The organism is Roseateles sp. GW821-FHT02E12, from assembly GCF_059421665.1.
The window spans coordinates 1190100-1245934 of record NZ_JBWKVK010000002.1; the positions used below are offsets into that span (position 1 = coordinate 1190100).

A 55835-nucleotide genomic window follows, 5' to 3' on the forward strand; every position below is an offset into this window, starting at 1 on the left:
CGCAGGTGGTTCTCTTCCACCAGCTGCTGCACGTGCTTCGGAGCCGAGCCGCCAGCACCGGTCTCGTACATGCCGCCGCCGGCCATCAACGGCACGATGGACAGCATCTTGGCCGAGGTGCCCAGCTCCATGATGGGGAAGAGGTCGGTCAGGTAGTCACGCAGGATGTTGCCGGTGGCGCTGATGGTGTCCAGGCCGCGGATGACGCGCTCCAGCGTGTAACGCATCGCACGCACCTGGCTCATGATCTGGATGTCCAGGCCCGAGGTGTTGTGCTCGTGCAGGTACATCTTGACCTTGGTGATGAGCTGCGCCTCGTGCGGGCGGTACTGGTCCAGCCAGAACACCACGGGCATGCCGGAATTGCGGGCGCGGTTGACGGCGAGCTTCACCCAGTCGCGGATGGCGGCGTCCTTGCACTGGCACATACGCCAGATGTCGCCCTGCTCGACGTCCTGGCTCATCAGCACTTCGCCGGTAGCGAGGTCGGTGATGTTGGCCACACCGTCTTCCGGGATTTCGAAGGTCTTGTCGTGCGAGCCGTATTCCTCGGCCTGCTGCGCCATCAGGCCGACGTTGGGCACGGTGCCCATGGTCTTCGGGTCGAACGCGCCGTGCCATTTGCAGAAGTTGATGATCTCCTGATAGATGCGGGCGAAGGTCGACTCCGGCATCACGGCCTTCACGTCCTTCAGGCGGCCGTCGGCACCGTACATCTTGCCGCCGCTGCGGATCATGGCGGGCATGGAGGCGTCCACGATGATGTCGTTGGGCGAGTGGAAGTTGGTGATGCCCTTGGCGGAATCCACCATCGCCAGCTCGGGGCGGTGCTCGTGGCAGGCGTGCAGGTCGCGTTTGATCTCGTCCTGCTTGCTTTGCGGCAGGCTGGCGATCTTGCTGTACAGGTCCACCATGCCGTTGTTGACGTTGATGCCCAGCTCTTCGAACAGCTTGCCGTGCTTCTCGAAAGCCTCACGGTAGAAGATGCGCACGCAGTGGCCGAAGACGATGGGGTGGGACACCTTCATCATGGTGGCCTTCACGTGCAGCGAGAACATCACGCCGGTCTTGCGCGCGTCCTCGATCTCCTTTTCATAGAAGGCCAGCAGGGCCTTCTTGCTCATGAACATGGAGTCCACCACCTCACGGTCCAGCAGCGAGACCTTGGCCTTCAGGACGATGGCCTTGCCACTCTTGGTGATGAGCTCCATCTTCACGTCGCGGGCGCGGTCGAGCGTGATGGACTTTTCACCGTGATAGAAGTCGCCGTCATGCATGTGCGAGACGTGGGAGCGCGAGGCCTGGCTCCAGTCATCCATGCGGTGCGGGTTCTTGCGGGCGTATTCCTTCACGGCCTTGGGCGCGCGGCGGTCGGAGTTGCCTTCGCGCAGCACCGGGTTCACCGCGCTGCCGATGCACTTGTTGTAGCGGGCGCGGATGTCCTTTTCCTCGTCCGTCTTCGGCGCCTCGGGGTAGCTCGGGATCGCGTAGCCCTTGTCCTGCAGTTCCTTGATGGCGGCCTTCAACTGCGACACCGACGCGCTGATGTTGGGCAGCTTGATGATGTTGGCCTCGGGCTTGACCGTGAGCTTGCCGAGCGCCGCTAGGTTGTCGGTCACGCGCTGCTCTTCGGTCAGCAGTTCCGGGAACTGGCCCAGGATGCGGGCTGCCACCGAGATGTCACTCGTGACGACATCGATGCCAGCCGATGCCGCGAAGGCCTTGACGACCGGCAGCAGCGAGGCCGTTGCCAAACGGGGCGCTTCATCGGTCAGGGTGTAAACAATCTGGGTCTTTTCGGCTGTCATGAGCGTGTTCCGGTAAGTGTGCAATCCGAGCGGCGCGAAGCAGCGGGCGGCTGCGCGCAACACGTAACTCTAGCAAGCCCCGGGTCGGGCGTTTGCTGTTTGGCGGGGCCCGGCTGAGGCGATTCCGTGGCCGCCAATGCAAAAGCCCCGTGGCGTCAGGCCACGGGGCTGATGATTTGCAGGCTCAGTTCAGGACGCCAGCGGCTGCTGCTGCTCGGCGGCGCGCGCAGCGGCTTCCATTGGCGTGATGTTCTGCGCAAGCTGACCCTTGGGGCCTTCAACCAGGTCGAACTGCACCTGGCTGCCCTGCTTCAGGGTCCGGAAGCCTTCCATCTGTATCGCCGAAAAATGGGCGAACACGTCATCGCCGCCAGCTTCCGGCTCGATGAAACCAAAGCCCTTGGCGTCGTTGAACCACTTGACCTTGCCCAGCGCCATCATGTTGTCTCCATTCTTGTGCTACCTCCCGTAGAGGCGGACGCAGATTCTGGTAGCGCGACAACGGGCGTCAATTCGGGACCTTCCCGGCCGGGTTCACCCGGAGAAACTTGCAATTCGGCCGAGCGTCGCCAACTGCCTGCGGTCGGCGAGGGGATACCCCCCGTCGATAGAATCCCGACATGCCTGTGTTCCCCGTCTTTTCACCGCGAAACCAGTCGCCCCCGCCCCCGCCCGTGCCTCCCCTGAAGCCGGGCAAGGACGAAGGCGACGGCGCGGTCGTTGTTGAGCGCCAGACCCAGAAAACCGAGCCTCCGCGGCTCTATCAGGTCCTGCTGCTGAACGACGATTTCACGCCAATGGAGTTTGTAGTCATGGTTCTGCAGGAATTTTTCCGGCATGACCTCGATACGGCGACGCAGATCATGCTCAAAATCCACCACGAGGGTCGCGGGGTCTGCGGTGTCTTCACCAAGGACGTCGCCGCGACCAAGGTGGAGTTGGTTCTGGCCGCCTCCCGGCGTGCCGGCCACCCCCTGCAGTGCATTATGGAGGCCGCATGATTGCGCAAGAGCTTGAAGTCAGTTTGCACATGGCGTTCGTCGAAGCACGCCAGCAGCGGCACGAATTCATCACCGTCGAGCACTTGCTGCTCGCGCTGCTCGACAACCCCAGCGCCGCCGAGGTGCTACGCGCCTGCGCGGCCAACCTGGACGACCTGCGCAAGAGCCTGACGCAGTTCATCAAGGAAAACACGCCCATGGTGGGCGGCAGCGACGAGGTGGACACCCAGCCCACGCTCGGCTTCCAGCGCGTCATCCAGCGCGCCATCATGCATGTGCAGAGCACTGGCAGCGGCAAGAAGGAAGTGACTGGCGCCAACGTGCTGGTGGCGATCTTCGGCGAGAAGGACTCGCACGCCGTCTACTACCTGCACCAGCAGGGCGTCACGCGCCTGGACGTCGTCAACTTCATCGCCCACGGCATCAAGAAGACCGACCCCGAGCCGCCCAAGAACCCCGAAGGCCAGAACCAGGGCGGACAGGAGGGCGAGCGCGAGGAAGGCGAGGGCGGCAGCGCCAAGGCGTCGCCGCTGGAGCAGTTCACCCAAAACCTGAACCAACTGGCCAAGGACGGCAAGATCGACCCGCTGATCGGCCGCGAGTCCGAGGTCGAGCGCGTGGTGCAGGTGCTGTGCCGCCGCCGCAAGAACAACCCGCTGCTGGTGGGTGAGGCCGGTGTGGGCAAGACGGCCATCGCCGAGGGCCTGGCCTGGAGGATCACCGAAGGCGAAGTCCCTGAGGTCCTCGCCGACGCCGTCGTCTACTCGCTGGACATGGGCGCGCTGCTGGCGGGCACCAAGTACCGCGGCGACTTCGAGCAGCGCCTGAAGGCTGTTCTGAAGGCGCTGAAGGACCAACCCAGTGCCATCCTGTTCATCGACGAGATCCACACGCTGATCGGCGCCGGTGCGGCGTCGGGCGGCACGCTGGACGCGAGCAACCTGCTCAAGCCGGCGCTGTCCAGCGGTGCGATGAAGTGCATCGGCGCGACGACCTTCACCGAGTACCGCGGCATCTTCGAGAAGGACGCGGCATTGAGCCGTCGCTTCCAGAAGATCGACGTGGCCGAGCCCTCGGTCGAGCAGACCATCGAGATCCTGAAGGGGCTGAAGAGCCGCTTCGAGGAGCACCACTCGGTCAAGTACGCCCTGGGCGCGCTGCAGGCTGCCGCCGAGCTGTCGGCCAAGTACATCAACGACCGCCATCTGCCGGACAAGGCCATCGACGTCATCGACGAGGCTGGTGCTGCGCAGCGCATCCTGCCCAAGAGCAAGCAGAAGAAGACCATCACGCGCACCGAGGTCGAGGACATCGTCGCCAAGATCGCGCGCATCCCGCCCGCCTCGGTCAACAGTGACGACCGCAGCAAGCTGAAGACGCTGGACCGCGACCTGAAGAGCGTCGTCTTCGGCCAGGACCCGGCTGTCGATGCGCTGGCTGCCGCCATCAAGATGGCCCGTTCAGGCCTGGGCCGGCCCGAAAAGCCGGTGGGCTCCTTCCTGTTCAGCGGCCCCACGGGCGTCGGCAAGACGGAAGTGGCCAAGCAGCTCGCCTACATCCTGGGCATCGAGCTGATCCGCTTCGACATGTCGGAGTACATGGAGCGCCACGCCGTCAGCCGCCTGATCGGTGCGCCCCCGGGCTATGTCGGTTTCGACCAGGGCGGCCTGCTGACCGAGGCCGTCACGAAGAAGCCGCACTCGGTGCTGCTGCTCGACGAGATCGAGAAGGCCCACCCGGATGTCTTCAACGTGCTGCTGCAGGTCATGGACCACGGCACGCTGACCGACAACAACGGGCGCAAGGCCGACTTCCGCAACGTCATCATCGTCATGACGACGAACGCGGGTGCCGAGGCGCTGAACAAGGCCACGATCGGCTTCACCACGTCGCGCCAGCAGGGCGACGAGATGGCCGACATCAAGCGCCTGTTCACGCCGGAGTTCCGCAACCGCCTGGATGCCATCGTGTCATTCCGCCCGCTGGACGAGGAAATCATCCTGCGCGTGGTCGACAAGTTCCTGCTGCAACTGGAAAGCCAGCTGCAGGAGAAGAAGGTCGAGGTCAGCTTCTCCGACGCGCTGCGCAAGCATCTCGCCAAGAAGGGGTTCGATCCGTTGATGGGCGCGCGGCCGATGCAGCGCCTCATCCAGGACACCATCCGCCGTGCACTGGCCGACGAACTGCTGTTCGGCAAGCTGGTGGACGGTGGCCGCCTCAGCGTGGACGTGGACGACAAGGGCGAGACGGTGCTGGACATCCAGCCCACGCCGCCCAAGCCGGCCAAGGACAACAAGCCCAAGGCGGAGCCGGCGACGGCTTGAGCCTGCGGGCTCTGAGCAGCAAGGGACGCTTCGGCGTCCCTTTTTCGTTCAACCCGCCGGGTTCTGCCTGAAGAAGCCGGCCAGCAGCTCGTACATCGCCGGCTCCTCGGCTCGCATGGCGGCCGGGGCGACGAAGAAGGCCTCGACGGCGACGGCGAAGAACTCCTCGACGGCCTCGCCGCCGTAGGGATCGATCAGCGTTTCTTCGCCGGCATCGATGCGCTTGCAGAAGGCCTCCCACTCGGCGTCGATGACGGCGATCCAGTGTTCGCGTTCGTCCACGTCCTGGAACGGCGGCACGCCGTCGGCCAGGCCGTCGCGCATGTCGATGACGTGGGCAAACTCGTGGATGACCACGTTGAAGACCTCGTCCACGCCGAACTGCGCCGGGTCGTTGCTGACGGCGATGGCATTCCAGGCCAGCATCAGCGGCCCGCCTTCCATGGCCTCGCCGGCCAGTTCCTCGTCGTACTCGTGGACGACGCCGTCCTCGTCCTGGTAGGTCCGCTGGGCGACAACCTCGCCCGCATGCATGACGATGCCGACGAAGCCGTCGTACCAGGACAGGCCCAGCCGCAGCACGGGCAGGCAGGCCTGGGCTGCGACGGCAACGGCGACTTCATCGGTCACCTCGAAGCCGTCGACACCGTGGAATTCCTTGGTCGACAGGAAGAGGCTGCACAGCCGCCGCAGCTCGGCGAGGTCGTCCTCGCTGCGCTCTGCCAGGAAGGGATAGCGCAGCAGCGTCAATTGCCACAAGGCGTCGGGGATGGCGTGGCGTTCGACCGCGCGCTGATCGCGCCAGTTGCGAAGGGCTTTCAGGATCACAGCGGGATGCGTTGCAGGCCGGCGATCGACAGGCGGATCACGTCGCCACGCGGGGTCTCGGCGTCAAAGTCCCAGTCGGACAGCACGACGCGCCGCAAGCCGCCGCCGAGGTCGTGCTCGGTAGGTCGATGCGTATGGCCGTGGATCATCGTCGCCGCGCTGGCCTCGGCCAGCAGCGCACGGCACGCATCGGCGTCGAGGTCGGTCGACATCAGCTGCGCCGCCTGCGATGCGCGGCTCTGGGCCCGTGCCTGGCGGCCAAAGGCCTGGCGGTCGGCAAGGGGTTTGGCGAGGAAGTCGGCCTGCCATGCAGCGGAGTGGCTGGTTGCGCGCCAGGCCTGGTAACCCGCGTCGCCCAGGCATTGCGCGTCGCCATGTACGAGCAGCCAGCGCTGGCCGAAGGCGTCGAGCACGGTGGGGTCGGGCAGGGCGGTCATGCCGGCGTCGGCCAGCAAGTCGGGGCCGATGAGGAAGTCGCGGTTGCCGGGTATGAAGAAGAGGTCGAGCCGCTGCGAGGCCCCGCGTAGCAGGCGCACGACGCCGGCCTCGAAGGGCTCATGACGCGCGTCGTCGCCGACCCAGACCTCGAAGATGTCGCCGAGCAGCAGCACTGCCCGCGCAGGCGTCTCGGCGAGGTGCTGTTCAAGCCGGGCGGTCGTTGCCGGCGTGTCCGGCCCAAGGTGCAGGTCGGACAGCAGGTCGACCTGCTGCCACTGCGCCGGGGCCGTCAGCGTATGGATCAAACCTCGACGGCTTTTTCGATGATGACGTCTTCGACCGGCACATCGCCGTGGCCGCCGCGCGTGGCGGTCTTGACCTTCTCGATCTTGTCGACGATGTCCTGGCCTTCAATGACCTTGCCGAACACGGCGTAGCCCCAACCCGACGGGCTCTCGGACTTGAAGTCCAGGAAACCGTTGTTCGTCGTGTTGATGAAGAACTGCGCCGTAGCCGAATGCGGCGCGTTGGTGCGCGCCATGGCCAGCGTGTAGTGGGCGTTCTTCAGGCCGTTGTTGGCCTCGTTCTGGATTTGCGCGTCGGTGGACTTTTGCTTCATGCCGACTTCGAAACCGCCGCCCTGGACCATGAAGCCCTTGATGACGCGGTGGAACACCGTGCCGTCATAGTGGCCCTTGCGGACGTAGTTCAGGAAGTTGGCGACCGACAGCGGTGCCTTCTCGGCGTCCAGCTCGATGAGGATGTCGCCGTGGTTAGTGGTGAGTTTGACTTGGCTCATTTTTTGACGGGCTCGACGAGAGCCTTGGTGATGGTGATGGCTTTCACGGGCAGATGCTGATGCATCTGGTAGGGCGCGACCGGGGCCGTGCGGATCTTGTCGACCACGTCCATGCCCTCGATGACCTGGCCGAAGACGGCGTAGCCGGTGGCCGGATTGTCCGGCTCGCCGTCCAACGGGATGTTGTCGGCCACGTTGATGAAGAACTGCGCAGTGGCCGAATTCGGGAAGCCGGTGCGCGCCATCGCGATGCTGCCGCGAATGTTGGACAGGCCGTTGTGCGATTCCAGCGGGATCGGCGGCTTGGTCGGCCGCGGCTGCGGCGCCTGCGCCGGGCGCTCGGCCAGCTTGGCGTCGTAGCCGCCTGTCTGGATCATGAAGGTTTCGATGACGCGGTGGAAGACGACGCCGTTGTAGTGGCCGGCCTTCACGTACTGGACGAAGTTGGCTACCGACTTGGGCGCCTTCTCGGCGTTCAGCTCGATGCGGATGTCGCCTTCGGTGGTCTGGAGCTTGACGATCTGGGCCGAAGCGCCGGCGGCGGCCAGCAGGGTGGCAAGGAAGAGGGCTGTCTTGGTCATGAGGGTGGGGTCAGCGGATCTTGTTGAGGTCACCGGTCAGCGCCAGCGTGCGGCTGATCTTGCCGGCCAGCGCGTCATTGGGTGCGTGCGCGGCCTTCTGCGCGCGCTGGTAGGCGCGCAGCGCCAGCCGCATCAGCACGTCACCGAGATTCTCCTGGGCTTGGGCATGGTCGGGCTGCAGGCGCAGCGCCTGTTCCAGCGCGGCCTTGGCATCGTCCAGTTCGCCTGAACCGGCGTGCAGCACGGCGAGATTGTTGTAGGGGTCGGCCAGGTCGGGGAAGTCTTGCGTGAGTCGCGTGAAGATGCTCAGGGCTTTGGCGCGTTCGCCGAGCTCCATGCGCATGACGCCCAGCGCAAAACGCAGTTGCAGGTCGTCGGGTGTGCGGGTCAGGGCCTGCTCGACCTGCTCGACGGCCTGGGGCTTCTGGCCGGCCAGCCACAGGCGCTGGGCGCCGGCCAGGTCATCGGCGCGCGCAGGCATGGCAGCCAGGGCAATGACCAGGGCAATGACCGGAGCAATGACCGGAGCAATGACCGGAGCAATGACCGGAGCAATGACCGGAGCAATTACCGGCGCAATAGGCAGCGCGAAAGTGGTGAGTGGCAGGCGCATGAGGGTTGTAGCGGGGGGCGGCGTCAGGGGTGGCCGCTATACTGATTTCATTCTATGAGCCCCGCCTGGCCGGCCCCTGCGCGGGGCTTATTGTTGGTGGCTTCTCGGTGACTCTCGCCCCTGTTTTTGTTTCCCATGTCCCTGCGCGTCCACAACTCCCTCAGCCGCACTCTCGAAGACTTTCAGCCGCTCGTGCCTGGCCAGGTGCGCATGTATGTGTGCGGTATCACGGTCTACGACTTGTGCCACATGGGGCATTTGCGCATGAACATGGCGTTCGACGTCATCTACCGCTGGCTGCGCGCCAGTGGTTATGGCGTCACCTATGTCCGCAACATCACGGACATCGACGACAAGATCATCAAGCGCGCGGTTGAGCGCGGCATCACGATCCGCCAGCTCACCGAAGAGATGAGCGCCGCGATGCACGAAGACTTCGCCGCCGTTGGCCTGCTGCGCCCTGACCACGAACCGCGCGCGACCGAGTACGTGCCGCAGATGCTGTCGCTGATCGAGCGCCTGGAAGAACGCGGCCTGGCCTACCGTGCCGAGGGCGGCGACGTGAACTACGCGGTGCGCAAGTTCGACGGCTACGGCAAGCTGAGTGGCAAGAGCATTGACGACCTGCGCGCCGGTGAGCGCGTGGCCGTGGACGACGGCAAGCTGGACCCGTTGGACTTCGTGCTGTGGAAGGCCGCCAAGGCCGAGGAGCCGGCCGACGCGAAGTGGGCCGCGCCCTTCGGCGAGGGCCGCCCGGGCTGGCATATCGAGTGCTCGGCGATGAGCTGCGCGCTGCTCGGCGAAAGCTTCGACATCCACGGCGGCGGCACCGATCTGCAGTTCCCCCACCACGAGAACGAGATCGCGCAGAGCGAGGGCGCCGGCTACGACTTCGCCCGCTACTGGCTGCACAACGGCTTCCTGAACGTCGACGGCGAGAAGATGTCCAAGAGCCTGGGCAACTTCTTCACCATCCGTGATGTGCTGCAGAAGTTCGACGGCGAGACGCTGCGCTTCTTCATGCTGCGCACCCACTACCGCCGGCCGTTCAACTTCAGTGACGCCCACCTCGAAGACGCCCGCTCCGCGCTGACGCGCCTATACACGGCGCTGGACGCCGTGCCGCCGGCCGACGTTGCCATCGACTGGACCGAGCCGAGTGCCGCGGCGTTCAAGACGGCCATGGACGAGGACTTCGGCACGCCCGGCGCCATCGCCGTGCTGTTCGACCTCGTCAACGAGGTCAACCGTGACCGCTCGCCGCAGCGTGCGGGCCTGCTGAAGGCCCTGGCCGGCGTGCTGGGCGTCCTGCAGCAGGAACCGCGCGCCTATCTGCAGGGCGGCTCGGGCGACGACGGTGCCTGGATCGAGGAACGCATCGCAGCCCGCGCTGCGGCCAAGGCGGCCAAGGACTTCGCCGGCGCCGACGCGATCCGCGCCGAGTTGTCGGCCAAAGGCATCACGCTGAAGGACGGTGCCGACGGCACGACCTGGGTGAAGAGCTGATGGCCTCCAAGACGCCCGTGGAGGTCACGCCCGAAGTGATTCCGCCCTATTGGGACGATGCCTGCAGGCACCTGGTCAAGCGCGACCGGGTCATGAAGAAGCTCATTCCGCAGTTCGGCGAGGCCCGCCTGCAAAGCCGCGGCGACGCCTTTGCGACGCTGGCCCGCTCCATCGTCGGCCAGCAGATCTCTGTCAAGGCAGCGCAGTCGGTCTGGAACCGTTGGGTTGCCCTGATGCCCAAGTTCCAGCCTCTGGCCGTGCTGGGCCTCACCGTTGACGACCAGCGCGCTGCCGGGCTTTCCGCCCGCAAGGTCGAATACCTGCGCGATCTTGCTGACCATTTCGACTCTGGCCAGGTACATGTGCGCCAATGGGCGCAGATGGACGACGAAGCCATCATTGACGAACTGGTCGCCATCCGCGGCATCGGCCGCTGGACGGCCGAGATGTTCTTGATTTTTCACCTGATGCGCCCCAATGTGATGCCGTTGGACGACGTCGGTTTGCTGAAGGGCATCAGCCAGAATTACTTTTCCGGCGAGCCTGTCTCCCGTGCCGAGGCCCGCGAGGTCGGCGACGCCTGGGCGCCGTACCGCTCCGTGGCCGTTTGGTACATTTGGCGCAGCCTCGATCCGCTACCCGTGGACTACTGATGAGCAAAAAACACTTCCTCGAATTCGAGCAGCCGATCGCTGAACTCGAAACCAAGATCGAAGAACTGCGCTATGTGCAGAGCGAGTCGGCCGTCGACATCTCGGAAGAGATCGACCGCCTCTCCAAGAAAAGCCAGCAGCTGACCAAAGAGGTCTACGCGAGCGTGGCGCCCTGGCAGGTCTATCAGATCGCCCGCCACCCGCAGCGGCCGCAGACGCTGGACTACTGCTCGGAAGTCTTCACCGAGTTCCAGGAGCTGCACGGCGACCGCCATTTCGCGGATGACGCGGCCATCGTTGGCGGCATTGCGCGCTTCAACGGCCAGGCCTGCATGGTCATCGGCCACCAGCGTGGCAGCGACGCCAAGGAGCGCACGCTGCGCAACTTCGGCATGCCGCGCCCCGAGGGCTATCGCAAGGCACTGCGTTTGATGAAGATGGCCGAGAAGTTCGGTCTGCCCGTCTTCACCTTCATCGACACCATGGGCGCCTACCCTGGCATCGGTGCTGAAGAACGCAGCCAGAGCGAGGCCATCGGCCGCAACATCTTCGAGATGGCGCAACTTGAAGTGCCCATCGTCGCCACCGTCATTGGTGAGGGCGGCTCGGGCGGTGCGCTGGCCATCGGCGTGGCCGACCAGGTGCTGATGCTGCAGTTCTCGGCCTACTCGGTCATCTCGCCCGAAGGCTGTGCATCCATCCTGTGGAAGAGCAGCGAGCGCGCGTCCGACGCGGCCGACGCGCTGGGCATCACGGCCCACCGCCTAAAGGCGCTGGGGCTCATCGACAAGATCGTTAGCGAGCCGGTGGGCGGCGCCCACCGCGACGCCAAGCAGATGGCGTCCAACCTGAAGCGTGCGCTGTCGGATGCGCTGCGCCAGGTCAGCGACCTGAAGACCAGCGAACTGCTGGACCGTCGCTACGAGCGCCTGCAGGCCTATGGCCGATTCGGCGACACCAAGAACCGCTGATCGATCCTGTGAGGCAGTAGCGGTCGCCTTCAGCGGCGGCCTCGATTCGACGGCGCTGCTCCATGCCGTCGCCCGGGCGGCGACGGAGCAGCGAGTCGTTGCCCTCCATGTGCACCATGGCTTGCAGCCGCAGGCCGACGATTGGGCGGTGCATTGCGAACGAGTGGCCGGCGAGCTGGGGGTGCAGTTCGTTTGCGCTCGGCTTGATGGCAGGCCCGGGCCTGCCGAGAGCGTCGAAGCCTGGGCCCGTGCGGGCCGCCATCGTGCGTTGCATGACATGGCCGTCGCAGCCGGCGCTGACCTGCTGCTGCTGGCCCACCATCGGCGAGATCAGGCCGAAACATTTCTGCTGCAGGCCTTGCGCGGGGCCGGCACGGCCGGCCTCTCAAGCATGCCGCGAGCCCAGTGGCGTGACGGCATCTGTTGGGCGAGGCCGTGGCTGGACAGGCCGCGCGAGGCCATCCTCGCCTACGCCGAGCAGCATGGCCTGAGCTGGATCGAAGACCCGAGCAATGGCGATGCGCGCTATGCCCGCAACCGCCTGCGCCTGGCGTTGTGGCCGGCCTTCGCATCCGCCGAGGCCGGGCTGGCCCAGGCCGCGCGCTGGGCGCAGCAGGCGGATGCGCTGGCGGCCGAGGTCGCGGCGGACGATCTGTCGCTCATTGCGACGACCGAGCGCCTGGACATGGCCGCGTTGCGCCGCCTGTCGCCCGCGCGGGCGAGCAACGCGCTGCGCGCCTGGTTGTCGACGCACACCGCTGCGCCGGCCAGCCTCATCGAGCGCCTGCTGACCGAATGGCGGCCGGGTGCCGCGCTCTCATGGCCCGCGCCCGGCGGCGAATTGCATGCCTGGCGCGACGGCCTGTTCTGGGTACCGCTGGCCTCCCAGGCCGTACCAGCTAGCCAGATCGACCTCAGCCTGCCCGGCCACTATCCACAGCCCGCCTGGCGCGGTGCCTGGGTTGTCGAGGCCGCGGCGCAGGGCATTGCCCCTGCTCGTCTGGCGCAGTTGACGCAGCGCAGCCGCGCCGGCGCTGAGCAATTCCAGCGCGCACCATCGTCCGTGCCGCGCAGCTTGAAGAAGGCCTCGCAGGAAGCCGGCCTGCCGCCGTGGCGGCGCAGCGGGCCGCTGCTGTTCGATGCCCAACAGCGCCTGATCGCCATCGCCGGCCTGGGAATGGATGCGCGTGCCTTCGCCAATCAAGATGAGCCAAAGCTTGCTTTGCGCTGGCTGGACGATTCAGCCTTGCCGCAGAGCGAAGGCGAGGTCGGGTCTGACGCATAAAATCGGGGGTTTGCGAGCGTGCCGTCCTGGCAGCTCCGTCTTCAGCCTTCGCTCAAACACATGGCTCTGATCGTCCACAAGTACGGCGGCACCTCGATGGGTTCCACCGATCGCATCCGCAACGTGGCCAAGCGCGTCGCCAAATGGGTGCGCGCCGGCCACCAGATGGTGGTCGTGCCGTCGGCGATGAGCGGCGAAACCAATCGCCTGCTCGGCCTGGCCAAGGAACTGTCGCCCGCCAGCGTGACGCCGGCCGTGATGCGCGAGCTGGATGCCATTGCCGCCACCGGCGAGCAGGTCTCCGTCGGCCTGCTGGCCATCGCGCTGCAGGCTGAAGGCCTGGAAGCGGTCAGCTACGCAGGCTGGCAGGTGCCGGTGGCCACCGATTCTTCCTTCACCAAGGCTCGCATCGAGAGCATCGATGACGTCCGCGTGCGCGCCGACCTGGCCGCGGGCAAGGTGGTCGTCATCACCGGCTTCCAGGGCATCGACCCCGATGGCCACATCACGACGCTGGGCCGTGGCGGCTCCGACACCTCCGCCGTGGCGATCGCCGCGGCGATGAAGGCCGCCGAATGCCTGATCTACACCGACGTGGATGGCGTCTACACCACCGACCCGCGCGTGGTGCCGGAGGCGCGCCGCCTCAGCACCATCACGTTCGAGGAAATGCTGGAGATGGCCTCGCTGGGCTCCAAGATCCTGCAGATCCGCTCCGTGGAGTTTGCCGGCAAGTACCGCGTGCCGCTGCGCGTGCTGTCCAGCTTCACGCCCTGGGACATCGACATCAATGAAGAGGCCGCCTCCGGCACGCTGATCACTTTCGAAGAGGACGAGAACATGGAACAAGCCGTCGTTTCGGGCATTGCCTTCAACCGCGACGAGGCCAAGGTGACGCTGCTCGGCGTGCCGGACAAGCCCGGCATCGCCTTCCAGATCCTCGGCCCGGTGGCCGAGGCCAACATCGACATCGACGTCATCATCCAGAACGTCTCGCACGACGGCAAGACCGACTTCTCGTTCACCGTGCACCGCAACGACTACGCGCGCACGATGGAGCTGCTGCAGAACACGGTTGGCCCGGCCACCAACGCCAGCAAGGTTGCCGGCGACCCGAAGATCTGCAAGGTCTCCATCGTCGGCATTGGCATGCGCTCGCACGTGGGTGTGGCCAGCAAGATGTTCCGCGCGCTGAGCGAGGAGGGCATCAACATCCAGATGATCTCCACCAGCGAGATCAAGACAAGCGTCGTCATCGACGAAAAATATATGGAGCTGGCCGTGCGCGCGCTGCACAAGGCCTTCGACCTGGACCAAGACAGCGCTTCCGCCTGATTTCTGCCGGAAGTGGCCCGCGCGTCGTGTAGAATGCGCGGCTGTGCTGGAGACGTGACCGAGTGGCCGAAGGTGCTCCCCTGCTAAGGGAGTATTTGCGCTAAAACGCGAATCGAGGGTTCGAATCCCTCCGTCTCCTCCAAAGCACAAGCAAACACGGGCCCTAGCGGCCCGTTTTTGTTGTCCACCCATCATCCCGCCCATCAATTCAAGAAGCGGCGCTGTCCGACGGTCAAAGCGTTCGGCAGACACCAAAATTGACATGAGGCTTGGAGGCTGTCGCACGGCGCCGTCATCGGCTGGAGTGCTCTACGCGTTTCCTATCCCCGGGACTGAATGTCGTTTGCGTGCGATTTCACCTTGTACGCCCGCTTGTGAGCCCCCAGAATCGATTCATGGAGTTGCTTCGCATGTCAAGAGCCCAACGCGAGCGATTGATCAACGTAGCGCTGTTCATCGCCCAGCAAGCAGATGATTTGGTGGCGAAGAAGTTGTTCAAGCTCATCTATGCCATGGACGTCGCCCATTTTCAGGCGGTCGGGCGGACGCTCACTGGGCTTGAGTATTACGCTGCGCAACCATCGCCAGTGCCATCTGACTTGGCGATAGAACTGGAAGCTCCGAGGCCGGACTTGGCCGCCAAGATCTCAGCAAAATCAGTCTACGTGGCGGGCAAGCGTCGCGACGAAATTTCGCCCGCACTAGGCGCAGTGTTCTCGGATGACAGGCTGGCTCCCGCCCAGATGAACATCGTCCGCGATGTAATTGCCAGGTTCGGGAAGCTCCCGTTCGATCAGATTGACCTTTCTACAGTGGACCATGGCGCCTTTGAAGCGGCGTGGGCCGCTCCCGCGTCGAGCGGTCGCTGGATCGACATGACGGACACGATTCCGAGCAGCGATCCAGAGCGTGGCAATAAGCTGGCTATGGCCAGCGAGCACCAACGCCGCGACAAGTTCATGCGCGAAGTCGCCTAAGCCGCAAGTCGGTATGCCCAGTCCTGGAGAGATCTGGCTCGACTCAGACTTTTTCGGCGACGGAGGAACCAAGCGCAAGTACCTGCTGATCATGGCAGTGGTTCAAGGCGACATTGTTTTTCGCTACCTCACCAGTCAGCAGCATGGTCGTCCTACGGCTCCTGCGTGTTTTCATGGCAACCCGTACCAGGGCTACTACGTTGGCATCCTTGGTGGCCCTTTGTTGAAAGACACTTGGGTTGACCTGAGCCAGACCGATGACTTGGACACCATCGTGTTTGCGAGACTGGAGCGGGTTGGGCAAATGAGGCACGTCATGGATTTGAACGCGGCCCTCTTTTGCGCAGTGCTCCGCTGCACTGCCCAGGCTCCTTTTACTGACAATCTTCAAAGTCGTCGCATCTACGACGTGGTCGCGTCGCGTGGATGCCCTTAGTCCGGGCAGAGGCCATAACGGCCAAGTGGATGCACACGGGCGGCAATACGGCAGCCCCCCTGAACAGATGGGTTAGCACGCGAAGAACCGGTGCCAACATCGCGCCCTAACAAACTAGGGGGATCGATGAAAGTTCAAATCTTGGCTGCGCTGTTGGCCATCGTCGGCGTTGCTTCGAGCGGCGCAGCAGCGGGGCCAACAACGATTGGCTTTAACGAGATTCCGCAGCTAGGTACTGGCACCTCCTACTACACGGACAACTTTTCAATCGGCGGCTATCGGTTCTCTCCGGACTGCCATATCGATCACATCAACGGCACTACGCCCGGCATCCCGTTGGACGATGGCGCCGGCATTGGCTGGGATCGATCTGGCTGCGATACGAGCTTCAACAGCAACTATCTCGGACAGCCCGCAGGACCTAGCGGCCTCGGGCTCCTATATATCGACTCGGCCGGCGCCCTCTTCGACCTTTTGAACATCGACGCGTTACGCGTCAGCGGAGTTTCGGCCGGATTCAGCATCTACTCCTCCAAGGGCGGCGCCGCCACGTACCCCATCTACACCGGACGAGAAGACATCAACTTCACCAGCGCCGAGTGGAAGGGCGTTGAATGGCTCGTGCTTGCGAACGGCGGCGGAGGGCCGAACGTGTGGATCGACAGCATCACCCTGTCGACGGTGCCCGAGCCCGGCGCGCTTGCCCTGGTGGCAGTTGCTGGCGTAGCTGCGATCCGACGCCGCAAGACGGTGCGTTAACGCATCGGCGCCGCGCGGGGTCTGCGTAGGCGCGGGCCAGGGGCTCGGCGTGGTCCGGCGAGGGCGACAAGCGCGCTCCCGTGGCGATACCGCTGGCCTGGCCGGTCCAGTTATATGAAGCGGATGTGGCGGCCTTCGAAGCTCTTGAAGATGTCGGACCAAGAGTCCTCGTCAACTTCATCGACCTCCACAGCGTGCAGGAACTGAACCTTCCTGAACTCATCGCGCATGGCCTCGGGCCACTGTTCGTTGTGGGTTCGGTCGGTGGTGCGGCGCTCGGCGATGTGCATGGCGTTCTCCTGGGGGCTTTCTGGATTTGTTGGCAGCTGGTTCATGGCATCGCCAGTGTCTGAATCCAGGCGCTTGACGGGTATCGCCCTCAAGGGGGATGCCAACGGGCCACATCCCCCAAAAGGGGGAGCCCCCCCTTCAGCTCCCACCTAAGGGCGATGGTCAGACCTCCCCCCGGTCGAGACACTGACGGTCATCGAAACCAGCCCCCAGGAGCCCGCCATGCAAGCCGTCGCCACCGTTGCCGCCCACCGCGCCATCCAGTTCCCCGGCCTCTTCGCCCGCTCTTCCGACAAGATCCAACCGATCCAGCGCAACGTCCAGCCGACCTACGCCAACCAGGTCCGCGACAGCATCCTGCGCTGCACCCGCCAGATGAGCGGTACGCAGTCCCACAACCGGCGAGTCCAGTTCCTGTCTGGCGTCGAGGTTCGTGAGATCAGCATGGATGACTGGGTCAAAACCAACGAGACGTTCCAGCCGGTCTGGTTCGGCTGAACGCCTCCGGCATCGGCCATCGAGTCGATCCTGCGTCAACAACTTTGAGGAAGACGCTGGCGCATACGCCGACCGACAGCGGCGACCCGACTCTATGGTCTAGGCCTCGGGATCCCAGCACGCCACCGCATGCCGGCATCTTCAAAGGAGACATCGTGCCTTCGCTTCTGAGATACGTGCTTCCCACCATCTGCGCTCTGAACGCGGCGAGCGCAAGCGCTGCCAGCGCGATAGCCACGGCCGAGGTGGTTCTGTCGAACTTTCAGATGCAAGCTGTCGGTGGGGCGGTCACGTTCCCGAGCGGTCCAACCTACGTCTACGGCGGCGGATCCGTCAATGGCAGCAGCGTCGGAGGCGGGTACTCGGTCTTCTCCAACTATCTGCTGACTGCTTTCCTCGCAAGCGACACCTACGGGAATTCGACGCATGTAAGCAGCTTCGACGGACAAAGCATGACAACACGGGTGTCGGCAAATGCTGCAGCACTCAACGAGCTGATCGATGTCAACGGAAACATCCAGTACGGCAGCACCGCCATCCAGTTCCCGAACATGATCATTTCCAGCCATACGACGGTTTGGATTTCGTTCGATGTTTCGACCGATGTGACATTCGCAGCTAACAGTGGTGCGTTCGGGCAAGCAGCTTTCACCTCGTATTTCGCAGGCCGCTCCGCGACTGCCGTTACCTGCAAGGGTGGGTTCGGGCCCTACCGCTGTCACGACATTGACGGAATCCCCAGCGCAGTTCATGTCGCGTGGTCGGTCACTGCTGGTGAGGCAGACTTGGCGACCAACTTCCAACTGGCAATGCTTACCTTCATCGAAGCAAGATCGCCAGTCGTTGCGATTCCAGAGCCTGAGGTGGCCGGGATGATGATCGTTGGCCTGCCTTTGGTACTCGCCGCGCGTAGGCGTCGTCGATTGACCGCCTCGGTGGGTCTTCGGCGGAGGTAGACGCAAGCTCACCTAATGAGCTGGTGCGCAGTCAGCATGGGCGCATGACTGAAGCCCCCGAACACATCACCCCGCTGCCTGACACCCACGTAGATAACGGCATCCTGGCCCGCGTAGCCGGTGAATACATCGGTCGCGCAGAGCATCACCTGCCTGACGCGGTCACAGCGCCGGATGACGAGATGCGCGTCGAGGTAGACGCCGGGTGGGTCGGCCGTGTCCGTCTCACGTTTGCGAAGCATCGGTATCGACGACCCAAGGGCAAGTTCTCTGCGGTGGTCTGGTGCTGTCGCCACGCTGAGCGGGTTGAGCCAGCCACACAGGGCGCTCCTGAGGAGGTCTGAAGGCTCACCGTCGTTGGATGTAGGCTTGGCAGTGCCGACCTAGCCCGACCGGACCGCCATGTGCTCCAACTACGAGCCCGTCACCATTGACGACCGCCTGATGGCGCACTTCGGCGTGTCCAGGCCCTCGGACGTGGAGCCGCCGGAGTCGGCGTTTCCTGGGCTGAAGGCTTTCTTCATCCGGGCCGAGGACAAGGCCGAGCTCGTGGTTGCCCAAGCCCAACTCGGGTTCTTCGGCTACCTCCCCGACTTCGCCAAGGACCTTGCCTTCGGACGCAAGACGTACAACTGCAAGTCCGAGACGATGCGTGAGAAGCGGGCCTTCAAGGCGGCCTGGTTTGCCGGCAATCGTTGCCTGATCCCCATCGAGCGGGGCTTTGAGTGGTGCTACGAGACCGGTGATCCCGTTCGCTGGTCGGTTAGGCGCAGCAACGGCGATCCACTTTGCGCGGCGGGCCTGTGGGGCGTCTGGATTGGCCCGCAAGGCGAAGAGATCCTGTCCTTCACCATGCTGACGGTCAACGCTGATGGCCACGCGATCTTCAGCCGCTTCAACCCGCCTGGCGACGAGAAGAGGATGCCGGTGTTTCTGCGCCGGGAAGATCAGGACGCCTGGCTGCATTGCTCGATCGACAAGGCTGGCGAATTCATCAGGCAATTCCCTGCCGAGCTGTTGTTGGCAGAGACGGCGCCAGCGCCATGGAAGCCGCTGCCCGAGCCAGCCGACTGGGAATCCGAACCCGACATGTTCGCCGACGAGTGGCGCGATGCCGCGGCAGACCCGATGGCGCGCGAGCTGAACGCCCGACGCAAGCGGCCTAAGCCGAAGACGGAGAAGGGGCCGGAGACCAAAGGGCCAGAGACAGGCGATCTGTTTGGTTAGGCAGCGTGCGTTTTCTCAAGGGATCATCTGCCCGATGCATCCCTTTCGATTGATCCTCTGCGCCATTGGCATCCTCAGTTCCTTCCAAGCGCTCGCCTGGGGCGCTGACGGCCATCGTCTTATCGCCGAGCTGGCCGAGACCCGCCTGACCCCTACTGCGAGGGCGGAGGTCGACCGGCTGTTGGGCCTGGAGTCAGGCGCCACGATGGTGTCAGTCTCGACCTGGGCCGATGAGGTGCGCTCTGGCGCAACGGCGCCGCTGCACTACGTCAACCTGCCTGAGGGTGATTGCAACTACAGCAGGCCGCGTGACTGTCCAGATGGGCGATGCGTCGTGGAGGCAATCACCGCCAAGATCGTCATCCTGAAGTCGACGGCGTCGGACGCCGAGCGGCTCGCGGCGCTGAAGTGGGTCATTCACCTGGTCGGAGACATCCATCAGCCGCTGCATGTCGGCCTGGCCAGCGATAAAGGCGGCAACCTCTTCCAGGTGCGTGCGTTCGGCAGAGGCTCCAACCTGCACGCGGTCTGGGATGGTGAGCTGATCCGGCGGCGCGCGGGTGGCTTGAGCAAGTTGCTGACAGATGCTTCGAAACCCGGCCAAGCTGCGCCACGCCCGGCCGATCCTGCGCGCTGGGCCGGCGAGTCGTGCATGACCCTAGGGCGCACCGGGTTCTACCCGGAGGATCGCGTCATCGGCTTGGTCTATGCCGAGCGGTGGGACGGTGCGTTGGTCGCCGCCCTTGCAATGGCAGGGCGGACACTTGCAGATACCCTAAACGCTGCGTTGGACCACGTACGCTGAGTGTCTGAGGCACTCACTTCGGCGCTGAGGCGGCGCGTCCAGCGTGGCTCATTAGGCAGTTGAACCACGATGGCGGACCAGACTAACCCGTCCTCAAAGTTGGCCACAAAGCGCAGCTAGCTTGCTGTCAGTCCTAAGTTAGAGTTTGTGCAGTGCTGCGCATCGCAAGCCTTGGGAGTGTCATGTATAGCCGCCTCCTCTCTCTTGTTGCCGCCGGAGCAGCTGTTCTGCTGACTGCAGTTCCGGCCCATGCCACGGCCAGGGCCACAGCTTCAATCACTGGTCTGACAGTGACGCTGATTGACCTCGATCCAAACGACGGCATCACGCCGTCAATTGCTTTCGCCGGCAACAGCTACAGCGCCATTTCGGCGCTGGTCGGAGGGGCATCTGACGTCTACGGCCAAGAGACCGTAGGAGCTGGGGCCCTGGATCCTTTCAGCAACCAAGCCAACACGGGTTTTGCTTGGTCCGGCGCAACTGGAACTGGCAGTGCGCCAGCCACCATCACTGGCCCCACCACCATTGTCGGAAGCCTTCTCGTCAGCGGTCAGACCGATGGCTGGAACATGAACATCACTTCCTTTAACGGCGAGGCGGTGTGGAATGCCTACCTTTGGGCGCCTGGCTCATACACGCTCAGTACGTTTTCAATCTCGGCAAACACAACAGTACAGATTTCCGCGAGCGTTTATGCCGAAGCAAGTGTGTCCAATTTCTATTACCCCAATCTAGCCACCGGAAGGGAGGAGGCGGGATCTATCGCTGTATTGAGGATGACTGGCCCAGGCAGCAACGGCAGCGGCACACAGGAAACTCATTCGTCCTTCCAGACCAGGGCTTGCAATGGTCCCATAGAGGTCATAGAGGCGACGCAGTGCCTTGCACCTGCCGCCGTCGACCAGGGAACTTTCGACGCCTCCTTCACCAACGCCACGGCCACTAGCATGAGCGTAGATTTCATCGCCTTTGTCCAGGCCGGAGGCTGGTCTCAGGTCGCCCAGCCTATTCCAGTGCCGGAACCCCAGATTGCCGCCTTGTTTCTGGTCGGACTGGGAATGCTCGGGGTCAGACGCTGCCGCACTTCAGCTCGCGGATAGAACCAGTCGCGCAGGTCTTGGCTGAAGGCGAACGTGCCGCCCACCCATACCGCCAGCCCAAGCAACAGCCATCCAAAGCTCAAGGCTTCCTCACCTGCGTGCGCGCCTGACTAGCCCCGGCATCATCGCCGCCCGCCGTCCCTTCAGGCGCTTGACCGGCCTGCGCGGTTTTCATCCCTCTGTAGAGGGTAAACGCCAGCCGCCGTGCAACCTCGTTGATGGACACGTCAGTCTTCATCGGGGGCAAGTCCTCGGCGCCGCCGACGGCCAGCTTATCGCCGTACCGCTTCGGGTCCCACTTGGCCAGGAGCTTCAGCCGCGTGTCGATCTGGAGCTTGCGATGGCCCAACATGTCGCCGCGCTTCTCGCTCGTACCCTTGTCATCGACCGTCGTCTCCACACCTTCCAGGGGTGTATCAGCGATCCGAAGGCAGTCGGCGGCGATGGCATCGAACCCTCGCGCGCGCGCCTGCGCGAACTCAGCGGAAAAGTCCTCGGGGACACCTTCTGGCCGCACTTTCTCGCTCATCCACCCATGCACGGTGCGCGACGCTGGCATGTGCTCATCCCGGCAGACCACCTCCAGTGGCTCCCCCTTGCCGAGACGAACGAAGATCTCCTCCGCGATGGCGGGCGTGTACCGCGACGGCCTGCCGCGCGCCGGCTTCTCAGCTTTGCGCGCCATCAGACCCACCACCCGAGTTGCCGCCCTTGCCCGACAGCGTGGCAAGAGCCTTGATGGACTCCATGCACTGGCGCTGAGCGATAAACGCCACGTTCATTGCGTCTTCGAATTGCTGGGCGTCGGTGACCTGCGCGGCCGACACGCGCTCAGTGAAGATAGCGTTCAGTGCCACTGCCTGGGCCGCCAGCATCCGCTTCGCACCTTGCATCTCGCCGCTGAGGATGCTGGCGTTCATCTCCTGCAGCAGTTCGAACGCGATGAAGCTTGCCGCCATCGACCGCTGCGCGCCGGCCGCGGCGATGGCCGACTCCAGCAAGTGGGTGGCAGCGCCCATGCCCGACGTCACGAGGTCCGCCTGCAGATACGCGCTCCATGCTGCCGACCGCTTCGCATCACCCGCGGGCTGCTCCTTGTTTCTGTAGTCGGCGAGCGTGAAGAGCGCGCTGCCATTTGCCTGGGGTTCTTGGTTTGCATCGGTCATCTTGGTTCCTTTCGGTTGGGTTGAATCGGTTGCGGCGGGGCCTTCGCCTACTGGATGGCCGCACTCGGCCGCAGAAGGAACTGCTGCCCTTGCTTCTGCTCGGCATCGCGCTCCATGCGGCGCAGGTAGCCCGGCGACAGCCACTCCTGCATCTGGTAGAGGACCATGTAGTTCAGGACCGGACGCAGATAGAAGAGGTTGGCGAATGGGGTGTTGTTCAGCACCTCGCCGAACGCACGGGCCGCGAACTTGTCGCCTTCCATGGCCTTGTGATACAGGTCGACAAAGCGGCCCGCTGAGCTGATGACCGGGCCAGCCAGACTTTCCACGGTCCCTGATCCCATGCGGTTGGCAGCGCCGAAGAGGAAGTCGCCATAGATGCCAGCGCCGCCGCCTTGGACCATGGCTGCGAGGAAGACTTTGAGCGCTTGCCCTTCTTGCGTCGGATCGCGCGGCGTCTTCCCCTTGGTAAGGTCCTTCAGCGCCATCGACCCGTAGCCCATCAGCGTGCTGAAGGCGATCACCCGCGCCAACCCCTGGAATTCGCCGTTGCCGTTCCTCAGTGCGCCAAGTAGTGAGTCGCCCTCATAGCCGCGGCCGTACAGCTCGCGGCCCAGAACGCGCTGCATGTAGGCGCCCGTGAAGCTCTTGAACTGCATGGCGAAGCGCATGAACTCGCCGGTCCAGGTGCCAGGCCGCGTGCCTTGCAGCAGAATGGCGCGCGTCTTGGCGTCCGGCTCCAAAGCCAGCGTACTCGTCTGGTCCACGAAGTAGGTACGAAGACGCTGCTCCAACTCTCGGCGCGCGCCCGCGACAGCTTCGTCTCCTGCCGCAGCGCCCGCATAGGCGCGTATCACCGAGTCATCCACGGTCTTCAACGCCTCAGGCACGATGTAAGCCCGGCCATCGACGTGTTTCTCAGTCGCGCTGCGGATCACGTTCCACTCGGGCTCTCCGATGCCGTAGAGGGTCAACACCCGCTGGTACTCCGGCACCAGCGCGCCCCAAGTTTTGTCGGCCTGTAGCGCCATGTGATGCGACATTCCGAACGCGGCGGACGTGCGCATCCGGCTCTGCCACCACTGGCTGCCGTTCCACTTCATGAAGGTGGCCATCAGGCCCGACATCGAGCCGGCCTCAGAGAAGGAGCCGACGCGGCCTAACTCGCCAGCCATGTTGTCGAGCGTCACATCAAGCGCAGCTGCCAGCTCGCGCACCTCTGGCGAACTCATCCCGCGGCCAAGGCCTGAGACCGCCTCGCCCATGCCGCTGAAGAAGCCGCGGCCCTGGTACCGGGCGCCGCTGCCGTAGACCGCCACGTCGTTGAGCTGCGACAGCAGCATCCCGCCGAGCTTAGACAAGGTTTCAACCGACCGGATGTTGGCCGCGCGCCGGGCCCACATGGCATTGCCGGCAATGTTCATGCTGCCATCCACCGCCGACAGGTAGCGGTCGTGCGCGCCTTGCGCATCGGCCAGCTTCGTCACGGCTTCGATGTTGCCGGCATCCTTGGCAGCCAGCGTCAGGTCGTCGCGGATCGCGCTCACCATGGCGGCCGGGTTCGTACCGAGCATCTGCATGATGCCGGTGGACTGGGCCGAGCGTTCCAGGCCTTGCAGCACGCTCTCACGCAGGTTGCCGCCGCCGAACTGCTGGTTGTAGTCGAACCAGGCATCGGCGTCCTTGAAGATGACTGAGCGCTGCTGGCTGAGCTTCTTCGCGATGTTTGCTGGGCCCTTGAAGCCGCTGGCCACGTCGTCGGGCGCGGCCTTGAGGTGGTTGCCGCTGGCCAGATTCGTCCACAGGCCCTTCAGCATCTTCTCGGGATCGACCGCGCCGGACAGCGCTTGCATGTGCGGCAGATCGAACGCCTCGCGCGCCACCTTCGCCCAGGCCTCGAAGCCGCCTTCGGCGCCGGCACCGCGCACCTTCTCGGGCACATGGCTCTGCCGGGTGATGTAGTCGTCGCGCTGGCCGATCCACGCGCCGGCCCGGTTTGCGTCCAGGCGCGTCACCTCCTGCCACTTCGCCACTATGCGGGCGATGTCGACGGCCTCGGACGAGTGGGAAGAAAGGTCGGCACCCTCGCGCCGCAGGTCGTACAGCGCCCGGGCGACTTCACGGTCCATGGCGCCCGAGGCAAACAGCGCGCCGTGGCCGCTGGCCTCCAGGTCGTGCGTGAAGCCGGCGAGGTACTGCGCCTTCAGCGACTCCTGCACCGATGCCACGCTGAGCCGGGCGCCCTGCTTCGCGCGCTGCGTGCCGACGAGCATGGACTCGACGCCCAACGCGACGTTGCTGCCGAAGTGCTGCTGCACCCAGCCCACACGCTCCAGCCGTTTGTAGGCGTTCATTGCCGCGTTGCGCTTTTCGATGACGGCCGCCATTTCCACATGCTCGGCGACCTCTCGGCCGGCGCGTAGTCGTGCCTCCTGAGGGTCGACGCCATCGCGGATTGCGACGTAGCTGGCACGAGCGTCGATGGCTTCCTGCAGCGATTGCAGTTCTTCCTGAGAGAGCGGCGCGCCCTCCGCCCGGTTTATCTCGTCAAAGCACTTGGTCATCATCAAACCTCACAGATAGCACCGATGCGCGACACCTCACCTACGGAGCGGGCGCGCTTGATTTCGTCATCAAAGACTTGCAAGTTCGTCAGGCGGTACAGCGCCTGGGGCGCCATGCCATTGGCCGCCAGCTTCTTCTGCAAGGTTCCAAGCCTGTCCATCGCATCGACAAGCTCTTCGGATGCTTGGCCCGCTGACCCACTGTCCTTCGCCTCCGGCAGGCGCTCTTGAGCCGAGCCTGAGGCGCCCTTGCTGCCGAGGTAGAGAGCTGCGGGCTTCCGCTGCTCAGCCGCAGCTGCTGCCACGTCCTGTGCCGTCGCACGCTGTCCCATCGCTGCGGGATCAGTCCGAAGCGTTGCATCCACATTGGGCATACGGCCGCGGGCGAAGTCGGCCAAAGCGGCACGCATGACAGCCTCACGCGTCTCAGGCGAAACCATGCCGATGGTGAATGCTGCGGGCGGGCTGTGCTGCCCTGTGATGGCTCTGGCAAGCTCGGCCGCAGCCATGAAACCCCGCGCCTCCGCCTCGACTCGAGCCTCGAAGGCCGCGGGCACCTCGTTGGCATCCAGGCCCGCCAGTTGTTGCTCTGCCTGGGACGCCCTTGCATTCGCCTCGATCTGTTGCTCGATGCGCTGCTGACCGGCCTGCGCGTCGGCAAGCTGCTCTCCGACTTGCTTGCGAGCACTCGCCTCCGCTTCCTTGCGAGACAGCCAGCCCTGCTGCGCATCCTTCGCCAGTTGCTTGAAGGTGGCCGGGTCTTGCAGAGTCGCGATGCGCTGGCCAGTCACAGCCAGGTCAGCCTGCAATTGCCGGATGGCTCCCGGCTCGGCTCGCCCCGACGTCTGTGACAGCAATTCCGCACGGATGTCCTCGCGCAGAGAATCCACCGCGCGCGCCCGCGCTGACTCTGGCGTCATCTCGTAGAGCTTGGAAAAAGGCGCATCGGGAACCTGTGCCAGTCGAGCGCGTGGCTCGGTCCGCGGTACGGCCGCAGGGGCCTGGACCGCTTCCAGCGCCTGGTCCGCTATGCCAGCAGCGCGGCGCTGAGCCGCGGTGAAACCGCTGGGATCGGTCATCAGCCCGGCCTCATAGTCCATCACCTGGCGCACGGCCTGCTGGTTCAAACCAGCGAATCGCGCATACGGATTCCCGCCACCTCTCAAAGCATCGCCGACGGCACCAGTCACCGCATGTAGCCCGCCACCGGCTGCCGTACCGAACGCCATGTTGAGGAGGCTGTCGGTCAGCGTGTACTCGTCACCCAGTTCCTGATGGAGCGCGTAGGTCGGTGCTTCCAGGACCGCAGCTCCTACGGCGCCTTCGGTTGCGCCGATCATGCCGCGGACAGCAGCGCGCTCAAGCGGTGAGGCGGCGCGGGCGAGCAAGCTGGCGACGCGGGCTTCGCGCACAACTGGGATGAAGGCCGAAGCGACATTCAGCGGGTCGGAAACGCCGGCCAGCAGCATCGCCCCGCCGCGAACTGGCGAACCGAGCCAGGACCAAGGAGTCGCGCTGTCGACCTGCCGCAGCAGTTGGTCGTTGCGTTGGCGGCTGATGAGCATGTCTGCCGCCTCTTGGGTGTAGCCGCCTGCGGGCGCCGTTGCCTTCACCCTTGCCTCCTTGAACAGGTCATTCGCCTGCTGCTGGGTCAGGCGCCGGCCGCGCTGGTTGGCCTGTTGAACCTCGGCATAGTCGACGAGCAGGGAAGAGGCGTTGCCGTTGATCGCAGAAGCGACAGAGGCCTGCAGTGAAAGGCGACTGGACGGCTCAATCTCCCCGGGGTTCGCAAGAACGCCGGTGTCGGTGTTGACGTAGTACGGCATCAGCGGCGCTCCCCGTGAAGCTCAGCCTGGCTTTCGTGCAGACGCTGGGCGTAGAGGTTCGCGGCCTGGACGCTCGAAAACTTGCCCAGGTGCTTGCCAGTGCTGCGGTACTGCGCGATGGCGTCGTCGTCGGACAGGATGCGGCCGTCGTCGCTGACAGTCGGGATCAGCACCTCTTGACCGTCAACGCTGACGCCGATGCTGCGGACCGTGCTGATGGAGCCATCCTCGTTCCGTACGACCGGGCGCTTGGACAAGTTGATGTTCCCCGGCTCGATGAGGCCGTCGCGGCGCGGGTTCAAGTCCTGCTGCCGGCGACGAAGGGCCTCGATGTCCGCCGCTCGCTCGTTCTCTGGCTTTTTGGCTTCGAGCGCACGGCTGTTCAGATCGGCCCAGCGCGCGGTGATGGGCTTGCCGCCGCTGTCGCTCACTGCGTACACGCCGCCGTCAGCACCGCGCATAGCAAGTTGCAGGCCGGTTTCGTCGCTGCTCGTAATCCACATGGAGCGGGAGCGCAGCGCGTCCTGAGTGATCGGCGTTGGCATGGGGCCGGCGAACACCTGGGCCTGCCCACCCTTGACGACATCGTCCAGAAGCGTCGCCGCACCACGCGCCACCGCCGACGCATCCACCGTCTTCGGAACTCGGTAGGTGTCTTTGAAGGTGTACGCGTGGCCCATGGTCTCGTCGTAGGCCTGCCGCGCCGCAGCGGTCACGTCCTGACCCTGGCTGCGGTACAGCATCGCCAGCCTCTCAGCGGAATCCATGACCTTGGCCAGCGTTCGATTGCCGTCAGCACCTTGAGCGGTGAACGTGCCTTGAGCACCCTTGAACTCGGACAACAGCTTGTCGCGGATGTCCTTCGGCTCGCTGGGGTCGATCAGCGCCTTCAGTTCATCCGGCTTCATCGTCATGACCTGCGCCATGCGCGACCGGCTGGCGTCGTTGCGCATGTTGGGAATGATCAGCGCCGCCGTCGGAATCCGGTTGTCCTGCGCCAGCTGCCCGTAGATCTGCGGCCAATACTTGCCCCATTGCTGCTCCAGCCCCTGAAGGGCCGCGACGATGGGCGCGCCACCCTTCGACGTATCCGACAGCACATCTGCAATCTGGTTCGCCTGGGCGTTCGTCAACAGCTTCGGACCGCGCAGCTTGTTCCCGGTGTTGTCGTCGCGGATCGTGTCGACGCCGAGGCGCAGCTGCTCCGCCGAGGTCACGCGAGCGTAAAAGTCAGTTGCGGCCACCTTGTCTTCCGCTGACTGGCTCGGGTCGCTCAGGACGCGCTGCAGCACCGCCCCCGCCCGCTGAACCCTGACCGACTGCTTCAACATGTACTCAGCAGGGTCGGCGATGAGGGCCTTCTCAACGGCCTGCTTCGCCTGCTGCAGCGTCTGCTGCATCGAAAGCTCACCAGCAAAGCCAACGCCAGGCGTCGGCGAGGCCTCCGCAACCATCCGCCCACGCTCGGCGGCGTCCGCCGTACTCATGGCGCTGATGCCGCCGCTGATCTTGAGGTAGTTGCCGACCTCCTGCTGCCACATCACAGCACCGTTCGCCCCGTAGGCCGCCGCGTACTCAGCAGCACTTGGAGCAACACCCTCGGGAACCGACGTACCGGATAGCACCATCGCCTGGACATCCTTGGTCCGGGACGCAACATTGAACTTGCTCTGCGCTCCGAGAGACTGCTCCCAGCCGTGAAACTGGAGGAGAAGGTTGGCCCGCTGGTTGGGGTCCAGCGGCTCGCCGTCAGGGCCGGCAATCTGGTCGCGCAACCGCCGCAGCTCTGATGCGTCACCTTTGTCGAGGGCCTGGACGCCGGCCGCCTCGTAGAAGCTCCGATACGTGCGCTCGGTGAAGTTCTGCTTCAGCTGGCGAATTGCCTCAGGCGCGAGCCCAGCCTCCGGGCCCGCGAAGTCCACGAAGCCGGAGAACTGGCTCGCCGCGACGCCAGGCCCGAGGCGCATCGCATCACGGCTCTTCTCCTCTGCGAACTGCCCGATGGTTGAGCCGACCTCGTTCTGACGGCGCCTTGCCGCGACTCCCAAGATGCTGCGACGCAGGCCGCCGTCCGTGGCCTCCAGCTCTGGCACAACACTTTCGCGCATGGCCGGCGCCAGGTCCTTAGTACCCTCGCTGCGGATCTGGCGCAAGCGCTCCTGCAACAGCGATTCAGCTTTGCCAGCGTCGACCGAGCCGTCCTCGATGCCACGCTGAATCTCGTCGTGAACGTCATGCAACTGGTTCTTGACACGCACCATCGCCAATCCTGCTGCCGCGCGTTGCTTCTTCTCGTCGGCAACCCGGAACTCTTCGCCAGCTGCGGCGATAGCCTCTCCAAGCCCGCCAACAGCGCGAGCTACCGCTCCGTCGTCGAAGCCGACCGCTCCGCGTTGCGGGCTCAGCGTGGGCCGCAGGCCAAAGTCAGCCGCTGAAGTGAGTTTTGGCATAGGTTAGTTCTCCCGATTCGGGTCGATGTCATTTGGCTCATCTGCGTAGCCGCCCCTCATGAGGGTGAACAAGGCGAGGCACTCGCCGTATGCGATGTGCGACGGATCCAGCTCCAGACCCTCACCGGCGGGCGGCGCCGGTGGCGTCGCGACTGGCAGAGTTGTTCCGTTGAACGCCGCGAGGCGGAGGTGCGGGGGGTGTGCTCGTCGATTCATTTCCTGCGTCCGCTCCATCACTGCGCCTGGCCACGGCCGGACTTCCTGGTCACGTCGCCGGTGCTGGGGTACCAGCGCTGGATTCGTCCATCGAACCCCAGCGCGAGCCGCCCGCGCCGGCCGCCGCGGTTCTTGGCAACCTTGGCCAGGACCAGGAGCGATCCATCGGACTGATTGCCCATCGGATGCAGCAGCACGACGACGTCAGCGTCCTCTTCAATCGCGCCAGACTCCTTTAGGTGATGCAGCTCCGGTTCATCGCCTTCACTTGAACGGTTCAGCTGGGACAGCAGCAGCACGCAGACGCCGAGTTCCTTGGCCAGCGACTTGATGCCGCGGCTCATCTGCTCAATCTGGTGATGACGCTTCGCGGCCTCTCCGGCACCGCTCATCAGCTGCAGGTAGTCGATGACGATGAGCCCCAAACCGCCGCGCCGCTGCACTTGCCGGGCCTTGAACCTGATGTCCAAGAGGGTCAGAGCGCCCTGGTCGTCGATGAAGACGGGCAACTGGTTGGCTCGGTCCGCTACCTCGGAGAGGCGTGTCCAGTCCTCCTGCTGCAGCGTGCCAAGGGCGAGGTGATCCATGCGAACGGAGCCAAGATGCGCCGCGGCACGGTCGGTGAGTTCACCGGCCGTCATCTCCTGGCTGAGCATCAGGGTCCGCTGCCCTTGTCCGGCAATGTGCAGCAGGATTTGTGTAGCAAGCGACGTCTTCCCGACGCTGGGGCGCGCTGCCAGCACGATGACTTTCCCGGGCTTGATGCCGCCGCCCAGCGCCTCGTCAAGCGGACCAAGCCCCGTCGGGACGCCGGGCAGGATGTCGCCAGTCTGGAGGCTTTCCCAGTGCGCTGACCGCTCCGTCATCAGCTCGCCCAAAGGACGTGGCTCGCTGCTCGGGCGCACACGCTTGAGGTTGGCAAAGCGCGACTGCAGCTGGTCAAGGGCTTCGTCAGCGGACATGGAGTCGCGGACAACGTCCGTGGCGCTGTCGATGGCATACAGCACGTCTCGGCGCAATGCCTTGTCCGCCACGATCTCGGCGTAGCGCCGGCAGTTGGCGGCGCTGGGCACGCACTGTGCGAGCTGGTTCAAGTACAGGAGCCCGCCAGCGTGCTCGGCCAGGCCGCCTGTTTCCAGGGCGTCGAAGACCGTCACTGTGTCGGCAGGCTTGCCAGCACGGATCAATCCCCGGATTGCTTCGAAAATGGCGCGATGTGGAGGGTGCCAGAAGCTGCCATCCGTCACGAAGGAGGTGACCACGCCCATTGCATCGTTGTCGATCAGGACGCCGCCCAGAACGCTTTGCTCTGCCTCGCAGGACCATGGAAGCGAGTCGGGGTCGCCGATGATGCTCGGGAGGTAGTTCATACCGTGCCCCCGGTGAACAGCTCGTCGGACGACAGCACCGGCGCCCGTCCGACCGGAAGCCCGTTGCCGTTCCGAGAGGGGTTCTTGGCCGGAAATAGACCCTGATAGCCGCTGGCGATGGAGTTGCCGATCACGGCGGCCGGATCGTGTCCCTCGTTCCTAAGGTCGGCCAGACGTTTGAGCTGCTTCTCAGCCGCGCGAGAACTGATGGGCTTGCGACGCTCGCGGCGATCAGCGACCCAGTCTGCCCAGACCAGACGAGGGAGCCAGTCGGGCAGTTCAACCGCACTGGCGTCGAACGCGGCAGCGCGCTTGCGCGCAACCTTTGATGGTTCTTGGTGGTTCATTGATGGTTCGTACGTCCTGGCGGACAGGGGTTTGGCGTCCTGTTGGACACCCCTTCGCGTCCCAGCGGACACCCTGTCCTGCTGGACACCCCTGTCCTGGAGGACGCCCCCGCTCGCTAAGGTGATGCGGTAGAGGTTTGTGCCTTTGGGGCCTTCGTTCTGGCAGACCTGCAGTTCGCCCGACAGGCGCAGCGCCGCTATGAGCTTCTGCGCCCCCCGCGGCAAGATTCGGCACTTGGTCGCCAGAGTCTGAACGGCCGGATATGCGCGGCCGTCGTCATCGGCGAAGTCCGCGATGGCCAGCAGCATGAGCAACTCAGAGCCGGCATGCCTACTGCCTTCCCAGACGCGCGCCATGGTCCGCACGCTCATACCCCATGACCTCCGAGCCCGGACGCTGCCTGGTCAAGGCGCCGACAGGCCTCGATAAGGCGCAACTGGTCGGCAGGCTCGAAGTCATGCAGGGGGGCCCAGAACTCATGGCGCGCCGTCGTCCAAACTACCGCGAAGACGCCGATGCCGGCCACCGTTCCAGAAGGACGCCACGGTCCCTGGATGTTGTCCATCGTCAGGAGACCCCGGCCACGAGGGACGAAGCGCACAGGCATGCGAGCAACGCCGCCCATCCCAAATGCACGACCGCAGCCAGTGTCAATCCGCATGGCCAACTCCCTCGCGGGTGAGGAACGTGCGGACCTCGGCCAACGAAGCCAGATCTCTCTTGAGCTTCCAGCGGCTGACCAGATACGTGGGCGGTGCGCCCATGCCATCAGCGCGGATTAGTTGAAAGCCACGCAGGGCGGCAATCGCCTGTAGTGTGCTGAACTCCTTTGCGTCGAGCGCAGGCGCAGCACCGCTTTCGGGAGTCATGGCGTCAGGCCGCCGCACCACGGTCCGCCGAGGCCTTGCGCAACTCCCCAACCCGCCAGGCAGTGACGTTTGGGCCGAGCTTCTGTGGGGCCGGCAATCGGCGAGACTTGACCCAGCGCCAGACGGTCGCGGTGCTGATGCCGTTGAGTGCAGCAACGACCTTCAGCCGAACGTGCGCCGAATCCGGCAATTGGTCAAACTGCGTCAGCGCGGTGGGGAGGTCGGCTTCGCCGCTTTGATGATTCGTGGACATCGTGTCGCTCCAAGACAGGCAGTGAACGGCCTGCCGCCGTTTGCCCCTGATTGCTACAGGGTGCAACACGACTTTGGAGCTGCGCCTCACGGCGCACCATTTAATTAGGCAACACGATTCTTTTTTGGTCGCCCGCGCGGTCTGCGCCAGGCAAACGCGCTTCGAAGGCTTCTCGTCATCGGGCCGCGCTGCAGTTCAGCGATCCAGGCCTGCGCCGGCTCAAGCCGCGAGCCCAGGCCGAGTTCGACGCGCTCCTCGTAATACGCAGCGAGCTCAGCACGGAGCGAACCGGAAAGAAGGCCTTCAGCCAGCTCCAAGAGTGGCATGCCGGAGAGAAAGCCTGGAAGTGTTGTGGCCCGTGAATCGCTGGTGTATCGCGACCAAACCGTTGGAGGGAATCCGAGCGGCCCGGAGTCGCTTTCGCTCTCCGACCGCCACCGACGAAACATGAAGTTGATCCAGTCGCGGTACAGCTGTTCGATGCGCTTGGCCGACAACGGCGTCTGTCGCCTGTCACCTTCTTCACCAGCACCTCGCCCAAGCTGCCGCAGGGCTCCTTCGGCGACGCACTCCAGGATGCCGTTCGGATAGCCAGCGCCCCGCATAGGGTGAAGCGGGAAGGCCCATCCATGAAGCGCGTGAACCGCCTGAGCGATCTTGTCGTCGAGTTCAATCAGCCGCACGTTATCGACGCGGCGCGGCCGGCCTCGGCGACGAGCCATAGAAACCATGCATCCCCCGATGCAACCCTACGAGAAAGCCCCGGCAGGCGGGTAGGGGCCCCGCTCTTCGGTTCGCGGGCCTAGCCGGGGCACAACAGGCTACTGCGGCAACATGTGCCGCGAGCACAAATCTTCCATCAGCAGACGAGCCTGCTTCTCGGCCCTTGTGACGGGCGCTTCATCGCGGCTGAGCCGAACCATCGAAGCAGCGACTGTGCTTGCCTCCGAGTGAATCAACGGATCCACGAGATACCGTTCCGTCCGGCGCTTGGTGGCAGCGCGCCTGCCCTCGGCCTCGGCTTCAGAGACGTACCGGGCGACGGTGTACTTGCCGGACGGGTTCCGCCGAATCTGCAAGCGCCCGTCCACCTGCCAACGTACGGCCTGTGGGGCACCGCGCGGCCAGACATCTACCGAGGACGCTGGCATTCCTGGCTCGCCGGGAAAGAGGTGGGCCGGCGCCACGCCAGTCGCCACCAACAACTCCTTCGGGCCCTTGAAAGCATCACAGCAATCAAGGAACTCGCATGTGACGCCTCGGACAAACTTCAGCCTCTCGGCGGGGGTGTATTCCAAGCGATTGGACTTTCCGGGCATGATGGGCTCCTTGCGTCGCTATGCGGCGACAAACTCCAAGGCAGACAAAGGCCCCTTCCGGAGGTTGCAGGGTGCACACGCCGCCACAAGGTTGACCGCCTCATCAGTGCCGCCCAGCGCGCGCGGCATCTGGTGCTCGATGTGCCACTCGCCGTCCAGCTTCAACGGCGTGCCGCAATAGTGGCAGCAGCCGCCCGAGCGCACGAAGATTTCTCTCCGACGTCGGGCCACGGGCCGCGACGGGGTTTGGATCGACACGATGGCCAGCTCGGTGGCAGGCCAGAGATGTGTCTGCACACCTGCCGGCTCATCGTTCGCGGCGCCGGTGGCGCGTAGGACGCGGCGGGCGCCGGCCAATACCTCGGTCTTTGACTCGCCGATGGCCAGCACCCGCCCGGAGCGGGGCTGAATCACCATGAATCGGACGGCGTGCAGGCCGTTGCTGACAAGCGCCTGCGTGGCGATCTCGAAGTCACCCCGTCCGAACAGCCCACCATAGAGCGGCTTGCGGAGCATCGGCCCGGCGCTCATCCAAACGCCCCTTGAGCGGCCTGGCTTGTCGAGGTACCCGCTACGAGCTGAAGGTGCGATGGCTTGCAGTCGTCGTGCGTCAACTGGTGTGGACTGCAGAAGAAGGAGCGGGCATCGTCAGTCAGCACGACATAGCCCATGCGGAAATCAATGCGCCCGTGCTTTCCTATGAAATGGCCATCGTCAGCAGCGACTCTGTACAGGTCAAACCCTTCGACAATCTTGACCCTTTCCCCGTACTCATCGCTATCGTCAACGAAGTACAAGCAGGTGTCGCCTACCTCGAAGCGAGCGGGGGACTCACTCATGCGCCGCCGCATCTCGTCATTGCTGGGCGCGTCCCAGGCGCCGCGCCGCACCTCTAGTCTCAGCGCGTCCATGAGATTGCGTGCCAGCGAGCTGTAGGCTTTTGGGGTGCCTTTGGGCAACTCGGCCGCTCGCGCACGCATCGTCTGTGCATCAGCCAAGATTTCAGCGGCGCGGCTTTGGCTGACGCGGTAGACGCCAGTGGCGCCGTTGTTGATGCGCTCGGCCTTATTCAGCCGCAGCTCGGGGAACATGCCGCGACGCACGAACTCGCGTTCCATCGCGGGCGTGATCCAAACGCTGATGGCGGACCCAACGGGTACGTATTGTTGAGCGTTAGCCATGGGACACATCACCGACGCCGGCTGCTGCAGCACTGACGATGAGCAGTCGAACCCTTGCTGCTTCGGCTAGCTCCAGGCCTGCCTTCAGGTGCGTTCGGTACTCATCGATGTGGTCAATCATGTCGAGCAGCACCTTTGGCTCATTGCCTGACGCACGATGGTTCGCCAGGAGCTGGGAGCGGGAAAGCGTCAACGCGAGCATGGTGATGCGTCGCTTGACGCCCCAGGTCTCGTTGTATTCGGCTTCGCTCTCACGAATCTGGTCGCCCGTCATCAGCGGCTCGAAATCTATGGCGGCCATCTCGGCCAACTTGGCAGCAGCATCCGTCGGTTGTGCAGAGACCTTGCGAACAGCTTTCTTAACCATGGGACACCTCCGCAGCGACTGGGCCGGCGGCAAGTGTGCGCATGATCATTCGCTGGTCTTCATCGATCCAGTTACAACTGTAGGTCTCCGCCTCCGCGTTGACGTAATTCGCGTGCGTTTGCACCGAAGCTGAGATGACGCCGAGCATCGTGTGCACCGCTTTGGCTGCTCCTGGGTCGCGAGACAGCAGCGCGAGCTGCGCAGCTCTGCAGATTGCCTCGACCTCGATTTCCAGGTTCTGCGCAGAGCAGTCGAGCTGGTTCAGAGACGTACGCAGAGTCTCAAGGGTTACAGTTTCTTCAGCCATGGTTCACCTCTTCATTAGGTGGGTTGTGGTCAGGCCGGCCCAGAACTCTCACCTTCTGGGTTCGGCCGCCTTACCGCTGAACCGCAGCGGCGACGGTTAGTCATTCGGTTCTTTGGCCTTGTCGACCTGAGTCCTAACCCATGCCGGGCCGCCGAGGCGCTTCAACTTCTCCTTCTGCTCGTTCGTCATCCTGATCGTGACGGTGACGGTGTCCTCGCCTGGCGCGAGCGGCTTGCGCCCTTGTCCACGCCCTGCTCCCCCATGCTTGGGTTTGGTCGGTGGCATTTTGATAATGTATTTGTTTTTCAAGATGACGCAAGCGGCGTCAGCGCAACGCTTCCCGAATCAGTGCGTGGCATCCGCAAACCTGACGATGGTTTAGCAGGCTAGCAGCGCTAGCAACCATCAGTTGCGCTGGTGCCCCGGACAGGCACCGAACCGTCCGTGCCGGCGGAGCAACGTCTGACCCCTTACTCATCATCAACATTGAGGAAGCCACCGCTTGACTTCACCTAAAGCGGTTGAAACTAGACTTGGCATAGAGTGAACTCAGTGCCCCGCTGCTGACCTGGGAGGGTCTATGGGGAGGGTTCAGACCGCAGAGCGCGTCACTCCGACAATGACGCCGGCAGAGTTTGTCCGGAAGTGGGGTCCAGGCACGAAGGCCGACAGGCTCAATGAACGAGCCGGCGCTCAGTCGCATTTCAATGACCTTTGCGCAGTGCTTGGTGTCCCGTCGCCGGCCGATAGCGAAGACGACGGGTATCGCTTCGAGCAAGGGTTCCAAGGCGTGGCCGGCAGCCTGCTCTATTCCGATGTCTGGAAGCGCGGATGCTTCGCGTGGGAATACAAGTGTCCAGGAGAGGACCTGCGCAAAGCGCTGCAGCAGCTGATGCAGTACGCGCTGCCGCTGGAGAATCCCCCGCTTCTCGTCGTTAGCGACCGCCGTCGCATTGAAATCCATACGCACTTCACCGGCTGGCCAAGCACCAAACACGAGATCCAGCATGAGCAGCTTCTCGAGCCGAAGGTCTTGGCCAAGATTCGGCAGGTGTTTGTCGAGCCTGAGCGCTTTCGGCCGGAAAAGACTTCAAGGCAACTGACGACCGATCTCGCCGCCCGATTCGCTCAGCTGGCCAAGGAGCTGCGACTTCGCGGAGAAGATTCCTTCAAGGTCGCCCACTTTCTGACGCAGTGCGTCTTCTGCTGCTTTGCCGAGGACGTCAACTTGCTCAGAAACAATGAGTTTCGGCAGGTCGTGCAACGGCGGCAAGATCCTGAGCGCCTGAGAAGGAAGCTTGCTGAGCTGTTTGGTCAGATGCGGACGGGCGGCGACTTCGGCGTCGATGAGATTGCCTGGTTCAATGGCGGCCTGTTCGCTGCGGTGGACGTGCCGGCTCTGACGCCGGATGAGATCAAGACGCTTGGCGAAGCGGCCGAAGCAGACTGGCGGGCGATCGATCCAACTATTCTTGGAACGCTCTTCGAGCGCGGATTGGATCCTCAAAAGGAGAGACTCGTTGGAGCGCATTTCACCGATCCTGCGACCATCGAAAAGCTGATCGATCCCGTTCTGCGCCAGCCATTGCTTGCGGAGTGGGCAGCAGTGAGGGATGAGATCTCCGGGCTGCTGAGTTCCCGCGACTATCTGAATGTGCGAGCTAGCGGGGTACCAAGCAAGAACCCGGATCTACACCGACGTTATGCGGCGTTGCGGTCACAGGCTAGCCGCGCGGCCAACAAGGCCCAAACGCTCTTCTCGACCTTCCTGGAACGACTTAAGAACTATCGCGTGCTAGATCCTGCCTGCGGCAGTGGCAACTTCCTTTATTTAGCACTTCGCACGCTGAAGGACATCGAACTGCAGGCAAACCTTGAAGTCGAGAGGATTGGACTGCAGCGACAAATCCCCGTGACCGGACCTCAAAACGTCCTGGGAATCGAGAAGAACGAGTTTGCCGCGGAGCTGGCGAAGGTAACCATCTGGATTGGCGAGCTGCAGTGGCTGCGTGACAACGGCCTGGAGCCTGATGAAAGACCGGTCTTGAAGCCGTTAGATCAAATCCAGCGTCGCGACGCCTTGTTGGACGAGGATGGCGAAGAGGCCCAGTGGCCTCAGGCGGATGTCGTCGTTGGGAACCCGCCTTTCGTCGGGGACAAGAAGATGCGGTCTGAGTTGGGGTCTTGTTATACGGAGGCACTTCGTGGCGCCTACAAAGGGCGCGTCCCGGGTGGAGCCGATCTTGTGTGCTACTGGTTCGACAAGGCGCGGGAATTAATGAAAATCCAGCGCCTTGAACGAGCCGGCTTGGTGGCAACCAACTCCATCCGCAGCGGTCGCAATCGGGACGTTCTCGATGCAATCGCACGGGAGACACGCATCTTTGAGGCTTGGAGTAGTGAGCCCTGGGTCAATGAGGGCGCAGCGGTACGCGTATCGATCCTTGCTTTCGGATCAGCAGAGCAGTCTTCCTGCCTCGATGGTGCCGCTGTCTTTCGCATTGCTGCAGACCTCACCGGAGAGGTCTGCGCTTCCGCAACCGACTTAACCAACGCTAGGCCACTCTTCGAAAACCTCGGCGTCAGCTTTCAGGGTACGAGTAAGGTCGGCTCCTTCGAGATTCCGCGTGAAACCGCTGTCTCTTGGTTGCTCAGCCCGAACCCTCATGGCGTAGGGAACTATGCAGTTGTAAAGCCGTGGGCGAACGGGCTGGACCTTACGCGACGATGCAGCAACAAGTGGATCGTCGACTTTGGGACCGCGATGAACGAAGCAGACGCGTCAATGTTTGAGGCCCCCTTTGAACACATTTCCCGTCTGGTAAGAGCGGAGCGTCAAGGCAATGCACGAGAACAATACCGAAGGCTTTGGTGGCTGCACGCTGAGCCTCGGACCGCCATGCGCACGGCTCTCGCGCGGTGTCCTCGGTACATCGCTACGCCGCGCGTGGCCAAGCACCGGGTATTGACATGGCTCAATCAAGCGACGTTGCCCGATACGCAAGTTGTCGTCATCGCAAGGTCTGACGACGCGACGTTTGGCGTCCTTCACAGCCGGTTCCACGAGGTGTGGTCCTTGCGGCTGGGCTCGTCTTTGGAGGATCGGCCGCGCTATACGCCTACGACCTGCTTCGAAACCTTTCCGTTTCCGACGGGCTTCACGCCCGCCGAAACGGCACACCAAAAGACCGAGGTGCTGTCCGATGGCAGTGTGATCCCGGCCGATTTGGAGAAGCTGAAACGCGCACATGCGAGCGCAATTGCGAAGGCGGCCAGACAGCTTGTGGATCGCAGAGACCGCTGGTGCAATCCGCCCGAATGGTGCGAAAGGCTTCCAGAGGTTGTTCCCCTTGGCGTCGACGGAGCGATGTACGCAGATCGGATTTCTTCGCGGCCCGGATTTGAAATGGAACTCAGCAAGTTGACGCTGACCGCTCTCTACAACCAACGCCCAGCTTGGCTGTCGCGGGCGCACCAGGAGCTGGACGCAGCTGTTGCTGCGGCATACGGGTGGACTGACTACGAGCCCGAAATGTCTGACGAGGAGGTCGTACGCAGACTGCTAACTCTGAACCTCGAACGGGCGCGACTTCAATCCGGCCAGCGTGAGCTGCCACTCGTCGGCCTAGTGAGCAAGCGCGCTGCTGGCGCTATCGCCGCCTCCAAAGCTGCGCTCCGCGTGCGGAAGCGAGTCGCTTGAGCGTGCGCAGGGCCAAGTTCAGCGCTTGGCGGTTTTCAGCTGGATCACCTGGGCGGGCTTCTCGACCCTGGCCAGAAAGTCGGCCCAGTCGGCCATCAGGCGGCGACGCTTCTCGAACAGATCGCCACGGCGGTAGGCCGCTTCGACCTTGCTGGGGATGGTGTGGGCGAGGGCCATCTCGGCGACCTCGTTGGGGTAGTTGGTGCGCTCGGACGCCCAGTCGCGGAACGTCGAGCGAAAGCCATGCTGGACGACATCCAGGCCCATGCGGCGGATCACCGCATTGAGGGTGCCATCGGAAAGGATGCCGCCACGCGGCGCCACGAACACCAGGCCATCGGCCGGCGGCTCGTCACCATCAGGCAGGTCGAGACCCGCGCGAATCTGGTTCAGTAGAGCCAGGGCGGCGTCGGACAACGGGACGCGATGCTCCCGGCCCGCCTTCATCCTGTCGCCTGGCACGGTCCAGACGCGCTCATCAAGGTCGAACTCTGACCACCGTGCGCCACGCACTTCGCCAGACCGGGCGGCAGTCAATATGCCGAACGCCAGTGCGCGAGCACCCATGCCAGTGTGCGTGCGCAGCTTGGCCATGAAGCCGCCGGCCTCGCCGATGGGCAGGGCGGGGTGATGCTCTTCCTTGGCGATCTTGTTGGGCGCCGGCAGGAGGTTGTCGAGGTGGCCCCGCCACCGTGCCGGGTTCAGGCCCTTGCGATAGCCGCGGGTCGTTGCCCAATCCAGCACCTTCTCTATCCGGCCGCGAACACGGGTCGCCGTTTCGGTCTTGCTGCGCCAGATTGGCTCCAGCACCTTCAGGATCTGCGGCAGTTCGATGTCGCTGACCAGCGTCTCACCGATGTGCGGGTAGGCGTGGGTCTCCAGGGTGTTGCGCCACTGCTGGGCGTGCTTGGCGTTTCTCCAGCCCAACTCGTGGGCCTCGATGTAGGCGACGGCGGCCCGCTTGAACGGAACGGCGCTGGCCTGACTCATCTTCAGGATCTCCCGGGCGGCCTGGCCTTCCTGGATAGGGTCGACGCCTTGTCTGATCTTTGCCCGAGCTTCAGCCGCAGCCTCGCGCGCCTTGGCAAGGGTGACATCGGGATAGCCGCCGAGGCCCATATCGCGGCGCTTGTTGCCGACGGTGGCCCGCAAGATCCAACTGCGGCCGCCACTCTCCAAGACCTGGAGCGCCAAGCCGGCGACACCGCCGACGAAGTGCAGCCCCGGCTTCGTGAGCCTGCTGACGGCCAGTGAGCCGAGTTCTGGGGCCTTTTTGGGCATAAATGAGCGGCGCTGGAGTGGCGGAGCGCTTATCTGGGTGGAGATATCTAAGCCCATCTATCCACCCATCAAGCAATTTGCGATTGGATGATATGTGGTGATCCGTCAGGATGCAACGCCTCATAGGGGAATCTGGAGCGGTCAAGCGTGATGACGCGACCTGAGACGCCATGAAGTTCGATTCCGGCGGACTCCGTCTCCTCCAAACACATCAAAGCCCGTCCTTGTGACGGGCTTTTCTTTTGCCCGAACAAGGCTGTGCTTCCGGGCGATTCGTCACGAATTGGCAGATCTGATTTCAGATTCGCCAATTCGGACTTCGTTTCGATTATTTATGATCGATTCGTGGTGGTGATGGCAATAAAACAATTCAGGCGTCGTTGGGGCGCTCTGCTGACGCTCGCTGGCGGCCTGTTCGCCGGCTGTGCCGTGGCCGCGAGTCAATTGGCTGAAGCGCCGTTGCCGGGGGCGGGTCCCGTCAGACTGTTCGTGCCTTTCCTGGCCGGTGGCGAGGCTGACGGCTCGGCGCGTAATTTCGTGCAGAGCGCCATGCGGGTTCGCGGTGGCCCCACCTTTGAAACCACCCATCTGACGGCCGAGTCGGGCGCCGCGGCGGCCCGCGCCGTGAAGCAGGCCGAGCCGGACGGTCACACGCTGCTGCTGGCGCGTGTCGGCAACGTGGCCATCCTGCCGGCGCTGTCGCCGCGCACGACCGTGCCCGTGAGCGATTTCACCGTGCTCGCCGTGCTCGACCAGGCGCCGCTCATTTGCGCCGTTCGCAGCGGTACGCCCATCATGTCCATGCGTGAGCTGCTCGCCGCCATTGCCGCGACGCCCGGTCAGCTGCGCTACAGCACAGCGGGTGCCGGCACCCTACAGAACCTGGCGGTGCGCTATCTCCTCGTACTCAGCGGGCTGCCGGACGATGCGGCCAAGCCGCTGCATTTCGGCCAGGGCTCGCAGGCGACGCAGGCCTTGCTCCAGGGCGAGGTGGACTTCAGCTGCAACAACGCGCGCAGCATCGTGCCGGCCGTGCAGTCGGGCGCCTTGCGCGGCCTGATGACGACGGCGCAGGGGCGGTTGCGGTCGCTGCCGCGCCTGCAGAACGCCGCCGAACTTGGCCTGCGCGACATGCAGCAGTTGCAGGGCTGGTCGGCGTTGCTGGGGCCGGCGGGCATGCCGACACAAACCGTCGAACGCTGGCGGGCCCTGCTCGACAAGGTTGCCGCCGACCCCGAATGGCGCGCCGGCACCGAGGCTTTGGGCGCTTCGACCCGCATCCGCGAGATCCCGGACCCCACTCATTTCCTGCGTCAGCAGGCCCAGTTCTACGAGCGCCTCGTGGCGACTCTCGAGGCGCGGCCATGACCACCCGGCAGAACCGCGGACTCTGGCCGTCGTTCGTGGACGCGGCGCTGGTGGTGCTCGTGCTGGTGGTGGGCCTGGCCGGCAGCCTGGGTGCCTACCGGTTCTTGTCGCTGAAGGCCGCGGCCCAGGAGCGCGAGCAGCTGAACGCGATGGGACAGAGCGTCGTCGGCGCCTTCGACCTGCAGATGGTGCGCGTGGTGGAGGCGCTCCAGGCGGCCAGCCAGATGCTGTCGGCCCAGGCCGAGCTGACGCACGAGCAGTTCACCCGCTACGGCGTCGGCCTGATCAGCGACTCGTCGGCCCTGACCCTGCTGGAATGGCAACCCGTCGTGCCGCATGAACAGCTGGCGGAGTTCGAGAAGCAGGCGGCACTGGAGCAGCCGGGCTACCGCGTCGTCGAGCCGACGCCCGACTACCAGGGCGAGGGGTTCATGGCCGTTCGCGAGCGTGAGGTCCATGTGCCGGTGCGCTACTCCTGGCCGGAGAACGGCGCGGCCGTGGGTGTCGACATGGCCTTCGACCCGCGCCGCATGCGCTCCAAGCTGCTTGCGCGCGACGCGGGCGTGCCCATCGCGTCGGAGGTCTTTTCTCTGATCCGCCGTGGCCAGCCGGGCACGGCCCTCAGCGGCTTTGCCGTGTCGGCGCCGGTCTACCGTTCATCGCGGCCGGTGAGCACCGAGGCGCGCCGCCGCGAGCTGAAGGGCTTCCTGGCTGGCGTCGTCGAACTGCCCGCGTTGATGGCCGAGGCGGCACTGCGGGCGGATGCCAATGGCCTGGACGTCTTCGTCTTCGACCAGCAGGAAAAGCATCGCCTCATCTACTCCTCACCGGGCAGCGAGCCCTTCCGTTTCGCCGAGCGCGACACGGCGCTCAGCGTCGACGTCGGTGGCCGGCCCTGGCAGCTCGTGCTCCGACCCCGGCCCGGCGTTCTCGACGCCGACGTTGATCGTTCGCCGCTGCTGGCCCTGGCTGCGGGCAGCCTGGCCACGCTGCTCGTCGCGCTGGCTGTGGCCCGCAGCCTCGTCGTGCGAAGGCGGCTGGAGCGCACCGAGGCCGTGCTGGCCGAGGATCGCCAGCGCATGGCCAATGTGCTGGACGGCACGGCCGCCGGTACCTGGGACTGGCATATGGACAGCGGCCGCCTCATCGTCAACGAACGCTGGGCACAGATGCTGGGCCGCAGCCGCGCCGAGCTGGAGCCCATCACCGTGACGACGTGGGAGCGGCTGTGCCACGCCGGCGACCTCATCGAAGCCGATGACCCGTTGAAGCGCCACCTCCGCGGCGAGACCGAGCGCTACACGGCCGAGTTCCGCATGCGCCACGCCGATGGCCACTGGGTCTGGGTGCAGAGCAATGGCAGCGTCTTCGAGCGCGCCGCCGACGGCCGGCCGCTGCGCCTGGCTGGCACGCACATGGACATCTCGCGCCGCAAGGCCGACGAGCAGCGCCTGCAGGACGACGCCCGCGCGCTGGAGGCCGCGAATCGCCAACTGCGCGACCTGGCCATCCTCGACGCGCTCACCGGTGCGTTCAACCGACGGCATTTCAACGACGTCTGCCTGGCCGCGCTGGCCGGCGCCCAGCGCGGCCAGGCCGTGGCGCTGTGCATGCTCGATGTCGACCATTTCAAGGCCTACAACGACCACTACGGCCACCAGGCCGGCGACGCGGTGCTGAAGGCCCTGGCCCAAACCCTCAAGGACAGCCTCAAGCGGTCGACCGACGCGCTGTTCCGCCTGGGCGGCGAGGAATTCGGCGTCATCTTCTCGGCGGCCTCGGCCGAGACAGCGCAGCAATTCGTCGGCAAGCTCAGTGCCGCCCTGCATGCGTTGGCGCTGCCGCACGAGGCCGCGCCGCAGCGCATCGTCACGGCCAGCTTCGGTCTGGCCTGGTGGGCCTCGCCCACGTCCAACCTGACGCCCGAGGACATGTATGCCGAGGCCGATGCCGCGCTGTACGAAGCCAAGCGGGCAGGGCGCGATCGCGTTGTCACGTATTGCTACCGTGCCGGCGAGGGTGAAGGCGAGGCGCAGTCGGGCGCTGCGGAGCTGTCGGGGCCTCAGGCGTAGCGCGTCGCCCGGCCTTCGCGCACAAAAGCCCAGAGCTGCAGGCCCAGGTCGCGCGCGGTCGAGATGGCCAGGCTGCTGGGCGCAGACATGCAGGCCAGCAGGCCCGCGCCGGCCATGGCCGTCTTGTGCACGAGCTCGAAGCTGGCGCGGCTGGACATCAGCACGAAGCCCTTGCGGGTGTCGGCATCAGTGCGGGCGAGGGCGCCGGCGAGCTTGTCCAACGCGTTGTGGCGGCCGATGTCTTCACGCGCCAGCAGCAGCTCGCCGCTGGGGCTGCACCAGGCCGCACCATGCAGGCCGCCGCAGCGTGCGTTCAACACCTGGGCCGCATGCAGGCCGGCCAGGGCACGGTCCAGAGCGCCCTGGGCCATCTCAGGCGCCTGCACCGGTGCGGGCTGCACGGCGCCAACCTGGGCCAGGCTTTCCAGCCCGCACAGGCCGCAGCCCGTGCGGCCGGCCAGCAGCCGGCGGCGCACCTTCAGGTGCTGCTCGCGCGCGGCCGTCACGCGCAGCGCCAGCTCCATGCCATCGGGCTGGGTCAGCACCTCCACGTCCAGCAATTCGTGCCGCGACGTGATCCAGCCCTCGCTGAGCGCAAAGCCCAGGGCGAAGTCCTCGAGGTCGGCCGGCGTGGCGAGCATGACGGCCTGCGAGACGTCGTTGACGGTCAGCGCGACCGGCATTTCCACAGCCACCCACTCGTCGGCAGCAGCGCCCAGGGGGCGCAGGTTCAGCAGGGCATCGCCGGTGGGCGGCAGCGTGACGACGGTGTCGGACAAGGGCATCAGGGAATCATAGGAGTCGCGGAGTAGCCAGCCGCGCGCTCAGGGTGCTGGCAAGGCGGCCTGGGCCGGCTCGACGTTCATGCCGATGTGGGCCCACAAGTCCTGGGCGGTCAGCAGCGTGAGCATGCGGTGGGGCGACGAGTCTGCGCCGCGCACGAGGCGGGCGCGGTTGCCCGGGCTGGGCAGGGCCTGGCCGGTCGCGATGCTGAACACGGGGCCCAGTTCCTCCACGCGCAGCGCCAGGCTCTGCCCGGCCTCGTTGCGGCAGATGAGGACCGGCGCCTCGTGCGCGTCGGCCGCGCGGCCGTACAGGGCCAGGCTCAGGTCCAGCACCGGCACCATGCGGCCTTCGTGCTGCAGCATGCCCACCAGCGCGCGCGGCGCGTTGGGCAGGGCGGTCAGGCGCGGGTGTTCCAGGGCCTCCACGAGCAGCGCTGCAGGCAGGCCTAGCCATTCGCCGGCCACGCTGAAGGCCGCGATGTCCAGGCTCTGCTCGCTGGCTTGTGCAGGCGGCGGCACGAAGCCGGTGTCAGCTGCGCCGGCTTGTGTCGGCATGCGCGGCCCCAGCGGCTGCAGCAGCACGGAGGCCACGTCCTCGCTGGATGGCGCCTGGCCCTGCTTGTACTCGCGGTAGCCCTGGGACATGGCGATGCCGGCCGCGTAGACCATACCTTCGATATCAAGCTCGCAGCGCAGCGCTTGGCCCCCGGCCATGCCCGCCAGGCTGGCCAGCGCGGCGGGCGACAGCGGTGCTGGCGCGCCGGCCGGCCAACGAGGGTCCGAACTGGCGACGACGCGGCCGTCCCGTGTGACGAAGAGGGCCGCCGGCGCCTGTGCGCCCTCACCGGCGGCCGCGGGCAGCGAGTCCTTCAGCATGGCCGCGAACTGGGGTTCGCCGTCGAACACGATGGCGATGCCGCCGACCACCTGGCCGCCGTGTTGCAGCGAGGTGGCGTAGACGTAGGTGGGTTGGCCCGAGGCGCCGTAGAGCGGGCTGGCCTCGTGGCGGGAGACGACATGGCGCTCCGCGTCGCGCAGGCCCAGCGCCGCGCCGACCCAGGGCGCATCCAGGCGCTGGCCGACCTGGGCGGCCTGCGCCGGGTCGGACACGGCCATCACGTGGCCCTGCAGGTCGAACACCAGCAGCAGCGAGTAGACGGTGTACAGGCCGTTGATGTGTTGCAGCACCTGCTGCGCCTCGGCCGCGGCGGCCTGCGCCTGGGGCGTGCCCTGGGCAGCGAGGGCGCGCTGCAGGCGCACGTCCAGCGCCCACCAGCGGCAGTCGTTGGCGCGCTCGTAGAGGTTGCGGTCCATGATGTCGATGGCCAGCCGCGCCTGGAAGAGGGCGCCGTCGAACACCGCTGCCAGTGCGGAGTTCTGCAGCTTGGCGATGGCCTGCTCGAACACCTCGCGCAACTGCCCGCCGGTGCGCTGCACCTCGTTGAGCAGCGTCGTTGCGAAGCCGGCGCCGTTCTGACCGGCGCTGGTGCCCGTGCTGGGGCGGGCATGGCTGCGCAGCTTGCCGTTCCACAGCGTGCGCGACAAGTTGCGCTGGATGCGCCGCGCCTCCAGCGGGATGCCCTGCAGCTCGGCGTCGAACAGCTGGCGGGTGTCGATGGCCTCGCCCAGCCGGCGCAGCTCCTCGCTCAAGGCCGGGTCGTCCTCGGCCTCGAAGGCCCAATCCAGCGGTGTCAGCACGCAAGCCGTCCAGCCCGGTGGGCCCATATAGCCTTCGTAGCCGCTGGCGCGGGCGGTGGCGCAGAGGTAGTCGCGGCCGGCGAACAGCACGCGTTCGCCCTTGAGCTGCAGCCGGGCGCCGGGCGGGATCTGCCAGGCGTCCGAGCTCTGCAGCACCCGCTGTTCGGCATCCAGCAGGCAGATGACCGCGTGCTCGTCCTGGCCGGCCAGCAATTGGCGGAACACGGCCGACATCTCATCCTCCAGGCGGAAGGACAGGCACAGCAGGCCCACCACGCCGGCCGGCGTGCGCAGGGCGCGGGCGTAGATCAGGCCTTGGCGGCCGCCCAGCAGCGTCGTGGGGCCGTAGCGCTCGACATAAGGGCCATCCGAGGCCAGCGCCTCGGCCACCCAGGGCTCGCTGCAGCCGGACACATCGACGCTCTCGTCCTGCCGCGCCAGCACCTCGCCCTGGGGCGACAGCACGATGACGTCGTCGTAGACCGAGTACTTGGCGGTGTAGGCCGCAAAGCGCAGCTGCAGCGCCGCGCGGCTGGCCGCGTGGCCAGGGTCGGCGGGGGCCAGCGCGGCGTGGGCGCACAGCGGGCCGTCCGACGCGAGGAAGCCCACGTCGGCCGTGCGCTCGAACAGGTTGCGCACGAGGATGTCGATGGCCACGCGGGCCCGGCCGTCCATGCGCGCCAGCGCGTGCGCACGCAGCCGCCGCGCGAGGCTGTCCAGCAGCGTGGTGGTGAGGTCCTGGAAGGCGGTGCGCGTCTGCCCGATGTCGGTGGCCGTGCCGCTCATCTGGCCCAGCAGTGCCAGGCTGTCCCAGACGCCCTGCAGCCGCAGCAGCGCCTCGCGATGCTCGTCGACCAGCGTCATGCGCCGCAGATAGGGCGCCACCTCGGGGCTGAAGGGCAAGCCTTTGTGCCAGACCTTGTTCATCGCGATGCAATCCTCCGGAAACGTTTTCAAAGACAAAGCGCGGGCGGCAGCATGCATGGAATTGCGGCGTTTGCCGATGCTGACTTCCCGATCAGGCCAAAGCTGTCACGCAAAGTTAGATTGCCGAATCGTGGGTCGGGCGCTGTCGCAGGCGTGAGTGCCCGCGAATGCCCATTTGTGGGGCGCGCCGCGTGGTCGGCCAGCCCGTTGCCCCTTCCCGGAGCCGTGGGTACTTGCCCGACCATTTCAAGTCCGACGATTTCGCGCTGGCGCTGCGGTTGGTCGACGACCATGCAGCGTTGCTGCGCAGCCTCCTAGGCCGGAACGGCCTCGCCCAACGCCCGCCGCAGCGCCATGGCTGCGTGCGGCGCGCGCTCCTTGGCGCCGCTGATGAAGTAGACGAAAACATCGCGAGCCGCGGCGTTGCTGCCTGGCGCCGGTTCGATGCGCGGCACGCCGTCCGGCTCGCCGCCTTCGGCCCAGGTGCGTGCCGACTCGGCGAGCTGCGGGAAGACCTCGGGCTTGCAGCCCAGCGGCTCATCCGAGTGCGTGCGCATGATGCGCGTGTAGACGAAGTCGCCCGTGGGCTCGGCGATGGGCGGGTAGTCGTCGGATTCGGTGAACACCGTTGCGGCTTTGTACTGGCGGGCCAGCGCGAGGTACTCAGGGCACTGGAAGCTCGCATGCCGCACGTCCAGCGCGTGGCGCAGCTTCAGGCCGTCGATGCTGGCCGGCAGCAGCTCCAGGAATGCCGTCAGGTCAGCCGCGTCGAAGCGATGCGTGGGCGCGAGCTGCCAGACGATGGGGCCGAGCTTGTCGCCCAGCTCGGCGATGCCCGAGTCGATGAAGCGCTTGATCGATTCGGCGCCATCGGCCAGCACGCGGCGCTGCGTCGCGAAGCGGATGGCCTTGAGCGAGAACATGAAGCCGTCGGGCGTCTCGGTGCGCCACTTCGCAAAGGTGGCCGGCTTCTGCGCACCGTAGTAGGTGCTGTTGATCTCGATGGCCGTCAGGTGGCCGCTCGCGTACTGCAGCTCACGCGCCTGCGGCCAGTCCTTGGGGTAGAAGTTGTCGCGCCACGGCTCGAAGTTCCAGCCGCCGATACCGACCCTGATCGTTCCTGCACTCACGCTGACTCCCGGTTGATTGCCGATGGCTGTATGAAAAAACAGTCTATCGGCCTGGGTGGCGTGAGCGCAAGCGGGCTTACATGCCCGCGTAGTTCGGCCCGCCGCCGCCCTCGGGCGTGACCCAGACGATGTTCTGCGTCGGGTCTTTGATGTCGCAGGTCTTGCAGTGCACGCAGTTCTGCGCGTTGATCTGCAGCCGCTCGCCGCCACCGGCCTCGTTGGGCACGAACTCGTAGACGCCCGCCGGGCAGTAGCGGCTCTCGGGGCCGGCGTACTTGGCGAAGTTGACCTGCACCGGCACCGCGTCGCTCTTCAGCGTCAGGTGGGCCGGCTGGTTTTCTTCGTGGTTGGTGTTGGAGATGAACACCGAGGAGAGGCGGTCGAAGGTCAGCTTGCCGTCGGGCTTGGGGTAGGCGATGGGCTTGCACTCCGCGGCGGGGCGCAGCGACGTGTTGTCGGCCTTGTGGTTGTGCAGCGTCCACGGCGGGTTGGCCACGCCCAGCTTGGGCAGCAGCCACTGCTCGATGCCGGTCATCAACTGGCCCGTCGTCTTGCCCTTCTTGAACCAGAGCTTGAAGTTACGCGTCTGCTGCAGCTCTTCGTTCAGCCAGCTCTTTTCGAAGGCTTCGGGGTAGGCCGCCAGTTCGTCCTGGGCGCGGCCGGCGTCCAGCGCGGGTGCCAGGGCTTCAGCGGCCAGCATGCCGCTCTTGATGGCCGCGTGGCTGCCCTTGATGCGGGCGGCGTTCAGGTAGCCGGCGTCGCAGCCGATCAGGCAGCCGCCCGGGAACACCGTCTTGGGCAAGGCCTGCGGCGTGCCGTTGTTGATGGCGCGGGCGCCGTAGCCGATGCGCTTGCCGCCCTCGATGTGGGCGCGGATGGCGGGGTGGGCCTTCCAGCGCTGCATTTCCTCGAAGGGGCTGAGATACGGGTTGTCGTAGTCCAGCCCGATGACGAAGCCGAGCGTGACCTTGTTGCCTTCCAGGTGGTACAGGAAGCCGCCGCCGAAGGTGTCGCCCTCCATTGGCCAGCCGGCGGTGTGCACGACCTTGCCGGGCTGGGCCTTGTCCGCCGGGATCTCCCACAGCTCCTTAATGCCGATGGCGTAGGTCTGCGTGTCCTTGCCCTCGGTCAGCTTGTACTTGGCCAGCAGCTGTTTGCCCAGGTGGCCGCGCGCGCCTTCGGCAAAGACCGTGTACTTGCCCAGCAGCTCCATGCCCAACTGGAAGTGGTCGGTCGGCTCGCCGTCCTTGCCCAGGCCCATGTTGCCGGTGGCCACGCCCTTCACGCGGCCCTGCTCGTCGTACAGCACCTCGGCCGCGGCGAAGCCCGGGAAGATCTCGATGCCCAGGCTCTCGGCCTGCTGCGCCATCCACTTGACGACGTCGGACAGGCTGATGACGTAGCAGCCATGGTTGTGGAAGTTGCGCGGCACCAGCCAGTCGGGCGTGCGCGTGCTGCCGGTCTCGGTCATGAACAGCACGTCGTCGCCGGTCACGGCCTGGTTCAGCGGCGCGCCGAGTTCTTTCCAGTTCGGGAACAGCTCGGTGATCGCGCGCGGGTCCATCACGGCGCCGGACAGGATGTGCGCGCCGGGCTCCGAGCCCTTCTCCAGCACGACGATGTTGGCGTCGGGCTTGATCTGCTTCAGGCGGATGGCCGTGGCCAGGCCGGCCGGGCCGCCGCCGACGATGACCACGTCGTATTCCATGGACTCGCGGGGGCCGAACTGGGCGAGGATTTCTTCGGATGTCATGCAGGTCTCCGTCAGCTTTGAATTGCGCGCGATTCTAGAGAGGCTGGATTGCGAATCGAACGGTCGTGCTTTTTTAGTGTGGGCAGCCTAGGCCGGTAGGATCGGTGCAACCCACTCAGAAGGCAGTCTCATGAGTTACTCCATCAATCTCGAAGGCCGTGTGGCACTGATCACCGGTGCGTCCAGTGGCCTGGGCGCGCAGTTTGCCAAGACGCTGTCCAAAGCCGGCGCCTGTGTTGTGCTGGCCGGACGTCGCATCGAGCGGCTCAAGGACCTGCGCGCCGAGATCGAGGGCAACGGCGGTGACGCCCACGTCGTGCAGCTCGACGTGACCGACGTGGCCAGCATCAAGTCCGCGGTGGCCCACGCCGAGACAGAGGTCGGCACGCTGGACATCCTCATCAACAACTCCGGCGTGTCGACGACGCAGCGGCTCACGGACGTCACCGAGAACGACTACGACTACGTGATGGACACCAACACGCGCGGCGCCTTCTTCGTCGCGCAGGAGGTGGGCAAGCGCATGCTGGCCCGTGCACGCGGTTCGGCGCCAGGCTCGTTTGTCGGCGGGCGCATCGTCAACGTGGCGTCCATGGCCGGCCTGCGAGTGCTGGGCCAGATCGGCGTCTACGCAATGAGCAAGGCTGCCGTCATCCACATGACGCGTGCGATGGCGCTGGAGTGGGGCCGCTACGGCATCAACGTGAACGCGATCTGCCCGGGCTACATCGACACCGAGATCAACCACCATCACTGGGGCACCGAGCAGGGCAAGAAGCTCGTCGACATGCTGCCGAGGAAGCGCGTGGGGCAGCCGCAGGACCTGGATACCTCGCTCTTGATGCTGTGCGCCAACGAAAGCCATTTCATCAATGGCGCGGTGATCCAGGCTGACGACGGCTTCGGAGTTTGATGTTGAAGCGAGACCTGACCCCACTGGAAGCGCGCGTCCTCGCCGTCCTCGTCGAGAAGGAAAGCACTGTGCCGGACAGCTATCCGCTGTCGGCCAATGCACTGACTGCCGGCTGCAACCAGAAGACGGCGCGCGACCCGGTGATGGACGTGAGCGAGGCCGAGGTGCTGGCCACCGTGGAGGAACTGAAGGCGCTGCACCTGGTCACCACGGTCAGCGGCAGCCGCGTGGTGCGCTACGAGCACAACTTCGCGCGCGGCATGGGCGTGCCTGGCGCGGCGACGGCGCTGCTGACGCAGCTGATGCTGCGCGGCCCGCAGACGGCGGCTGAACTGCGCCAGAACACCGAGCGCCTGCACCGCTTTGCCGATGTGTCCTCGGTCGAGGGCTTTCTGGAGGAACTCGCCGAACGCGAACCGCCCATGGCCATCAAGCTCGCCAAGGCGCCTGGTGCCCGCGAGGCGCGTTGGGCACATCTGCTGTGCGGGCCGGTGGCGTCCGTCGAGCAGGCGGTCGCCGGGGCTCAGCCGCGCGACGAGGAGGTGGCCTTGCTGCGCGCGGAGGTCGCATCACTGCGCAGCCTCGTCAACCGCATCGCCGCCGAACTGGGCATCACCCCATGAGATACCTCGTCCCGGCCGAGAAGAAGCTGACCTACGAGTGCCGCATCGCGATGCGCTGGGGCGACATGGACGCGATGGGCCACATCAACAACACGCTGTATTTCCGCTACCTGGAGATTGCGCGTGTCGACTGGCTGACGCAGATCGGCGCCGCGCCCAACCCGGGCGGGCAGGGGCCGGTCATCGTCAACGCCTTCTGCAACTTCTATCGCCAGTTGAAGGCGCCGGGCGAGGTGCTGGCCAAGCACTACGTCAGCAACCCCGGCCGCACCAGCTTCGAGACGTGGATCACGCTGGAGCGCGTGGACGAACCCGGTGTCATCTACGCCGAGGGCGGCGCCACAACGCTGTGGTTCGACGCCCAGACCGACAAGGCCATTCCCCTGCCGGACTGGGTGCGCGAACTGGTTACCTGAAGGCGTACTTCACGCTCGCGTAGATGTAGCGGCCGCGCGGGTCGGTGTAGCTCGGGTCGTAGCCGGACAGGAAGAACCAGGCCTGCTGCGAGAACGGCGGCGCCTTGTTGAAGGCGTTCTGCACACCCACGCGCAGCGTCAATGATTTGCTCGCCTCCAAGCCGGCCGACATGTTCCACAGCGAATAGGCGCCCACCTTGCGGTCGGGCTTGCCGATGATGTGCTGGTCGTCGTAGCCCTGCAGATAGCTGTTGGACACCGTGAACGACAACGGGCCGCTGTCCCAATCCACTGCGACCGTGTGGCGCCAGCGCTGCACGACGCCGTCGTTGATGAAGACGCCGAGGTTGCTGACGAAGGGATCGCCGTCGCCGGTCTGCTGCTGCGACTTCAGCGTCAGCGTGCCGTTCAGGCGCAGGCCGAACTGGCCGAAGGCGGTCTTCAGGCCGCTCAGGTTGATGCCCAGATCCAGCCCGGAGATGCGCTGCTTGCCACGGTTCTCCTTGATGAGGTCGATGGATTCGATGACGTCGTCGGCGTCGCGATGCACGAGATTGCCGTACTTGCCGAGGTCACCCAGGATGACGTCCACGCCCAGCGTGCTGATCAGGTTGCTCTTCTCGATGTTCCAGTAGTCGGCATTGAGGCTGACGCCGCGCTTGGGTTCGAAGACGATGCCGGCCGAGTACTGGCGCGACTTCTCGGGCTTGAGCTTGGCGTTGCTGAAGTTCAGCGTGGTCCAGATGTCCGAGCAGTCGGTGGGCGTGTTGTCCGGGTCGGCGGCCAGACAGACCGGGTCCACCAGCGTGGCCGACGAGCCTTGGGTGACGGGGCGGTAGAGGTCCGACAGGCTGGGCGCGCGGAAGCCCTTGCCGATGGAGGCGCGCAACAGCAGCTCAGGCATGGGCACGTACTTCAGGCCCAGCTTCGGGCTGGCCGCGCCACCGCTGACCTGGTAGTGCTCGTAGCGCAGCGCGGCCGACAGCTCCAGCTGCTTGGTGATGGGCGCGCTGAGTTCGCCGAACAGGGCACTGACCTTGCGCGACTTGCCGAAGTCGGAGTCGGGGCCCTGCGAGGTCTCGCCGAGGATCAGGTCCTGCTTGAGCGCGTCGGACTGGTGGTAGTCCTGCTTCTCGCGGCGCAGCTCGCCACCGAAGGCCACGGCCAGGTCGCCGCCGGCCAGCTTGGTGAGCGCCTTGGAGGCCTTGAAGTCCAGGCTGTCCATGGTGCCGGTGGCGCGGCGCACCTCGCCGCGGATCTGGGCCTTCTCGTACAGGGCCAGGCCGGCGGCGCTGGACGTCGTGAACGGGCTGATGACGCCGTTGGCAAAGCCATCGCGGATCATCTGTTCGTTCAGGTAGCCCTGATGGTCGCGGTCCGAGACGCTGCTGGTGCTGTGGTTCAGCGCCCATTCGTAGTCCCAGCCCGACACGATGCCCTGCGTGCCCAGCACGAAGCGCTTGGTGTTGGACACCAGCTCGCTGGTGCGCAGGCCGGCCTCGCGCATGCGGGTGCGCACGGTGATGATGCGTTCCTCGTCGTCGGGGTCCAGGGTGTTGAGCGCGCTGCCCGCGAAGGCGGGGATGCGGGACACGTCGATGTCGGCATCGACACGGTTGGGCGTGCCGGTGTAGAGGGTGCGGGCGCGGGCCAGCGAGACCTCGGCGAAGAGCTGGTGGCCGCTGCCGAGGCTCAGGATGCCGCGGGCGAAGGCGCTGCTCTTGGTGGACTTCGGGTACAGCTCGATGTCGCGCATGTAGTCGAAGGTGCAACCGTCCACGCCGCCAATGCCGTCGGGCAGGTAGAGGTTGGCGGGCGGGTTGCAGCCGTTGGCCGCGGCCGGGTTCACGGTGCGCGTGTCGATGACCGTGCTGCCGTTGCTCGAATAGCCCTCGTCGGCCAGCGTGTTGAACTGGTAGCGCGACAGCCGGATGTTGCCCGGGAAGGTGGCGCTGGACAGCAGGTCCGGCAGCCGCCCGGGAATGTCCAGGTCCTTGATGAACTGGCGCTTGGAGGCGTTCAGGCTGCTGGTGGTTTGCACGTCCAGCACGCCGAAGACGTTGAAGCCGTCGCGGGCGAAGTCGCCTATGCCGCCGGCCACCGTGGCCGAGCGCTTGGCGGCGCCATGGCCCTCGGTGGTGTTGCCGGCGAGCGCGTTGATGTCGACGCCGGTGAAGTCCTTGCGCGTGATGAAGTTGATGACGCCGCCGATGGCGTCGGAGCCGTACAGCGACGAGGCGCCGTCGAGCAGGATTTCCACGCGCTGGATGGCCGCGGCGGGGATGCTGTTCAGGTCCACGCCGGACGCGTCGCCGGGCGAGGCGAAGTTGGCCATGCGCCGGCCGTTCAGCAGCACCAGTGTGGACGACACGCCCAGGCCGCGCAGGTTGGCGGCGTTGAAGCCCATCTGGTCGCGGAAGCCGCCGTAGGCCACGCTGCCGCCATCGGTCAGGTTGTTGGCGCTGGCGCTGATGCGGGCGACGAGCTCGGCCGCCGTCGTCACGCCGGCCTTGTCGATCTCGCCCCGCGTGATGACCTGCACCGGCAGCGCCGTCTCGCCCTCGATGCGCTTGATGGCCGTGCCGGTGATCTCGACGCGCTCGAGCGACGTCTGGGCCTGGGCCGCGCAGCTCAACGCGAGCAGAGCCGCGGTGGCAGCAGCGGCAATCGGGGAAGGGCGGGGGGATTTCATGGGCGGCTCTCCGTGGTTCGCGCGAGTCTAGGCACGGCGCCGCTAGCTGCCGGTTTTCCATTGGCAAATTCGTCTCGCCCGCGCCACGCCAGCGTCGTTTGAATTAGGGGCGAATCGTCATCAGCGCTCTGTCATGATGCGCAGTCTGACCAAGGAGGGTTGTGGGCATGAGGGCATGGATCTGGGCCGGTGTAGCGGCAATGGCATGGGCCATGGGCGTGCAGGCGGCGCCTGCAACACCGGCGCCCGCGGCGAGCGCGCCGCAGGGCTTCAGGCTGCTGCGCCCGTCCGCGCCGGCTTCTGCGCCTCGCGCTGCGGCGCCCGCGCCCGCCAAGCCTGCGTCCGCCGTGCCGGCGGCACCTTCCGGCGCGCTGCTGCCGCTGCCCGAGTCCGAGCCCGCCATCCGCGGCTATGCCGTGCCCATCGGCGGCGCTCTGAAGGCCGACAACGAAGAGGTCTGGCAGCGCATCGTGCAGCTGGCCGGCGGCAAGGGTGCACGCTTCGTCGTCTTCGGTACCGCCAGCGAAGACCCCGAAGCCAGCGCCAAGCAGGTTGTCGACCTGCTGCAGCGCCGCGGCGCCATTGCGGAAGCCCTGCCCGTGGCGCCCAAGTTCCTGTGGGTGGACCTGAGCAAGGTCGTGCGCGACCCGGCGCTGATCGCCAAGGTCAAGGCCGCCAAGGGCATCTTCTTCACCGGTGGCGTGCAGGAGCGCATCGTCGACGTGCTGCAGCCCGGTGGCCAGAGCACGCCCATGCTGGAGGCGATCTGGGACGTCTACCGCAAGGGCGGTGTCGTGGCCGGCACATCGGCCGGCGCGGCCATCATGAGCACCATCATGTTCCGCGATGCGCCCAGCGTCGTGAACATCCTCAAGGGCCGCTTCGCCGACGGCAAGCAGGTCGACCGCGGCCTGGGCTTCGTCGGCCCGCACCTGTTCGTCGACCAGCACTTCCTCAAGCGCGGGCGCTTCGGCCGCATGATCCCGCTGATGATGGCCAAGGGCTACAAGCTCGGCCTGGGCGTGGACGAGAACACCGCCGCCATCATCC

Annotated in this window: 53 protein-coding genes and 1 tRNA gene (2 of these 54 cut by a window edge); 23 read left to right on the forward strand and 31 right to left on the reverse strand. The window is 65.3% G+C overall.

Annotated features, from left to right (window positions below):
- Together AC07V5_RS16220 and AC07V5_RS16225 are read right to left on the reverse strand one after the other, a co-directional pair.
- A protein-coding gene (locus tag AC07V5_RS16220) for an NADP-dependent isocitrate dehydrogenase (RefSeq protein ID WP_495116705.1) crosses the window boundary here: on the reverse strand, positions 1–1808 show its 5' portion. Its footprint begins 430 nt before the window's first position; the window shows 1808 of its 2238 coding nt (coding positions 1–1808); the start codon lies at positions 1806–1808; the stop codon falls past the left edge of the window.
- Between the two features lie 189 nt (positions 1809–1997).
- Complete coding sequence (locus tag AC07V5_RS16225; RefSeq protein WP_495117078.1) at positions 1998–2246, reverse strand: cold shock domain-containing protein; 249 nt, start codon at positions 2244–2246, stop codon at positions 1998–2000.
- A 182-nt stretch (positions 2247–2428) separates the two neighbouring features.
- On the opposite strand from AC07V5_RS16225, the gene clpS reads away from it, so the two are divergent.
- A complete protein-coding gene (gene clpS, locus AC07V5_RS16230) occupies positions 2429–2809 on the forward strand; it encodes an ATP-dependent Clp protease adapter ClpS (RefSeq protein WP_495116706.1) in 381 nt (126 codons plus the stop codon).
- On the forward strand, positions 2806–5133 hold the full coding sequence (gene clpA, locus AC07V5_RS16235; RefSeq protein ID WP_495116707.1) for an ATP-dependent Clp protease ATP-binding subunit ClpA: 2328 nt from the start codon (positions 2806–2808) through the stop codon (positions 5131–5133). The genes clpS and clpA overlap by 4 nt, the downstream gene beginning before the upstream one ends.
- A 48-nt stretch (positions 5134–5181) precedes the next feature.
- Here clpA and AC07V5_RS16240 read toward each other — a convergent pair whose 3' ends face one another.
- The 5 genes from AC07V5_RS16240 to AC07V5_RS16260 are packed head-to-tail and all read right to left on the reverse strand — an operon-like array spanning position 5182 to position 8392.
- Complete coding sequence (locus AC07V5_RS16240; RefSeq protein WP_495117079.1) at positions 5182–5958, reverse strand: M90 family metallopeptidase; 777 nt, start codon at positions 5956–5958, stop codon at positions 5182–5184.
- Positions 5958–6704 (reverse strand): UDP-2,3-diacylglucosamine diphosphatase, encoded by a 747-nt coding sequence (locus tag AC07V5_RS16245; protein WP_495116708.1) that lies wholly within the window; start codon positions 6702–6704, stop codon positions 5958–5960. Before AC07V5_RS16245 ends, AC07V5_RS16240 begins: the two co-directional genes overlap by 1 nt.
- The gene (locus tag AC07V5_RS16250; protein ID WP_495116709.1) at positions 6701–7198 is read right to left on the reverse strand and encodes a peptidylprolyl isomerase; all 498 of its coding nucleotides are present in this window, start codon (positions 7196–7198) and stop codon (positions 6701–6703) included. The genes AC07V5_RS16245 and AC07V5_RS16250 overlap by 4 nt, the downstream gene beginning before the upstream one ends.
- On the reverse strand, positions 7195–7779 hold the full coding sequence (locus tag AC07V5_RS16255; protein WP_495116710.1) for a peptidylprolyl isomerase: 585 nt from the start codon (positions 7777–7779) through the stop codon (positions 7195–7197). Before AC07V5_RS16255 ends, AC07V5_RS16250 begins: the two co-directional genes overlap by 4 nt.
- 10 nt (positions 7780–7789) lie before the next feature.
- Positions 7790–8392, reverse strand: coding sequence for a tetratricopeptide repeat protein (locus tag AC07V5_RS16260; protein ID WP_495116711.1), 603 nt, complete (start codon positions 8390–8392; stop codon positions 7790–7792).
- 135 nt (positions 8393–8527) lie between these two features.
- Between AC07V5_RS16260 and cysS the strand changes: the two genes are divergently transcribed.
- From cysS to AC07V5_RS16295, 7 genes are all read left to right on the forward strand, one after another.
- Positions 8528–9898 (forward strand): cysteine--tRNA ligase, encoded by a 1371-nt coding sequence (gene cysS, locus AC07V5_RS16265; protein WP_495116712.1) that lies wholly within the window; start codon positions 8528–8530, stop codon positions 9896–9898.
- Positions 9898–10551 (forward strand): DNA-3-methyladenine glycosylase family protein, encoded by a 654-nt coding sequence (locus AC07V5_RS16270; protein WP_495116713.1) that lies wholly within the window; start codon positions 9898–9900, stop codon positions 10549–10551. The genes cysS and AC07V5_RS16270 overlap by 1 nt, the downstream gene beginning before the upstream one ends.
- Entirely contained in the window at positions 10551–11522 is a 972-nt protein-coding gene (locus AC07V5_RS16275) for an acetyl-CoA carboxylase carboxyltransferase subunit alpha (RefSeq protein ID WP_495116714.1), read from the forward strand. The genes AC07V5_RS16270 and AC07V5_RS16275 overlap by 1 nt, the downstream gene beginning before the upstream one ends.
- Positions 11491–12807 (forward strand): tRNA lysidine(34) synthetase TilS, encoded by a 1317-nt coding sequence (tilS, locus tag AC07V5_RS16280; protein ID WP_495116715.1) that lies wholly within the window; start codon positions 11491–11493, stop codon positions 12805–12807. The genes AC07V5_RS16275 and tilS overlap by 32 nt, the downstream gene beginning before the upstream one ends.
- Before the next feature lie 60 nt (positions 12808–12867).
- Positions 12868–14142 carry an aspartate kinase gene (locus AC07V5_RS16285; protein ID WP_495116716.1) on the forward strand — a complete coding sequence of 425 codons (1275 nt, stop codon included), beginning with the start codon at positions 12868–12870 and terminating at the stop codon, positions 14140–14142.
- A 48-nt stretch (positions 14143–14190) separates the two neighbouring features.
- Positions 14191–14284 (forward strand) — tRNA-Ser (locus tag AC07V5_RS16290).
- A 253-nt stretch (positions 14285–14537) separates the two neighbouring features.
- Positions 14538–15119, forward strand: a complete 582-nt coding sequence (locus AC07V5_RS16295) for a type II toxin-antitoxin system antitoxin SocA domain-containing protein (protein WP_495116717.1) — start codon at positions 14538–14540, stop codon at positions 15117–15119.
- Between the two features lie 43 nt (positions 15120–15162).
- On the opposite strand, the gene AC07V5_RS16300 is transcribed toward AC07V5_RS16295, so the two are convergent.
- The gene (locus AC07V5_RS16300) at positions 15163–15432 is read right to left on the reverse strand and encodes a hypothetical protein (protein WP_495116718.1); all 270 of its coding nucleotides are present in this window, start codon (positions 15430–15432) and stop codon (positions 15163–15165) included.
- Between the two features lie 249 nt (positions 15433–15681).
- Here AC07V5_RS16300 and AC07V5_RS16305 point away from each other — a divergent pair, with 249 nt between their 5' ends.
- The 4 genes from AC07V5_RS16305 (at position 15682) to AC07V5_RS16320 (ending at position 18059) form a co-directional block, all read left to right on the forward strand.
- On the forward strand, positions 15682–16314 hold the full coding sequence (locus tag AC07V5_RS16305; protein ID WP_495116719.1) for a PEP-CTERM sorting domain-containing protein: 633 nt from the start codon (positions 15682–15684) through the stop codon (positions 16312–16314).
- A gap of 80 nt (positions 16315–16394) precedes the next feature.
- Entirely contained in the window at positions 16395–16667 is a 273-nt protein-coding gene (locus AC07V5_RS16310; protein ID WP_495116720.1) for a hypothetical protein, read from the forward strand.
- Positions 16668–16827: 160 nt separating this feature from the next.
- Entirely contained in the window at positions 16828–17103 is a 276-nt protein-coding gene (locus AC07V5_RS16315; protein WP_495116721.1) for a hypothetical protein, read from the forward strand.
- Positions 17104–17258: 155 nt separating this feature from the next.
- Positions 17259–18059, forward strand: a complete 801-nt coding sequence (locus AC07V5_RS16320; RefSeq protein ID WP_495116722.1) for a hypothetical protein — start codon at positions 17259–17261, stop codon at positions 18057–18059.
- 8 nt (positions 18060–18067) lie between these two features.
- On the opposite strand, the gene AC07V5_RS16325 is transcribed toward AC07V5_RS16320, so the two are convergent.
- Positions 18068–18301 (reverse strand): hypothetical protein, encoded by a 234-nt coding sequence (locus AC07V5_RS16325; protein WP_495116723.1) that lies wholly within the window; start codon positions 18299–18301, stop codon positions 18068–18070.
- A gap of 160 nt (positions 18302–18461) precedes the next feature.
- Between AC07V5_RS16325 and AC07V5_RS16330 the strand changes: the two genes are divergently transcribed.
- From AC07V5_RS16330 to AC07V5_RS16340, 3 genes are all read left to right on the forward strand, one after another.
- Positions 18462–19286 carry an SOS response-associated peptidase gene (locus AC07V5_RS16330; protein ID WP_495116724.1) on the forward strand — a complete coding sequence of 275 codons (825 nt, stop codon included), beginning with the start codon at positions 18462–18464 and terminating at the stop codon, positions 19284–19286.
- A gap of 34 nt (positions 19287–19320) precedes the next feature.
- The gene (locus AC07V5_RS16335) at positions 19321–20091 is read left to right on the forward strand and encodes a S1/P1 nuclease (protein WP_495116725.1); all 771 of its coding nucleotides are present in this window, start codon (positions 19321–19323) and stop codon (positions 20089–20091) included.
- Positions 20092–20381: 290 nt separating this feature from the next.
- On the forward strand, positions 20382–21191 hold the full coding sequence (locus AC07V5_RS16340; protein ID WP_495116726.1) for a PEP-CTERM sorting domain-containing protein: 810 nt from the start codon (positions 20382–20384) through the stop codon (positions 21189–21191).
- Between the two features lie 79 nt (positions 21192–21270).
- On the opposite strand, the gene AC07V5_RS16345 is transcribed toward AC07V5_RS16340, so the two are convergent.
- The 16 genes from AC07V5_RS16345 to AC07V5_RS16420 all read right to left on the reverse strand — a co-directional run bounded on the left by AC07V5_RS16345 (position 21271) and on the right by AC07V5_RS16420 (position 35736).
- A complete protein-coding gene (locus AC07V5_RS16345) occupies positions 21271–21876 on the reverse strand; it encodes a terminase small subunit-like protein (RefSeq protein WP_495116727.1) in 606 nt (201 codons plus the stop codon).
- A complete protein-coding gene (locus AC07V5_RS16350) occupies positions 21860–22357 on the reverse strand; it encodes a hypothetical protein (protein WP_495116728.1) in 498 nt (165 codons plus the stop codon). Before AC07V5_RS16350 ends, AC07V5_RS16345 begins: the two co-directional genes overlap by 17 nt.
- A gap of 47 nt (positions 22358–22404) precedes the next feature.
- Positions 22405–24921, reverse strand: coding sequence for a hypothetical protein (locus AC07V5_RS16355; RefSeq protein ID WP_495116729.1), 2517 nt, complete (start codon positions 24919–24921; stop codon positions 22405–22407).
- A gap of 2 nt (positions 24922–24923) precedes the next feature.
- The gene (locus AC07V5_RS16360) at positions 24924–26747 is read right to left on the reverse strand and encodes a hypothetical protein (RefSeq protein WP_495116730.1); all 1824 of its coding nucleotides are present in this window, start codon (positions 26745–26747) and stop codon (positions 24924–24926) included.
- Positions 26747–29197, reverse strand: coding sequence for a hypothetical protein (locus tag AC07V5_RS16365; RefSeq protein ID WP_495116731.1), 2451 nt, complete (start codon positions 29195–29197; stop codon positions 26747–26749). Before AC07V5_RS16365 ends, AC07V5_RS16360 begins: the two co-directional genes overlap by 1 nt.
- Before the next feature lie 233 nt (positions 29198–29430).
- Complete coding sequence (locus tag AC07V5_RS16370) at positions 29431–30783, reverse strand: replicative DNA helicase (protein ID WP_495116732.1); 1353 nt, start codon at positions 30781–30783, stop codon at positions 29431–29433.
- Complete coding sequence (locus tag AC07V5_RS16375) at positions 30780–31439, reverse strand: phage replication initiator YdaU family protein (protein WP_495116733.1); 660 nt, start codon at positions 31437–31439, stop codon at positions 30780–30782. Before AC07V5_RS16375 ends, AC07V5_RS16370 begins: the two co-directional genes overlap by 4 nt.
- 342 nt (positions 31440–31781) lie before the next feature.
- Positions 31782–32000, reverse strand: coding sequence for a hypothetical protein (locus AC07V5_RS16380; protein WP_495116734.1), 219 nt, complete (start codon positions 31998–32000; stop codon positions 31782–31784).
- Between the two features lie 4 nt (positions 32001–32004).
- Entirely contained in the window at positions 32005–32253 is a 249-nt protein-coding gene (locus AC07V5_RS16385) for a helix-turn-helix transcriptional regulator (protein ID WP_495116735.1), read from the reverse strand.
- Between the two features lie 104 nt (positions 32254–32357).
- Positions 32358–32975 carry a hypothetical protein gene (locus AC07V5_RS16390; RefSeq protein ID WP_495116736.1) on the reverse strand — a complete coding sequence of 206 codons (618 nt, stop codon included), beginning with the start codon at positions 32973–32975 and terminating at the stop codon, positions 32358–32360.
- A gap of 99 nt (positions 32976–33074) precedes the next feature.
- Positions 33075–33572 carry a hypothetical protein gene (locus AC07V5_RS16395; protein WP_495116737.1) on the reverse strand — a complete coding sequence of 166 codons (498 nt, stop codon included), beginning with the start codon at positions 33570–33572 and terminating at the stop codon, positions 33075–33077.
- Between the two features lie 18 nt (positions 33573–33590).
- On the reverse strand, positions 33591–34088 hold the full coding sequence (locus AC07V5_RS16400) for an HNH endonuclease (RefSeq protein WP_495116738.1): 498 nt from the start codon (positions 34086–34088) through the stop codon (positions 33591–33593).
- Positions 34089–34099: 11 nt separating this feature from the next.
- Positions 34100–34690, reverse strand: coding sequence for a hypothetical protein (locus tag AC07V5_RS16405; protein ID WP_495116739.1), 591 nt, complete (start codon positions 34688–34690; stop codon positions 34100–34102).
- Between the two features lie 55 nt (positions 34691–34745).
- Complete coding sequence (locus tag AC07V5_RS16410) at positions 34746–35120, reverse strand: hypothetical protein (protein WP_495116740.1); 375 nt, start codon at positions 35118–35120, stop codon at positions 34746–34748.
- On the reverse strand, positions 35113–35427 hold the full coding sequence (locus AC07V5_RS16415) for a hypothetical protein (protein WP_495116741.1): 315 nt from the start codon (positions 35425–35427) through the stop codon (positions 35113–35115). The genes AC07V5_RS16410 and AC07V5_RS16415 overlap by 8 nt, the downstream gene beginning before the upstream one ends.
- Before the next feature lie 96 nt (positions 35428–35523).
- Entirely contained in the window at positions 35524–35736 is a 213-nt protein-coding gene (locus AC07V5_RS16420; protein WP_495116742.1) for a hypothetical protein, read from the reverse strand.
- 310 nt (positions 35737–36046) lie between these two features.
- Between AC07V5_RS16420 and AC07V5_RS16425 the strand changes: the two genes are divergently transcribed.
- Positions 36047–39127: a class I SAM-dependent DNA methyltransferase gene (locus tag AC07V5_RS16425; protein ID WP_495116743.1), complete on the forward strand. Its 3081-nt coding sequence runs from the start codon at positions 36047–36049 to the stop codon at positions 39125–39127.
- Positions 39128–39145: 18 nt separating this feature from the next.
- Here the strand turns inward: AC07V5_RS16425 and AC07V5_RS16430 are convergent, their stop codons facing one another.
- Complete coding sequence (locus AC07V5_RS16430) at positions 39146–40408, reverse strand: tyrosine-type recombinase/integrase (RefSeq protein ID WP_495116744.1); 1263 nt, start codon at positions 40406–40408, stop codon at positions 39146–39148.
- A gap of 489 nt (positions 40409–40897) precedes the next feature.
- On the opposite strand from AC07V5_RS16430, the gene AC07V5_RS16435 reads away from it, so the two are divergent.
- Both AC07V5_RS16435 and AC07V5_RS16440 read left to right on the forward strand, forming a co-directional pair.
- A complete protein-coding gene (locus tag AC07V5_RS16435) occupies positions 40898–41776 on the forward strand; it encodes a tripartite tricarboxylate transporter substrate binding protein (RefSeq protein WP_495116745.1) in 879 nt (292 codons plus the stop codon).
- Positions 41773–43848 carry a diguanylate cyclase domain-containing protein gene (locus AC07V5_RS16440; RefSeq protein WP_495116746.1) on the forward strand — a complete coding sequence of 692 codons (2076 nt, stop codon included), beginning with the start codon at positions 41773–41775 and terminating at the stop codon, positions 43846–43848. Before AC07V5_RS16435 ends, AC07V5_RS16440 begins: the two co-directional genes overlap by 4 nt.
- On the opposite strand, the gene fdhD is transcribed toward AC07V5_RS16440, so the two are convergent.
- From fdhD to AC07V5_RS16460, 4 genes are all read right to left on the reverse strand, one after another.
- A complete protein-coding gene (gene fdhD, locus AC07V5_RS16445; RefSeq protein WP_495116747.1) occupies positions 43839–44633 on the reverse strand; it encodes a formate dehydrogenase accessory sulfurtransferase FdhD in 795 nt (264 codons plus the stop codon). The genes AC07V5_RS16440 and fdhD overlap by 10 nt on opposite strands.
- 39 nt (positions 44634–44672) lie before the next feature.
- A complete protein-coding gene (locus AC07V5_RS16450; RefSeq protein WP_495116748.1) occupies positions 44673–47258 on the reverse strand; it encodes a chemotaxis protein CheW in 2586 nt (861 codons plus the stop codon).
- A 314-nt stretch (positions 47259–47572) separates the two neighbouring features.
- Positions 47573–48388 (reverse strand): DUF72 domain-containing protein, encoded by an 816-nt coding sequence (locus AC07V5_RS16455; protein WP_495116749.1) that lies wholly within the window; start codon positions 48386–48388, stop codon positions 47573–47575.
- Positions 48389–48464: 76 nt separating this feature from the next.
- Positions 48465–50141 carry an electron transfer flavoprotein-ubiquinone oxidoreductase gene (locus AC07V5_RS16460; RefSeq protein WP_495116750.1) on the reverse strand — a complete coding sequence of 559 codons (1677 nt, stop codon included), beginning with the start codon at positions 50139–50141 and terminating at the stop codon, positions 48465–48467.
- A gap of 130 nt (positions 50142–50271) precedes the next feature.
- On the opposite strand from AC07V5_RS16460, the gene AC07V5_RS16465 reads away from it, so the two are divergent.
- Genes AC07V5_RS16465 through AC07V5_RS16475 form a run of 3 tightly spaced genes read left to right on the forward strand, consistent with a single transcriptional unit; the run spans position 50272 to position 52093 of the window.
- On the forward strand, positions 50272–51054 hold the full coding sequence (locus AC07V5_RS16465) for an SDR family oxidoreductase (protein WP_495116751.1): 783 nt from the start codon (positions 50272–50274) through the stop codon (positions 51052–51054).
- Positions 51054–51677: a YceH family protein gene (locus AC07V5_RS16470; RefSeq protein ID WP_495116752.1), complete on the forward strand. Its 624-nt coding sequence runs from the start codon at positions 51054–51056 to the stop codon at positions 51675–51677. The genes AC07V5_RS16465 and AC07V5_RS16470 overlap by 1 nt, the downstream gene beginning before the upstream one ends.
- Complete coding sequence (locus tag AC07V5_RS16475) at positions 51674–52093, forward strand: acyl-CoA thioesterase (RefSeq protein ID WP_495116753.1); 420 nt, start codon at positions 51674–51676, stop codon at positions 52091–52093. Before AC07V5_RS16470 ends, AC07V5_RS16475 begins: the two co-directional genes overlap by 4 nt.
- On the opposite strand, the gene AC07V5_RS16480 is transcribed toward AC07V5_RS16475, so the two are convergent.
- A complete protein-coding gene (locus AC07V5_RS16480; protein ID WP_495116754.1) occupies positions 52086–54785 on the reverse strand; it encodes a TonB-dependent receptor in 2700 nt (899 codons plus the stop codon). The two genes, AC07V5_RS16475 and AC07V5_RS16480, sit on opposite strands and share 8 nt — an antisense overlap.
- A 167-nt stretch (positions 54786–54952) precedes the next feature.
- Between AC07V5_RS16480 and AC07V5_RS16485 the strand changes: the two genes are divergently transcribed.
- Positions 54953–55835, forward strand: partial view of a cyanophycinase gene (locus AC07V5_RS16485; RefSeq protein WP_495116755.1) — the 5' portion only. Its footprint extends 587 nt past the window's final position; the window shows 883 of its 1470 coding nt (coding positions 1–883); its start codon is at positions 54953–54955; the stop codon falls past the right edge of the window.

What these genes read in the sequence shown, in the direction of transcription:
- AC07V5_RS16225 (WP_495117078.1), bottom strand. Translation starts at nt 2,246, where the DNA reads ATGGCGCTGGGCAAGGTCAAGTGGTTCAACGACGCCAAGGGCTTTGGT.
- clpS (WP_495116706.1), top strand. Translation starts at nt 2,429, where the DNA reads ATGCCTGTGTTCCCCGTCTTTTCACCGCGAAACCAGTCGCCCCCGCCC.
- clpA (WP_495116707.1), top strand. Translation starts at nt 2,806, where the DNA reads ATGATTGCGCAAGAGCTTGAAGTCAGTTTGCACATGGCGTTCGTCGAA.
- AC07V5_RS16250 (WP_495116709.1), bottom strand. Translation starts at nt 7,198, where the DNA reads ATGAGCCAAGTCAAACTCACCACTAACCACGGCGACATCCTCATCGAG.
- AC07V5_RS16255 (WP_495116710.1), bottom strand. Translation starts at nt 7,779, where the DNA reads ATGACCAAGACAGCCCTCTTCCTTGCCACCCTGCTGGCCGCCGCCGGC.
- AC07V5_RS16260 (WP_495116711.1), bottom strand. Translation starts at nt 8,392, where the DNA reads ATGCGCCTGCCACTCACCACTTTCGCGCTGCCTATTGCGCCGGTAATT.
- cysS (WP_495116712.1), top strand. Translation starts at nt 8,528, where the DNA reads ATGTCCCTGCGCGTCCACAACTCCCTCAGCCGCACTCTCGAAGACTTT.
- AC07V5_RS16270 (WP_495116713.1), top strand. Translation starts at nt 9,898, where the DNA reads ATGGCCTCCAAGACGCCCGTGGAGGTCACGCCCGAAGTGATTCCGCCC.
- AC07V5_RS16275 (WP_495116714.1), top strand. Translation starts at nt 10,551, where the DNA reads ATGAGCAAAAAACACTTCCTCGAATTCGAGCAGCCGATCGCTGAACTC.
- tilS (WP_495116715.1), top strand. Translation starts at nt 11,491, where the DNA reads ATGGCCGATTCGGCGACACCAAGAACCGCTGATCGATCCTGTGAGGCA.
- AC07V5_RS16285 (WP_495116716.1), top strand. Translation starts at nt 12,868, where the DNA reads ATGGCTCTGATCGTCCACAAGTACGGCGGCACCTCGATGGGTTCCACC.
- AC07V5_RS16295 (WP_495116717.1), top strand. Translation starts at nt 14,538, where the DNA reads ATGGAGTTGCTTCGCATGTCAAGAGCCCAACGCGAGCGATTGATCAAC.
- AC07V5_RS16305 (WP_495116719.1), top strand. Translation starts at nt 15,682, where the DNA reads ATGAAAGTTCAAATCTTGGCTGCGCTGTTGGCCATCGTCGGCGTTGCT.
- AC07V5_RS16315 (WP_495116721.1), top strand. Translation starts at nt 16,828, where the DNA reads ATGCAAGCCGTCGCCACCGTTGCCGCCCACCGCGCCATCCAGTTCCCC.
- AC07V5_RS16325 (WP_495116723.1), bottom strand. Translation starts at nt 18,301, where the DNA reads ATGCTTCGCAAACGTGAGACGGACACGGCCGACCCACCCGGCGTCTAC.
- AC07V5_RS16330 (WP_495116724.1), top strand. Translation starts at nt 18,462, where the DNA reads ATGTGCTCCAACTACGAGCCCGTCACCATTGACGACCGCCTGATGGCG.
- AC07V5_RS16335 (WP_495116725.1), top strand. Translation starts at nt 19,321, where the DNA reads ATGCATCCCTTTCGATTGATCCTCTGCGCCATTGGCATCCTCAGTTCC.
- AC07V5_RS16345 (WP_495116727.1), bottom strand. Translation starts at nt 21,876, where the DNA reads ATGGCGCGCAAAGCTGAGAAGCCGGCGCGCGGCAGGCCGTCGCGGTAC.
- AC07V5_RS16350 (WP_495116728.1), bottom strand. Translation starts at nt 22,357, where the DNA reads ATGACCGATGCAAACCAAGAACCCCAGGCAAATGGCAGCGCGCTCTTC.
- AC07V5_RS16355 (WP_495116729.1), bottom strand. Translation starts at nt 24,921, where the DNA reads ATGACCAAGTGCTTTGACGAGATAAACCGGGCGGAGGGCGCGCCGCTC.
- AC07V5_RS16360 (WP_495116730.1), bottom strand. Translation starts at nt 26,747, where the DNA reads ATGCCGTACTACGTCAACACCGACACCGGCGTTCTTGCGAACCCCGGG.
- AC07V5_RS16365 (WP_495116731.1), bottom strand. Translation starts at nt 29,197, where the DNA reads ATGCCAAAACTCACTTCAGCGGCTGACTTTGGCCTGCGGCCCACGCTG.
- AC07V5_RS16370 (WP_495116732.1), bottom strand. Translation starts at nt 30,783, where the DNA reads ATGAACTACCTCCCGAGCATCATCGGCGACCCCGACTCGCTTCCATGG.
- AC07V5_RS16375 (WP_495116733.1), bottom strand. Translation starts at nt 31,439, where the DNA reads ATGCTGCTGGCCATCGCGGACTTCGCCGATGACGACGGCCGCGCATAT.
- AC07V5_RS16380 (WP_495116734.1), bottom strand. Translation starts at nt 32,000, where the DNA reads ATGACTCCCGAAAGCGGTGCTGCGCCTGCGCTCGACGCAAAGGAGTTC.
- AC07V5_RS16385 (WP_495116735.1), bottom strand. Translation starts at nt 32,253, where the DNA reads ATGTCCACGAATCATCAAAGCGGCGAAGCCGACCTCCCCACCGCGCTG.
- AC07V5_RS16390 (WP_495116736.1), bottom strand. Translation starts at nt 32,975, where the DNA reads ATGGCTCGTCGCCGAGGCCGGCCGCGCCGCGTCGATAACGTGCGGCTG.
- AC07V5_RS16395 (WP_495116737.1), bottom strand. Translation starts at nt 33,572, where the DNA reads ATGCCCGGAAAGTCCAATCGCTTGGAATACACCCCCGCCGAGAGGCTG.
- AC07V5_RS16400 (WP_495116738.1), bottom strand. Translation starts at nt 34,088, where the DNA reads ATGCTCCGCAAGCCGCTCTATGGTGGGCTGTTCGGACGGGGTGACTTC.
- AC07V5_RS16405 (WP_495116739.1), bottom strand. Translation starts at nt 34,690, where the DNA reads ATGGAACGCGAGTTCGTGCGTCGCGGCATGTTCCCCGAGCTGCGGCTG.
- AC07V5_RS16410 (WP_495116740.1), bottom strand. Translation starts at nt 35,120, where the DNA reads ATGGTTAAGAAAGCTGTTCGCAAGGTCTCTGCACAACCGACGGATGCT.
- AC07V5_RS16415 (WP_495116741.1), bottom strand. Translation starts at nt 35,427, where the DNA reads ATGGCTGAAGAAACTGTAACCCTTGAGACTCTGCGTACGTCTCTGAAC.
- AC07V5_RS16425 (WP_495116743.1), top strand. Translation starts at nt 36,047, where the DNA reads ATGACGCCGGCAGAGTTTGTCCGGAAGTGGGGTCCAGGCACGAAGGCC.
- AC07V5_RS16430 (WP_495116744.1), bottom strand. Translation starts at nt 40,408, where the DNA reads ATGCCCAAAAAGGCCCCAGAACTCGGCTCACTGGCCGTCAGCAGGCTC.
- AC07V5_RS16440 (WP_495116746.1), top strand. Translation starts at nt 41,773, where the DNA reads ATGACCACCCGGCAGAACCGCGGACTCTGGCCGTCGTTCGTGGACGCG.
- fdhD (WP_495116747.1), bottom strand. Translation starts at nt 44,633, where the DNA reads ATGCCCTTGTCCGACACCGTCGTCACGCTGCCGCCCACCGGCGATGCC.
- AC07V5_RS16450 (WP_495116748.1), bottom strand. Translation starts at nt 47,258, where the DNA reads ATGAACAAGGTCTGGCACAAAGGCTTGCCCTTCAGCCCCGAGGTGGCG.
- AC07V5_RS16460 (WP_495116750.1), bottom strand. Translation starts at nt 50,141, where the DNA reads ATGACATCCGAAGAAATCCTCGCCCAGTTCGGCCCCCGCGAGTCCATG.
- AC07V5_RS16465 (WP_495116751.1), top strand. Translation starts at nt 50,272, where the DNA reads ATGAGTTACTCCATCAATCTCGAAGGCCGTGTGGCACTGATCACCGGT.
- AC07V5_RS16470 (WP_495116752.1), top strand. Translation starts at nt 51,054, where the DNA reads ATGTTGAAGCGAGACCTGACCCCACTGGAAGCGCGCGTCCTCGCCGTC.
- AC07V5_RS16475 (WP_495116753.1), top strand. Translation starts at nt 51,674, where the DNA reads ATGAGATACCTCGTCCCGGCCGAGAAGAAGCTGACCTACGAGTGCCGC.
- AC07V5_RS16480 (WP_495116754.1), bottom strand. Translation starts at nt 54,785, where the DNA reads ATGAAATCCCCCCGCCCTTCCCCGATTGCCGCTGCTGCCACCGCGGCT.